56 protein-coding genes (2 of these 56 running past the window's edge) are annotated in these 56,356 nt (G+C 68.9%); 35 read left to right on the top strand and 21 right to left on the bottom strand.

Annotated elements, in window-relative coordinates; genetic code table 11:
* The 3 genes in view from MUN76_RS05510 to MUN76_RS05500 are tightly spaced (at most 59 nt apart) and all read right to left on the bottom strand, a layout consistent with a single transcriptional unit that may run on beyond the window.
* On the bottom strand, positions 1-884 hold the 5' portion of the coding sequence (locus MUN76_RS05510) for a glycine betaine ABC transporter substrate-binding protein (protein ID WP_244687877.1). Its footprint begins 7 nt before the window's first position; 884 of the gene's 891 nt are visible here — the first part of the coding sequence; it begins with the start codon at positions 882-884; its stop codon lies beyond the left edge, outside the window.
* Between the two features lie 59 nt (positions 885-943).
* Positions 944-1,834, bottom strand: a complete 891-nt coding sequence (locus tag MUN76_RS05505; RefSeq protein WP_244687876.1) for an ABC transporter permease — start codon at positions 1,832-1,834, stop codon at positions 944-946.
* Complete coding sequence (locus MUN76_RS05500; protein ID WP_244687874.1) at positions 1,831-3,186, bottom strand: quaternary amine ABC transporter ATP-binding protein; 1,356 nt, start codon at positions 3,184-3,186, stop codon at positions 1,831-1,833. The genes MUN76_RS05505 and MUN76_RS05500 overlap by 4 nt, the downstream gene beginning before the upstream one ends.
* A gap of 804 nt (positions 3,187-3,990) precedes the next feature.
* On the opposite strand from MUN76_RS05500, the gene MUN76_RS05495 reads away from it, so the two are divergent.
* Complete coding sequence (locus tag MUN76_RS05495; protein ID WP_244687872.1) at positions 3,991-5,538, top strand: HNH endonuclease signature motif containing protein; 1,548 nt, start codon at positions 3,991-3,993, stop codon at positions 5,536-5,538.
* Positions 5,539-5,609: 71 nt separating this feature from the next.
* Here MUN76_RS05495 and MUN76_RS05490 read toward each other — a convergent pair whose 3' ends face one another.
* The 5 genes from MUN76_RS05490 to MUN76_RS05470 form a co-directional block, all read right to left on the bottom strand.
* Positions 5,610-6,797 carry a pirin family protein gene (locus tag MUN76_RS05490; protein ID WP_244687870.1) on the bottom strand — a complete coding sequence of 396 codons (1,188 nt, stop codon included), beginning with the start codon at positions 6,795-6,797 and terminating at the stop codon, positions 5,610-5,612.
* Positions 6,798-6,901: 104 nt separating this feature from the next.
* Entirely contained in the window at positions 6,902-7,903 is a 1,002-nt protein-coding gene (locus tag MUN76_RS05485) for a C-terminal binding protein (RefSeq protein ID WP_244687869.1), read from the bottom strand.
* Positions 7,900-9,531, bottom strand: a complete 1,632-nt coding sequence (locus tag MUN76_RS05480; protein WP_244687867.1) for a thiamine pyrophosphate-dependent enzyme — start codon at positions 9,529-9,531, stop codon at positions 7,900-7,902. The genes MUN76_RS05485 and MUN76_RS05480 overlap by 4 nt, the downstream gene beginning before the upstream one ends.
* A gap of 105 nt (positions 9,532-9,636) precedes the next feature.
* Positions 9,637-10,986, bottom strand: a complete 1,350-nt coding sequence (locus tag MUN76_RS05475; RefSeq protein ID WP_244687866.1) for an MFS transporter — start codon at positions 10,984-10,986, stop codon at positions 9,637-9,639.
* 68 nt (positions 10,987-11,054) lie between these two features.
* Positions 11,055-12,725, bottom strand: a complete 1,671-nt coding sequence (locus MUN76_RS05470) for an amidohydrolase (RefSeq protein ID WP_244687864.1) — start codon at positions 12,723-12,725, stop codon at positions 11,055-11,057.
* 197 nt (positions 12,726-12,922) lie between these two features.
* Here MUN76_RS05470 and MUN76_RS05465 point away from each other — a divergent pair, with 197 nt between their 5' ends.
* From MUN76_RS05465 to MUN76_RS05455, 3 genes are all read left to right on the top strand, one after another.
* Complete coding sequence (locus MUN76_RS05465) at positions 12,923-14,002, top strand: Lrp/AsnC family transcriptional regulator (protein ID WP_244687862.1); 1,080 nt, start codon at positions 12,923-12,925, stop codon at positions 14,000-14,002.
* Positions 13,920-14,090: a CsbD family protein gene (locus MUN76_RS05460; RefSeq protein WP_244687861.1), complete on the top strand. Its 171-nt coding sequence runs from the start codon at positions 13,920-13,922 to the stop codon at positions 14,088-14,090. The genes MUN76_RS05465 and MUN76_RS05460 overlap by 83 nt, the downstream gene beginning before the upstream one ends.
* A 133-nt stretch (positions 14,091-14,223) precedes the next feature.
* On the top strand, positions 14,224-14,781 hold the full coding sequence (locus MUN76_RS05455) for a dihydrofolate reductase family protein (protein WP_244687859.1): 558 nt from the start codon (positions 14,224-14,226) through the stop codon (positions 14,779-14,781).
* 39 nt (positions 14,782-14,820) lie between these two features.
* Here MUN76_RS05455 and MUN76_RS05450 read toward each other — a convergent pair whose 3' ends face one another.
* Together MUN76_RS05450 and MUN76_RS05445 are read right to left on the bottom strand one after the other, a co-directional pair.
* The gene (locus tag MUN76_RS05450; RefSeq protein ID WP_244687857.1) at positions 14,821-16,497 is read right to left on the bottom strand and encodes an FAD-binding dehydrogenase; all 1,677 of its coding nucleotides are present in this window, start codon (positions 16,495-16,497) and stop codon (positions 14,821-14,823) included.
* 57 nt (positions 16,498-16,554) lie between these two features.
* Positions 16,555-17,586, bottom strand: a complete 1,032-nt coding sequence (locus MUN76_RS05445; protein WP_244687855.1) for an NAD-dependent epimerase/dehydratase family protein — start codon at positions 17,584-17,586, stop codon at positions 16,555-16,557.
* A gap of 91 nt (positions 17,587-17,677) precedes the next feature.
* Here MUN76_RS05445 and MUN76_RS05440 point away from each other — a divergent pair, with 91 nt between their 5' ends.
* From MUN76_RS05440 to MUN76_RS05415, 6 genes are all read left to right on the top strand, one after another.
* Positions 17,678-18,277, top strand: a complete 600-nt coding sequence (locus tag MUN76_RS05440) for a TetR/AcrR family transcriptional regulator (RefSeq protein WP_244687854.1) — start codon at positions 17,678-17,680, stop codon at positions 18,275-18,277.
* A 114-nt stretch (positions 18,278-18,391) separates the two neighbouring features.
* The gene (locus MUN76_RS05435; RefSeq protein ID WP_244687852.1) at positions 18,392-19,204 is read left to right on the top strand and encodes an ABC transporter ATP-binding protein; all 813 of its coding nucleotides are present in this window, start codon (positions 18,392-18,394) and stop codon (positions 19,202-19,204) included.
* The gene (locus tag MUN76_RS05430; protein WP_244687851.1) at positions 19,201-19,863 is read left to right on the top strand and encodes an ABC transporter permease; all 663 of its coding nucleotides are present in this window, start codon (positions 19,201-19,203) and stop codon (positions 19,861-19,863) included. Before MUN76_RS05435 ends, MUN76_RS05430 begins: the two co-directional genes overlap by 4 nt.
* A complete protein-coding gene (locus tag MUN76_RS05425) occupies positions 19,860-20,591 on the top strand; it encodes an ABC transporter permease (RefSeq protein ID WP_244687849.1) in 732 nt (243 codons plus the stop codon). The genes MUN76_RS05430 and MUN76_RS05425 overlap by 4 nt, the downstream gene beginning before the upstream one ends.
* A gap of 28 nt (positions 20,592-20,619) precedes the next feature.
* Positions 20,620-21,552 carry an ABC transporter substrate-binding protein gene (locus MUN76_RS05420; protein ID WP_244687847.1) on the top strand — a complete coding sequence of 311 codons (933 nt, stop codon included), beginning with the start codon at positions 20,620-20,622 and terminating at the stop codon, positions 21,550-21,552.
* Between the two features lie 41 nt (positions 21,553-21,593).
* Positions 21,594-23,042, top strand: coding sequence for a mycothione reductase (locus MUN76_RS05415; protein ID WP_244687845.1), 1,449 nt, complete (start codon positions 21,594-21,596; stop codon positions 23,040-23,042).
* A 24-nt stretch (positions 23,043-23,066) separates the two neighbouring features.
* Here MUN76_RS05415 and MUN76_RS05410 read toward each other — a convergent pair whose 3' ends face one another.
* From MUN76_RS05410 to MUN76_RS05400, 3 genes are read right to left on the bottom strand one after another with little or no spacing between them, the layout of a single operon-like run.
* Positions 23,067-24,710, bottom strand: a complete 1,644-nt coding sequence (locus tag MUN76_RS05410) for a carbohydrate-binding domain-containing protein (RefSeq protein WP_244687844.1) — start codon at positions 24,708-24,710, stop codon at positions 23,067-23,069.
* Positions 24,707-25,558, bottom strand: coding sequence for a polyphosphate polymerase domain-containing protein (locus MUN76_RS05405; protein ID WP_244687842.1), 852 nt, complete (start codon positions 25,556-25,558; stop codon positions 24,707-24,709). The genes MUN76_RS05410 and MUN76_RS05405 overlap by 4 nt, the downstream gene beginning before the upstream one ends.
* Positions 25,555-26,232, bottom strand: coding sequence for a DUF4956 domain-containing protein (locus MUN76_RS05400; protein WP_244687840.1), 678 nt, complete (start codon positions 26,230-26,232; stop codon positions 25,555-25,557). Before MUN76_RS05400 ends, MUN76_RS05405 begins: the two co-directional genes overlap by 4 nt.
* 148 nt (positions 26,233-26,380) lie before the next feature.
* Between MUN76_RS05400 and MUN76_RS05395 the strand changes: the two genes are divergently transcribed.
* The gene (locus MUN76_RS05395) at positions 26,381-26,737 is read left to right on the top strand and encodes a TfoX/Sxy family protein (protein WP_244687838.1); all 357 of its coding nucleotides are present in this window, start codon (positions 26,381-26,383) and stop codon (positions 26,735-26,737) included.
* Between the two features lie 147 nt (positions 26,738-26,884).
* On the opposite strand, the gene MUN76_RS05390 is transcribed toward MUN76_RS05395, so the two are convergent.
* Complete coding sequence (locus tag MUN76_RS05390; protein ID WP_256451806.1) at positions 26,885-27,307, bottom strand: NUDIX hydrolase; 423 nt, start codon at positions 27,305-27,307, stop codon at positions 26,885-26,887.
* Positions 27,304-28,146 (bottom strand): carbon-nitrogen family hydrolase, encoded by an 843-nt coding sequence (locus MUN76_RS05385; protein WP_244687836.1) that lies wholly within the window; start codon positions 28,144-28,146, stop codon positions 27,304-27,306. The genes MUN76_RS05390 and MUN76_RS05385 overlap by 4 nt, the downstream gene beginning before the upstream one ends.
* Positions 28,147-28,238: 92 nt before the next feature.
* On the opposite strand from MUN76_RS05385, the gene MUN76_RS05380 reads away from it, so the two are divergent.
* A complete protein-coding gene (locus tag MUN76_RS05380; RefSeq protein ID WP_244687835.1) occupies positions 28,239-28,814 on the top strand; it encodes an NUDIX hydrolase family protein in 576 nt (191 codons plus the stop codon).
* 20 nt (positions 28,815-28,834) lie between these two features.
* Here the strand turns inward: MUN76_RS05380 and MUN76_RS05375 are convergent, their stop codons facing one another.
* Genes MUN76_RS05375 through MUN76_RS05360 form a run of 4 tightly spaced genes read right to left on the bottom strand, consistent with a single transcriptional unit; the run spans position 28,835 to position 31,110 of the window.
* A complete protein-coding gene (locus tag MUN76_RS05375) occupies positions 28,835-29,284 on the bottom strand; it encodes a SprT-like domain-containing protein (RefSeq protein WP_244687833.1) in 450 nt (149 codons plus the stop codon).
* A complete protein-coding gene (locus MUN76_RS05370; protein ID WP_244687831.1) occupies positions 29,277-30,173 on the bottom strand; it encodes a spermidine synthase in 897 nt (298 codons plus the stop codon). The genes MUN76_RS05375 and MUN76_RS05370 overlap by 8 nt, the downstream gene beginning before the upstream one ends.
* Positions 30,170-30,508 (bottom strand): glutaredoxin domain-containing protein, encoded by a 339-nt coding sequence (locus MUN76_RS05365; RefSeq protein ID WP_346730407.1) that lies wholly within the window; start codon positions 30,506-30,508, stop codon positions 30,170-30,172. The genes MUN76_RS05370 and MUN76_RS05365 overlap by 4 nt, the downstream gene beginning before the upstream one ends.
* An 11-nt stretch (positions 30,509-30,519) precedes the next feature.
* Positions 30,520-31,110, bottom strand: coding sequence for a MarR family winged helix-turn-helix transcriptional regulator (locus MUN76_RS05360; protein WP_244687830.1), 591 nt, complete (start codon positions 31,108-31,110; stop codon positions 30,520-30,522).
* Between the two features lie 86 nt (positions 31,111-31,196).
* Between MUN76_RS05360 and MUN76_RS05355 the strand changes: the two genes are divergently transcribed.
* Positions 31,197-32,141: a VOC family protein gene (locus tag MUN76_RS05355; protein ID WP_244687828.1), complete on the top strand. Its 945-nt coding sequence runs from the start codon at positions 31,197-31,199 to the stop codon at positions 32,139-32,141.
* Here MUN76_RS05355 and MUN76_RS05350 read toward each other — a convergent pair.
* Positions 32,138-32,797: a phosphatase PAP2 family protein gene (locus MUN76_RS05350; RefSeq protein WP_244687826.1), complete on the bottom strand. Its 660-nt coding sequence runs from the start codon at positions 32,795-32,797 to the stop codon at positions 32,138-32,140. The two genes, MUN76_RS05355 and MUN76_RS05350, sit on opposite strands and share 4 nt — an antisense overlap.
* Before the next feature lie 235 nt (positions 32,798-33,032).
* Here MUN76_RS05350 and rpoB point away from each other — a divergent pair, with 235 nt between their 5' ends.
* The 9 genes from rpoB (at position 33,033) to tuf (ending at position 47,463) form a co-directional block, all read left to right on the top strand.
* Positions 33,033-36,530, top strand: a complete 3,498-nt coding sequence (gene rpoB / locus MUN76_RS05345) for a DNA-directed RNA polymerase subunit beta (protein ID WP_244687824.1) — start codon at positions 33,033-33,035, stop codon at positions 36,528-36,530.
* 68 nt (positions 36,531-36,598) lie between these two features.
* Positions 36,599-40,492, top strand: a complete 3,894-nt coding sequence (locus tag MUN76_RS05340; RefSeq protein ID WP_244687822.1) for a DNA-directed RNA polymerase subunit beta' — start codon at positions 36,599-36,601, stop codon at positions 40,490-40,492.
* A 178-nt stretch (positions 40,493-40,670) separates the two neighbouring features.
* Complete coding sequence (locus tag MUN76_RS05335) at positions 40,671-41,621, top strand: hypothetical protein (protein ID WP_244687821.1); 951 nt, start codon at positions 40,671-40,673, stop codon at positions 41,619-41,621.
* On the top strand, positions 41,618-42,100 hold the full coding sequence (locus MUN76_RS05330) for a DUF6121 family protein (RefSeq protein WP_244687819.1): 483 nt from the start codon (positions 41,618-41,620) through the stop codon (positions 42,098-42,100). The genes MUN76_RS05335 and MUN76_RS05330 overlap by 4 nt, the downstream gene beginning before the upstream one ends.
* Before the next feature lie 2 nt (positions 42,101-42,102).
* Entirely contained in the window at positions 42,103-42,738 is a 636-nt protein-coding gene (locus MUN76_RS05325; protein ID WP_244687817.1) for a spermidine/putrescine ABC transporter substrate-binding protein, read from the top strand.
* Between the two features lie 288 nt (positions 42,739-43,026).
* On the top strand, positions 43,027-43,401 hold the full coding sequence (rpsL, locus tag MUN76_RS05320; RefSeq protein WP_218115550.1) for a 30S ribosomal protein S12: 375 nt from the start codon (positions 43,027-43,029) through the stop codon (positions 43,399-43,401).
* Positions 43,401-43,871 carry a 30S ribosomal protein S7 gene (rpsG, locus tag MUN76_RS05315; protein WP_244687815.1) on the top strand — a complete coding sequence of 157 codons (471 nt, stop codon included), beginning with the start codon at positions 43,401-43,403 and terminating at the stop codon, positions 43,869-43,871. The genes rpsL and rpsG overlap by 1 nt, the downstream gene beginning before the upstream one ends.
* A 116-nt stretch (positions 43,872-43,987) precedes the next feature.
* Complete coding sequence (gene fusA / locus MUN76_RS05310) at positions 43,988-46,108, top strand: elongation factor G (protein WP_244687814.1); 2,121 nt, start codon at positions 43,988-43,990, stop codon at positions 46,106-46,108.
* 161 nt (positions 46,109-46,269) lie between these two features.
* The gene (gene tuf, locus MUN76_RS05305) at positions 46,270-47,463 is read left to right on the top strand and encodes an elongation factor Tu (protein ID WP_244687812.1); all 1,194 of its coding nucleotides are present in this window, start codon (positions 46,270-46,272) and stop codon (positions 47,461-47,463) included.
* Positions 47,464-47,549: 86 nt separating this feature from the next.
* Here tuf and MUN76_RS05300 read toward each other — a convergent pair whose 3' ends face one another.
* Positions 47,550-47,786 (bottom strand): Rv0909 family putative TA system antitoxin, encoded by a 237-nt coding sequence (locus tag MUN76_RS05300; protein ID WP_244687810.1) that lies wholly within the window; start codon positions 47,784-47,786, stop codon positions 47,550-47,552.
* Positions 47,787-47,999: 213 nt separating this feature from the next.
* Here MUN76_RS05300 and MUN76_RS05295 point away from each other — a divergent pair, with 213 nt between their 5' ends.
* The 13 genes from MUN76_RS05295 to rpsQ all read left to right on the top strand — a co-directional run.
* Positions 48,000-49,799 (top strand): polysaccharide biosynthesis protein, encoded by a 1,800-nt coding sequence (locus MUN76_RS05295; RefSeq protein ID WP_244687809.1) that lies wholly within the window; start codon positions 48,000-48,002, stop codon positions 49,797-49,799.
* Positions 49,796-50,902, top strand: coding sequence for an MraY family glycosyltransferase (locus MUN76_RS05290; protein ID WP_244687807.1), 1,107 nt, complete (start codon positions 49,796-49,798; stop codon positions 50,900-50,902). The genes MUN76_RS05295 and MUN76_RS05290 overlap by 4 nt, the downstream gene beginning before the upstream one ends.
* Positions 50,903-51,202: 300 nt before the next feature.
* On the top strand, positions 51,203-51,511 hold the full coding sequence (gene rpsJ / locus MUN76_RS05285) for a 30S ribosomal protein S10 (protein WP_010156393.1): 309 nt from the start codon (positions 51,203-51,205) through the stop codon (positions 51,509-51,511).
* Between the two features lie 13 nt (positions 51,512-51,524).
* Positions 51,525-52,178 carry a 50S ribosomal protein L3 gene (gene rplC, locus MUN76_RS05280; RefSeq protein WP_244687805.1) on the top strand — a complete coding sequence of 218 codons (654 nt, stop codon included), beginning with the start codon at positions 51,525-51,527 and terminating at the stop codon, positions 52,176-52,178.
* A gap of 3 nt (positions 52,179-52,181) precedes the next feature.
* The gene (gene rplD, locus MUN76_RS05275; protein WP_244687804.1) at positions 52,182-52,835 is read left to right on the top strand and encodes a 50S ribosomal protein L4; all 654 of its coding nucleotides are present in this window, start codon (positions 52,182-52,184) and stop codon (positions 52,833-52,835) included.
* Complete coding sequence (rplW, locus tag MUN76_RS05270; protein ID WP_244687802.1) at positions 52,832-53,131, top strand: 50S ribosomal protein L23; 300 nt, start codon at positions 52,832-52,834, stop codon at positions 53,129-53,131. Before rplD ends, rplW begins: the two co-directional genes overlap by 4 nt.
* A gap of 22 nt (positions 53,132-53,153) precedes the next feature.
* A complete protein-coding gene (gene rplB / locus MUN76_RS05265) occupies positions 53,154-53,990 on the top strand; it encodes a 50S ribosomal protein L2 (protein ID WP_244687800.1) in 837 nt (278 codons plus the stop codon).
* A 24-nt stretch (positions 53,991-54,014) separates the two neighbouring features.
* Entirely contained in the window at positions 54,015-54,296 is a 282-nt protein-coding gene (gene rpsS / locus MUN76_RS05260) for a 30S ribosomal protein S19 (protein WP_244687798.1), read from the top strand.
* A gap of 26 nt (positions 54,297-54,322) precedes the next feature.
* Complete coding sequence (rplV, locus tag MUN76_RS05255) at positions 54,323-54,703, top strand: 50S ribosomal protein L22 (protein WP_166322742.1); 381 nt, start codon at positions 54,323-54,325, stop codon at positions 54,701-54,703.
* Positions 54,704-55,462, top strand: coding sequence for a 30S ribosomal protein S3 (gene rpsC / locus MUN76_RS05250; RefSeq protein ID WP_244687796.1), 759 nt, complete (start codon positions 54,704-54,706; stop codon positions 55,460-55,462).
* Between the two features lie 2 nt (positions 55,463-55,464).
* Entirely contained in the window at positions 55,465-55,884 is a 420-nt protein-coding gene (gene rplP, locus MUN76_RS05245; protein ID WP_244687794.1) for a 50S ribosomal protein L16, read from the top strand.
* A complete protein-coding gene (rpmC, locus tag MUN76_RS05240; protein ID WP_244687792.1) occupies positions 55,884-56,195 on the top strand; it encodes a 50S ribosomal protein L29 in 312 nt (103 codons plus the stop codon). The genes rplP and rpmC overlap by 1 nt, the downstream gene beginning before the upstream one ends.
* Positions 56,196-56,197: 2 nt before the next feature.
* A protein-coding gene (rpsQ, locus tag MUN76_RS05235) for a 30S ribosomal protein S17 (RefSeq protein ID WP_244687791.1) crosses the window boundary here: on the top strand, positions 56,198-56,356 show its 5' portion. It continues 114 nt past the right edge of the window; 159 of the gene's 273 nt are visible here — the first part of the coding sequence; it begins with the start codon at positions 56,198-56,200; its stop codon lies off the right edge, out of view.

Raw genomic sequence — 56,356 nt, 5'->3', positions numbered from 1 at the left:
GTGAGCGAGTCGGCGAAGTCCGGGTTGTCGGCGAGCCACTCGGTGATGATCGCCTCGTAGTTCGCGGGGTCGTCGTTCTCGTTGAACATGGCGTTCTCGAGCGAGTGCAGCGTCTCGGAGTCCATGCGGAAGGCCTTGAGGCGCTCGGCGACCTCGGGGAAGTCGTCCTCGAACGTCAGGCTGCCGTAGGAGTAGAGGCTCTCGGCCTCACCCAGGGTGCCCTCGGGATCCTCGAGGTCCTTCAGCGGGAACGCATCGTAGGCCCAGTGCGGACGCCACAGGGTGACGGCGATGTTCTCGCCGGCCCCGGTCGCGGCTTTCAGCTCGGAGAGCATGGCCGGGGTCGAGGATGTGGTGTACTCCATGCCCTCGAGACCGTAGGTCGGGATCACGGTGTCGGTGGTGACGGTGGTCAGACCCGCGCCCGGCTCGATGCCGACGAGCTGGTTGTTGAACAGGTCGGCGTTGTCCGCCAGCTCCTCGAGCGAGTCGATGGGCGCGTCCTCGTTCACCGCGATGGTGAGCACGGCCTCGTCGTTCCAGGCGCCGAGCTCGACGATGTTGTCGCCGTACTCCTCCAGGTAGTCCTGGTGGGTGAGGGGCAGCCAGACGTCGAGCACCACGTCGAAGTCGCCCTCCGAGAGGCCGAGGAACACGGCGCCAGGATCGGCGTCGGTGAGGTTGACCTCGTAGCCCTCCTCCTCGAGCACATGCTTCCAGAGGTTGCTGACGGCGATCGCCTCATCCCAGTTGAAGAGCCCGATGTCGATGGTGCCCTTCGAGTCGCCGGACGCCTCGGAAGTGTCGCCGGCGGCGCAGCCCGAGAGGGCGAGCATCCCTGCGGCGCCGATGGCGAGGGCAGAGGTGAGCAGTCGTTTCTTCATGGTGTTCCTTTCGTTCCGCGAGACTCGCGGGTGATTGGTGACGTCGATGAGGTTCGGGATCACGCGGCCTTGCCGAGTGAGGCGGTGCGCTTCGCGGCGCGGTTGGTCCGGGCGGGTGAGCGCTTCTTGCCGGTGCCGAAGGCGCCCGTGACCCGGTCGAGGATCATGGCGAGAATCACGACCGACAGGCCGGCTTCGACGCCCAGGCCGACGTCGATGCTGCTCAGGCTCTTGACGACGTCGCCGCCGAGCCCGCCGGCACCGACCATGCCGGCGATGACGACCATCGAGAGCGACAGCATGATGACCTGGTTGACACCGGCCATGATCGAGGGCATCGCGAGCGGCAACTGGATCTGGCGCAGGATCCGGCGCGGGGTGGCCCCGAACGCGTGTCCGGCTTCGACCACCTCACGGTCGACTCCGCGGATGCCGAGCTCGGTGAGGCGCACGCCGGGTGCGAGGGCGAAGACGACGGTCGCGACGATGCCGGGCACGACGCCGACCCGGAACAGCATGAGCGCCGGGATCAGGTAGACGAAGGCGGGCATGGTCTGCAGGAAGTCGAGGACCGGCCGGATGATCTTGGATGCCGTGTCGTTGCGGGCCGCGAGGATCCCGAGCGGGATCGCGATCAGCAGGGCGACCAGGGTGGCGAGGATCACCAGCGCCAGGCTGTCCATGGCGTTGTCCCACTGGTTAACGCCGACGATCGCGAGCAGTCCGATCGCGGTGCCGAGCGCGAGCTTCCACCCCTTCGCGAACCACGCGATCGCGGTGATCACCAGGATGATCGCCCAGAACGGGGGTGCGCTGAGTACGAAGTCGAGCGAGTCGTACATGCTGCGCATGATGCCGCGGAGCACGTCGAAGAAGCCCGTGAAGCTCGTGGTCAGCCACTCGACGAAGACGTCGACCCACTTGCCGAGCGGGATCCGGAAGTCGTTCATGCGGTGGCCTCCTGGGTCGTGCTGGGCGCTCCGGGCTGGCTGGGTACTGCCTGACTGGGCGCCGCCTGGCTCGTTTCCGCAAGCGTCGCGGTGATGAGGTCGCTCGAGATCGTGGGGGTCGGTTCGATGATCGGGATCTCGGTCGTCACCGTCGGGATGTTCGCGAGCGACGCGAGCAGGGTGACGCGCGGCACGACGCCGATGAGGCGATCCTGATCGTCGAGGACGGCGACCGGGAGGGGGCTCTCGGCGGAGAGCTCGAAGAGATCAGCGATGAGCTGATCCGGCGTCACGATCGACGGTGTGGGGCGGATCCGATCGGCGATGTCGGTGCCGCCCTCGCGGACCTGCCGGAGCATGTCCTTGTCGCGGACGACGCCGAGGAGCTTGCGGCCGCTGGTGGTCACGAAGCAGGCCGAGGTCTGCAGATCGCGCATGGTGCGGAGTGCGGCACGGGGGCCCGCTGAGGCCGGGATCACCGCGCGCGGCGGCTCCATCACGTCACCGGCGGTGAGCACACGCGCCCGATCCACGTCCTGCACGAACTGGGCGACGTAGTCGTTCGCGGGATCAGTGAGGATGTCGTTCGGGGTGCCGAGTTGCACGATGCGGCCGTCCCGCATGACGGCGATCCGGTCGCCGAGGAACATCGCCTCGTTGAGGTCGTGCGTGATGAACACGATCGTCTTGCCGAGCTCCTGCTGCAGCTCGACGAGCTGCTCCTGCATCTCGCGACGGATCAGCGGGTCGAGCGCCGAGAAGGCCTCGTCCATGAGCAGGATGTCGGTGTCGGCGGCGAACGCGCGGGCGAGGCCGACGCGCTGCTGCATGCCGCCGGAGAGTTCGCCCGGGAAGCTGTCCTCCCAGCCCTCGAGGCCCACGCGACCGAGCCAGTGCCGGGCGCGCTCCTGTCGCTCGGCCTGCGCCACCCCCTGGATTTCCAGGCCGTAGGCGACGTTATCCAGCACGGTGCGGTGGGGGAGCAGCGCGAAGTGCTGGAAGACCATCGACATGCGATCGCGGCGGAGTTCGCGGAGCTCGGTTGCCCCGAGACCGACGACCTCGGTGCCGAACACCGAGACGGAGCCCTCCGTGGTCGGGTTCAGGCCATTGAGCATGCGGATGAGCGTCGATTTGCCCGAGCCGCTCAGGCCCATCACCACGAAGATCTCGCCCCTGCGGACCTCGAAGCTCGCGTCGATCACCGCGGCCGTGCCGAACGATGCGGTGAGCTCGTCGCGGGACGCGCCGTTCTTGAGGCGCTTGACGGCCTCCCTTTGGCGCCGACCGAAGATCTTGTAGACGTTCGAGACCGCGATGGCGGTGTCGGGTGTCGTCGGGGTGTCGGTCATTGGGGGAAGGGGGTGCTGATCCGGTGCGGATTCCCGATCCTGGGCGGTGCGTCGGTCCGGTGCGGACATTCCAGACGCATGGTTCACTGTGGCCTCCTTTTGGGCACGCCAAATGCACGTGTCGTGCAGTTCACAGTTCTCCCGTGTGGGACTGCCACACACCCGGAGACTCATCTCATTCCGGGCGGGCATTCAATGCTTCGGGGTGGCCATCGGGACCACCCGTTGTCACGGCGAACTCAACTGTCGATCTCCGGGCGTGAGCCTCGAAATTCGGCAGCGAACTAGGCGTTCAAATGTTGAACACTGTGTCTACGACGCTAACAACCTCGCGACGGGGTCGCAAAGTGAGAACAGTGATTTATTGATGTCGATGCATGGATTTCCTCCCTGTGATCTGGTATTTGTATCGTTGCCTCATCGTTACCTCGGGGTGCTTGCCAGGGGGCGATGCGGCGATGGAATGAGGTGCGAGCGGTACTTCGACGGTAGGTGCTTGCGACCCCGAGATCGACTTCCGCTGTGAACTGTGGAGGGTTTCTGCAGAGCTTTGCCCCTGCACACCGGGGTGTGAGCGACCAATAGCTCGCGGTCGATTCCCAGCGCATATTCGGGTTCGGGAATGTTTCTGGGTTCTCGCTCGAATCGGGTGATTTCTAGGCCGTGAATGTCGGTGGTTACTGGTTGACTGCGGGAATGCGCATCACCACCGAGCCTCCCGTCACGGACCGCACCACTGCGGGCCCAGGCCCCGGTCGTGCTGGGTCGAGTGAGTCTGATGCTCCGAATTCTGCGGCTGGTTTGATGGCTGATCTTGCGGCTCCGGCGTATGCGATCTTGGCGGAGTCGCTCGTGAAGATCCGCGCCCAGATCAACACCCTCCACGCGGCCGAGGCTGCGCTGCTCGTCATGGGTGACGAGCTCGCTGCTCTGGTTGCGGCGCGGGATGGGCACACGGATCACGGGGAGTTCGAGCATCGTGCGGTCGCGGCGGAGTTCGCGGCCGCCGTGCACGAGTCGGATCGGACCATGGCGGGCCGGATCAGCCGGGCACGCACCCTCGTCGAGCACTATCCGACGGTCATGGCTGCACTCACAGCCGGGCGCATCTCACAGGCCCACGCGGCGGTGATCACTGATGCCGGAAGCATCCTCACCGATCCTCAGTCCCGTGCCGGATACGCGTCCGCGGTGCTCGAGGTCGCGGAGACCACGACGGTGGGTCGGTTGCGGTCGGTCGCTCGTGAGTTCGCGGAACGATTCGCAGACCGCACCCTCGACGACCGACACCAGGACGCCCGCGCCTGCCGCATGGTGCGCGTGACCGAACTCGACGACGGCATGGCCGACCTCACCGCCACCCTCCCCGCGGTCTACGCCTCCGGCATCAAGGACCGACTGAACCAGATGGCCCGGTTGGTGAAGCAGAACGAACAGGCCTGGGCCGATGATCAGGCCCATAACGTCTCTGGCTTGGGTACCGAACCGGGCAGCGGCGCACCTTCAGGGGAATCCGAAGGGGAATCAGCAGCCACAGCCCCGACGGTCCGATCCATGGACCAGATCCGCGCTGATTTATTCACGGATATGCTCCTCGCCAGCGACCCCAACCAGGCCGCCACCAGCGGCCTCACCGGCATTACAGGCATCCAGGCACGGGTCCAAGTCATCGTGCCGAAGGAACGGCTCAGTGACGACGGCAACGACTTAGACGCGAATGCAACAAGCAACGTCTCACCGGCCATTCTCGCCGGGTACGGACCCATCGACACCGACACCGCACGGTATCTCGCCGGCAACGCCACCCACTGGGAAGAAGTCACCGTCGACCCCGACACCGGCACCGTGCTCTCCGTCGACACCTACCGACCCAACACAAAACTCCGGCAGTTCCTCCGGGCACGAGACCTGCACTGCCGCTTCCCGGGCTGCCACACCCCCACCGCACGCTGCGACATCGACCACACCCTCGACGCCGCACACGGCGGACCCACCACCAGCACCAACCTCGCACACCTCTGCCGCAGACACCACACCCTGAAGCACCACAGCAGATGGAACGTGACCCAGGCACGAGACGGCACCCTCACCTGGACCAGCCCCGCCGGCACCCCATACCCCGAACGAGCACCCAGCGCGGTCAGATTCCGACGCGTGCGCGGTCGGGGTGAACCGAAGGGTCGGGATGCACCGACGGGTCGGGATGCGCCGACGGGGCGGGATGCGCCGACGGGGCGGGATGCGCCGACGAGACAGAATGAACCGAGGGTTCGGGGCAGAACGCCAGGCACCGACCCACCTGGATCACGAGCTTCGGATCCTCCAGAATCGCACCACACCCCACCATTCTGAGTATGAGGGGAACGTGAAGCGCGGGCTCGTGCAGCGGAATCCGCAGCGTCCGTCCGTCCGTGTGAGCGTCGCTAGCGTCGCCGAGGGAGCAGTTGCGCGATTGGCGCGGGAGGTGCGCTCAGTGGAGGCTCCGGTTCGCCATCGGGGAGCCCGAAGCGATCAGGTGCCGGAGCATCGAGAGAAACGTTGGTTGCGACTGGAGCATCTGGCGCCTCCCGCCGGCCGGGTGTCTCAGCAACATCAGCAACGCCGGCCGCAGCGAGTTCGGCCTGCCAATCGGCGCGTGCGCGCATGATCTCATCGTGGTCGCGGCCGACGAAGTTCCACCACATCACGAGTTCCTCACCGAAGGGTTCACCTCCGATGAGGAGGACCCGAGCGCCGTTGGCTCCCGCGGTGATGTGGAGCTCGCTGGATCCGGCGGGCACGTAGGCCAGCGCGTTCGTGCCGACCTTGACCGTGCCAGCTCCGTCCGTGCCAGCTCCGTCCGTGCCGGCCGTGACCGTGCCGGCCGTGACCGTGCCGGCCGTGACCGCTGCCCCAGCGCCGCGCCCATCCCCGCCGCGCCCATCTCCACTGCGCCCATCCCCGCCGCACCCCCGCACCGTGACCGCTCCCGCGTCGACGAGCACCCCGTGCTCGTGACCCGCCGCCACCTCGACCCGGATCGAGCACCCGGGATCCAGCGCGATCTCAGCACCGACCAGCGCCGTGTGCGTCGTCATCGGCGACGTCTCGCCGAGCAGGGTCCCCAAGAACACCTGCGCCCGCCATCCCTCACCCGCCACCACGGGGGGAGCGTAGTGCTCGAAGGTCTTCGGGGTGTCCCGAGCGCCGTGCGGCAGCGCCACCCAGAGCTGCGCTCCGTGCAGCACCGTGGTGTCGGGCGTCGAGCGCTCCGAGTGACTGATCCCGCGGCCCGCCGTCATGAGGTTCAACTCGCCGGGCCGCACGATCGCCTGGAAGCCGGCGCTGTCACGGTGCTCAATCTCACCCGAGAACAGCCAGCTCACTGTTTGCAGCCCGGTGTGCGGGTGTGCGGGCACGTTCATCCCGCCGCTGTCGGCGACTCGATCGGGCCCGTAGTGATCGAGGAAGCACCAGGCGCCGATCAGCGAGCGCTCCCGCTGCGGCAGCGTTCGCCGCACATTCATGGCGCGCAGGCCGCCGAGCGGCACGTCCCGCGGCTCGAGGATCTCGACGCGCGCGGGCCCGGCGGCGCAGACCGTCTCCGCTGGGTGGCTCTCGGGGTTGCTCATGACTCCTCCTGCGCCCAGTCTGCCACGCAGGGACAGGAAAGCACGGCCGAGAACCGCGGCCGGGAACCCGGGCAGGCACGCACCGGCCGGATCCCTAACCCCACCTACCCCAGGCGGTTGACGGGCGAATCGGGTGCGCCCGTGGTGAGCAGGCTCGCGCCGTTCTGCGCCTGGATGCGCACGTACTCGATCTCGGTCCGCGCGGAGAAGTAGGCGATGTGCGGCGTGAGCACCACGTCCGACCGTCCGAGCATGGGGTGGTCCGCGGCGGGCGGCTCCTGGTCGAGCACGTCGAGGGCCGCACCCGAGAGGTGGCCCGCATCGAGGGAGGCAGCCAGGGCCGCGTGATCCACGAGCCCGCCTCGCGACACGTTCACGAGCACCGCGCCACGCGGCATCGCCGCGAGGAACTCGGCGTCGACCATGCGCTCGGTCTCGGGCATGAGCGGCAGGTGGAGCGACAGCACATCAGCGCTCGCCCGCACCTCGGCCAAGTCCGTGCGCCGCACACCGAGGTCGGCGAGCTCGGCGCGCATTTCCGGGGTGTCGGGCAGCATCGGATCGTAGCCGATGACCTCGCCGAAGAGCGGGCGCGCGAGCCGCACGAGCTCACGGCCGATCTTGCCGAGGCCGATGATCCCGAGCGTGGTCTCGCTGAGCCGCGGCGGGGCCGAAGGCGCCCGGTCGTTCCAGGTGGGCGGTACCGCCGAGGCCGTGTAGAACCCGAGCTGGCGCACGCTCGACAGCAGGATCGCGAGGGCGTGCGTCGCCACCTCCTCGGTCGCGGCGCCGGGCACGTTCGTCACCCACACGCCGTGCTCCGTGGCGGCCTCCACGTCGACGTAATCGAAGCCCATGGACATGAGCGAGATGAGCTTCAGACCGGGCAGTGCTTCGATCATCTCCCGGGTCACCGCGGCGTAGCCGGGGAGCAGCACGGTCGCGCCCTGGGCTCCCGCGACGATCTCCTGCGGATTGCGGGTGCCGAGCACACGCACCTCGAAGCCGTGATCCTCGAGGAGCCGGATCCCGGGCGCGGGATCGGTGTCGTCGACGTCGGTGTAGACGGCGAGAGGACGTTCGGTCGTGGTCGTGGTCGTGGTCATGCTGCGTGCTCCTGAGCCGTGTCGAACGTCGCCTGGTCGATGTGGATGAGCTGCAGACCACCCGCGGCCACCGCGTCGCTCACGGCCGCGGCGAGCTCCGAGGCGCTGCCCGCGCGGCGACCGGTGCCGCCGAACGCCGTCGCGACGGCGGCCCAGTCGGGCTGCACGAGATCCACGCCCACGGGTGCGATCCCGGCGTCGAGCTCGTTCTGCTTGATCTCGGCGTAGCCGCCGTTGTCGACGACGATCACGGTGACGTCTTCGCGCTGCTCGACGACCGTGATGAGCTCGTTCATCGAGAACATGAGCGCACCGTCGCCCGTCACGACCACCGAGGGGCGGTGCGGGGCGGCGATGCGCGCCCCGAGCGCGGCGGGCAGGCCGTAGCCGAGCGTCGCGTAGGTGGCCATGTACGGCGTGGAGTTCGGTTCGGCGACCTGCACGGTGTTCAGCAGGCCCCAGTAGGCGATCTGCGAGGAATCGGTCGCGACGATCGCGTTCGCGGGGAGCGCGGAGGCGATGGCTTCGGCCAGCTCCGTGTTGACGCTCGAGAGCTCCGCCGACTCGGCGCGCACGGCGGCGCGGATCTCGCGCACGCGGTCAGCTGCTCCGTGATCGGCAGCACCCGCACCCAGCTCCGTACCGAGCGCGCGAAGCGCGACGGCGGCGTCGCCGACCAGTCCCACGTCGGCGCGCTGGTTCTTCTGGATCTGCGACTCGAGCAGATCGATCCGGATCACGGCGCCCTCGGCCTCCAGGCGCGAGACCCAGAGCTCGGCCTCACCGAGCTTCGAGCCGACGACGAGCAGCACGTCGGCCTCCTGCGCGACCCGACGACCGGCGGCGAGCCGCAGGCACGAGCCGACGGCGAGCGGGTGCGCCTCATCGAGCACACCCTTCGCGTTGAGGGTGGTGACGACCGGGGCGTCGAGCCGCTCGGCGAGCGCGCGCAGCTCGGCCGCGGCGCCGCGGGATCCGCCGCCGGCCAGGATCGCCGGGCGCTCGGCACCGGCGAGCAGTCGGGCGGCCTCGGCGACGTCGGCCGCGTCGGGTGCCGCGGGTGCCGCGAAGCTGCGGGGCGCGGTCTCGGCGGCGGCGAGCTCGGTCGTCTCCTCCAGCACGTCGAGCGGCACCTCGATGTAGACGGGGCGCGGGCGGGTGGTCGCGAAGAGCTCGAAGGCGTCGTGGATCGCAGTGACGGCCTCCTCGGCCGACCGCACGCGGCGGCCCCACTCGACGATCGCGGAGGCGGCGCCGAGCTGATCCTTCGTCTCGTGCAGTGTGCCGATGTCGGCGAACTCCGCGCCGATCGCGGGGCCGGGGGAGAGCACGATCATGGGTCGCGACTCGCAGTACGCCGTGCCGGCCGCCGACAGGGCGTTCAGGAGGCCGGGTCCGCTCGTGGTGATGACGACGCCCGGCAAGCCGGTCTGCAGCGACCAGCCGTCGGAGCCGTAGCCCGCGCCCTGCTCGTGCCGCGTGGTGACGGGGCGGATCCCGAGCGCACTGAGCGGACGGTAGAACTCGAGGTTGTGGGTGCCGGGGATCCCGAAGACCGTGTCGATGCCGTAGCCGCGAAGGGTCTCCATGATGACCCAGCCGGTGGTGCGCTTGGGAGTGGTGTCCATGATGTTCCTCGAGTTCGTGGGGTGAAAAGGGGGAGGGAGACGAGGGGAGGGGAGACGGGGGTGGCCCGGGGCCGGGCGCGGCGTGCCTGACGCCCGGCCCGAGGGTTACTTCCCGGTGCTGATCCCGGTGGTGTCGGTGCGCGCCGTGAAGGACGCCGTCACCGGCGCGGCATCCGAGTGCTGCGGGGCGAAGCGCACGCCGATCCACGCGGCGACCGTGAGGAGGCCGAAGAACCCGACGACCGACCAGAAGTTGCCGCCGGTCACGACGAGGAGCAGCGAGGCGATCGCCGGGGAGAGGCCGCCCCACACCGCAGCGCCGAGGCCGTAGGAGAGCGACATCGAGGTGTAGCGCGACTGCGGGCGGAACATCTGCGCCATCAGGGTCGACAGCGGAGCCCACGCGCCGCTGAGCGTGACGCGGATGAGGATCACGAAGAGCCAGATCAGCGCGACGTTCTTCGCCTGGATCGAGAGCACGAGCGGCATGATCACGAGGAAGGACCCGATGATGCCGAAGTACATCACGCGCTTCGCACCGATCTTGTCGCCGATGGCCGCGAGCGGCAGGGTGACGATCGCCTCGACGAGCGACGCGATGGTCAGCGCGCCCAGGATGATGGTCGGGTCGAGCCCGATCTCCGGGGTGTCCGCGTAGTTCTGCACGAACGTGGTGGCGATCACGTAGCCGCCCGAGGACATCGCGATGATGAGGAAGCCGAGCAGGATCGGGCTCCAGTTGTTCTTCAGCGCGAAGAGGAGCGGGGTGGACTGCTGCTGGCCCTCAACCTTTTCGGCGAACACCGGCGTCTCCTCGACGCGGTAGCGGACCCAGAAGCCGACGCCGATCAGCACGATGCTGAACAGGAACGGCACGCGCCAGCCCCAGCTCAGGAGCGCATCCTGGCCGAGCGCCGACAGCGCCCAGAAGGCACCGGTCGCCATGAGCGCACCGAGCGGATTGCCGAGCTGCGTGAAGCCGCCGTAGAAGTTCTTCCACTTCTGCGGGGCGCTCTCCACGGCCATCAGGCTCGCGCCGCCCCACTCCCCGCCGACGGCGAGCCCCTGCGCCATGCGGCAGAGGATGAGGAGGATCGGGCCCCAGATGCCGATCTGGGCGTAGCCCGGCAGCACCCCGACCAGGGTCGTGGCGACGCCCATGAGCACCAGGGTGATGGTGAGCGCGGGCTTGCGGCCGATCTTGTCACCGATGTGCCCGAAGACGATGCCGCCGATCGGACGCATGAAGAATGCCACCGCGTAGGTGCCGAAGGACGCGAGCGTCGCCAGGGCGGGCTCGGCCTCCGGGAAGAACACGTGCGGGAAGATGATCGCCGCCGCGGTGGCGTAGACGTAGAAGTCGTACCACTCGATGGACGTGCCGACGAGGGCGGCCATGCCGCCCTTCAACGCACGTCTGTGCGAGTTCGGGGCAGCTGTTGCTGTGGCGGACATGAGAGCTCCTTTGCTGGATGCCAACAGGATGGGGGTGAAACGGGGATGGACTGGAGAGGGAGTGCGGATTACCGCGCGTAGACGCGCTCGCCGCCGACCCACGTCTCGGAGATCGCGACCTGCGCGAGCTCCGGAGTCGGGGTGTCGAACGGGTCGCGGTCGAGCACGGCGAAGTCGGCGCGCTTGCCGGTCTCGAGGCTGCCGAGCTCGTCCTCGCGGCCGAGCGCGCGAGCCGCGGAGATGGTGTGCGCGCGCAGCGCCGTGTCGAGCGAGACGGCGAGGTCGTCGGAGCCGAGCTGCGTGCCGCGCCGGGTGATCCGGGAGACGGCGGCCTGCACGGCCTCCATGGGGCGCGGATCCGCCACCGGTGCGTCCGAGGAGATCGTCACCGGCACGCCGGCCCGCTCGAACTCGCCGAGGGGGTTGAAGCGCTCGCCGGGGGTGCCGACGGCCTGCTCCACACCCTCGCCCCAGTTGTAGTGGTGCTGCGGCTGGTTGACCGGCATGATCCCCGCGGCGGCCATGCGCTCGATCTGCGCGGGCGTCGGCAGGCCGCAGTGCTCGATCCGGTGGCGAGCGTCGGCGTCGGGGCGCTCGTCGAGCGCGGCCTCGATGGCGCCGATGACCATCTCGAGGGCCGTGGGCGACTGCGAGTGAGTCGCGGTCTGCAGCCCGACGCGGTGCGCCTTCGCGATCAGCTCGGTGTAGTCGCGCGGGTCGTGGTACAGCTGGCCGGTGCGGCACGGGTCGCCGACGTAGCCGTCGGGGAAGTACGCGGTCCAGCCGCCCAACGTGCCGTCGGAGTAGAACTTGATGCCGGCGAAGCTCAGGTACTCGTTGCCGAACTGGCCGTGGAGGCCCATCTCGATGGCCTCGTCGAGCAGGTGGGAGAGCAGGTACATGCTGACGCGCACCTTGAGGTCGCCCGATTCGGCAAGCCGGAGGTACATGTCGAACTCGCGGCGGCTCACCTGTGCGTCGCCGATGGTCGTGACACCGCCCTCGAGGAAGTTCTCCTGGGCGGCGGCGAGCTGGCGCTTGTGCTCGTCCGGCTCGTCGGCGAGGTGGAAGTTCGGCCCGTGGTGCCCGATCTTCACGCCCTCGAGCCCGGTGAGCACGTTGCACGCGGCGTCCGACAGTTCACCCGTGAGCTCGCCGTCGGCGTCGCGGAAGAACTCGCCGCCCTTCGGGTTCGGGGTGTCGCGGGTGACGCCGTGCAGCTCGAAGGTGTAACTGTTCACGACCCCGCCGTGCCCGGAGGCGTTCATGAGGTAGACCTCGCGGTCGGTGGCGACCTCGTCGAGCTCGAAGCGGGTGGGGTGGCGGCGCTCGGCCAGGTTGCGCTGCTCGTAGCCGTAGCCGCGGATCGGGCGGCCCGCGGGCAGCGTCTTCGCGGCCTCGCTGAGGAGCGCGACGATCTCGGGGATCGAGTCGGCCTTGCCGGGCCCGCAGTCGACCCAGCTCATCATCTGTCCGAGCATGAGGGGGTGGGCGTGCGCGTCGATGAAGCCGGGGAGGATCGTGCGATCGCCGAGGTCGACGAGTTCGGGATCGAGGGCGCTCACGGCCTCGGCGGCGGCGCGGCACTCGGCGATCGATCCCACATGGCGGATCCGGTCGCCGATCACGAGGAAGGCCTCGGGGGTCGTCCCGGTCTCGTCGAGGGTGCGGATACGGGCGGCCGTGATGATCTGCGGGGCCGACAGGGCCGGGGCCTGGGTGAACGCGAGCTTGCGCACGGGGGAACTCCTTCGTCTCGAATCGCTACGAGAATACGCAGAAACCGAGCGCGCTGCTGGGCAAAATATCGTCAGGAGTCGACCGTTCTGCGAATCTGTCGGATGGATGGAGCAGAAGTGCGGGATTTCGGCGAATGTCCGCCCTGCAGCCGCGATTCTGTCGTTCATCCCGGTGCGGGATCTGGCATCCTATGGAGATGGATGATTTTGACGAGGACCTCATTCGCGCGCTGCAGCTCGATGGCCGCGCGCAGTTCTCCGCGCTCGCCGAGGACCTCGGTGTGCATCGCACGCTCGTCGCCCAACGCGTCAACGAGCTGCTCTCCTCCGGCGAGATCCGGATCATGGCGGCGGTGCACCCTCGGGCCGTGGGGCTGCCGGTCCAGGTGAACCTGCAGTTGCGCATCAGCGGCCCGACGTCCCCGGTGTTCGAGCACCTCCGGGAGTTCCCGAACGTGGTGTTCCTGTCGGAGATCAGCGGCCAATCGCAGGCGGTCGTCGAGGTGTGGGCCGCGAACCTGGAGGACGTGGGGCGGACGGTGCGCGAGATCCAGGCCATCCCCGGGGTGATCGACGTGCAGCTCGCGATCTACGACCGCGTGCTGCGGCGGCTTCGGCTCGGTGAGGATCCCGAACTCACCGACCTGGTCTTCGATGAATTCGACGTGGCGCTCATGGCGCAGCTCCAGACCGACGGACGGCTGACGTTCGGGGAGCTGGCGCGGCGCACCGGACGATCCGCCTCGGCCTGCCGGGCCCGCGTGCTCCGACTGCTCGAGTCACGGGTGATGCGGATCGGCGCCGTGCGCAGCCGCCTGAGCATCACGACCTCGGTCCTGTCGGGCGTCGGGATCATGCTGACCGGTGAGGACGACGACCTCGCGTCGGCCGAAGAGCTGCTGCTGCGCATCCCGACCATCGAGTTCGCGGCCCGTACGCTCGGGCGCTACGGGCTCATCGCGACCATCGCAGCGCGGTCGGTGGCCGACTACACCGAGATCGTCCGCACGATCCGCGCGCACCCGAGCGTGCACCTCGTGGAGACCTGGATCCACGCGTTCGTGTGGCTCGAGCGGTACGAGTGGAGCCTGGATCGCCTTGTGGCGTATCAATCCGCGGCTGAGAATTCAAGGGTCAACATGGCCCGGCCACTTCCTCATACGATCGAAGTGTCCACCTCGAAAGGAGCACAAGATGAGCACCGACGACAAAATCAAGAACACGGCGCAGAACCTCGCAGGCAAGGCGAAGGAAGCCGTCGGCAAGGTGACGGGTGACGAGCAGAAGGAAGCCGAGGGCCGCGCGGATCAGGCCGCAGCCGATATCAAGCAGGCCGGCGAGAAGGTGAAGGACGCCTTCAAGTAGGCCGTCCTCCCGACCCAGACGAACCGCCCCGCCGAGCCTCAGTGCTCGGCGGGGCGTCGTGCGTGCGGGAGGATTTCGTTCGGGAAGATCTCATGTGGGCCCGATGTCGGAGGCTGCGCGTACCCTGTGCGGCATGGGACACATCATCTTTGACACCGCCACCACGCTCAACGGTTGGATCGCCGACGAGCACCACTCCCTCGACTGGCTCTTCTCGGTAGAGGGCGGTGAGCAGCCCGACGAGGGGCTGTTCCCGGCCGATGCCCGCGTGATCGTGGAGGGCTCCACGACGTACGAGTGGGTACTCCGACACGAAGACCTGCTCGCGACACCCGAGCGCTGGAGCGAGCTCTTCGGTGACAAGCCGACGTTCGTCTTCACGTCCCGGGACCTGCCGATCCCGGAGGGTGCCGACGTGCGGCTAGTCTCTGGAGACGTCGCCGCGGTGCTGCCCGCGATCCGCGAGGCCGCCGCCGGTGGCGACATCTGGCTGGTCGGCGGAGGCGAACTCGCCGGTGCGTTCTTCGACGCGGGAGCTCTCGATCGCATCGAGCTCTCGGTGGCGCCGGCCGCGCTGCCCGGAGGGGCGCCCCTCCTGCCGCGCCGGATCGGCCCGGATCGGCTGCGACTCGAGTCGGCCCGCGCGCACGGGCAGTTCGCACGGCTGGTCTATGAAGTTCTGCCAGGCTGAGGCCGGCGCACGGTGAGGTGCTGCCCGGCCGATGGTCGGTCAGCTCGCCTCCACCACCGCCCTGCCCGCCGCCCGCCCGGAGAACAGGCAGCCGCCGAGGAAGGTGCCTTCGAGGGCGCTCGTGCCGTGCGCTCCGCCGCCGCCGAAGCCGGCGGCCTCCCCGACGGCGTAGAGCCCCGGAACGGGTGCGCCGTCCCCGCCGAGGGCCCGTGACGAGAGGTCCGTCTGGATCCCGCCGAGCGATTTCCGCGTCAGTGTGTGCAGTCGAATCCCGACCAGAGGTCCCGCCGATGGATCGAGGAGCCGGTGGGGTGCGGTCGTGCGGGTGAGGCGGTCCCCAAGATACCGTCGGGAGTTGCGGATGCTCATCATCTGGGCGTCCTTGGAGAACGGGTTCCGCACCTCGGCGTCGCGCTCCGCGACGACCCGGGCGACGGCCGCGGGGTCGAGCAGCGGCTGCGCGGTGAGGCCGTTCATACGATCGACGAGCGCGGTCAGCGTGTCCGCGACCACGAAGTCCGCGCCGCGCTCCACGAACGCCCGCACGGGCCCGGGCGCCCCGCGGCCGAGCCGGGTGCGCAGCAGCAGCCCGCGATCGCGGTAGGTGAGGTCGGGATTCTGCTCGGAGCCCGAGAGCGCGAACTCCTTCGCGGCCATTCGGCTCGTCACGATGAACCAGGAGTGGTCGTGGGCGGCGAGCTCGGGAGTCGTCCGCAGGATCCGGAGCGTCCCCAGCGTGTCGTGGCCGGGGAGCCCCGGCACGGGGAGCCGACGGCCGAGCGCGTCGAGCCACAGCGGTGATGGGCCGGGCAGGATCCGGATCCCGTGGCTCGGCCACACCGGGCTCCAGTTCTGCACCCCCTCGGTGTAGTGCCACATCCGGTCGCGATTCACGAGCCGGGCCCCGGCCTCGCCGGCGAGATCGATCATGCGGCCGTCGACCGAGGCGGGCACGCCTGTGATCATGCGAGTGGGTGGTGTTCCCAGTCGCTCGGGCCAGTGCCGGCGCACCAGATCGTGGTTGCCGCCGATCCCGCCGCTCGCGACGATCACGGCGGGAGCCCGGAGCGCGAAGTCACCGACCGTGCGCCGGGAGGACGAGACGCCGCGCGGGGTCGGATCGGGCTCGAGGATCGCTCCGTGCACCCCGACGACCGCGCCGCCCTCGACGATGAGGCCGTCGCAGCGGTGCCGATGCCGCAGTTCCGTGCGCCCCGTGTCGGACGCCGCGAGGGCCGCGTCCATGAAGGGCTGCACGACCCCCGTTCCGGTGCCCCAGGGCACGTGGAAGCGGGGCACCGAGTTGCCGTGTCCACCCGCGGAGAGGTCTCCGCGCTCGGCCCAGCCCACGACCGGGGTGAGGTCGATGCCGGCTTCCCGGATCCAGGCCCGCTTCTCGCCCGCGGCGAACTCGACGTAGGCCCGCCCCCACTGTGCGCCCCACGCGTCCTCCGGGAGCTCCCCGCTCAGCCGATCCCACTGGGCACTCCCGCGCCAGTCCTGCCACGCGAGGTCGAAGCTGTCGCGCACCCCGAAGCGGCGCTGCTCCGGCGAGTCGACGAGAAACAGTCCGCCGAACGACCACCAGGCCTGTCCGCCGAGATCCTGCGGACCCTCCTGGTCGATGATGATCGTGCGCAATCCCGCGCGGCTCGTCTCCCGAGCCGCGACGAGGCCGGAGAGCCCGGCCCCCACGATGATGACGTCGGCGTCCATGTCCCCATTGTGCCCCGCCGGCTCCGGGAGGGCCAGGCGCAGGCGCTGAGGGCAGGCTCAGGTGCTGGGCGTCGCGACCGGGTCGGGGGTCTCGAGGCGGAGGTCGGCCAGGCCATCGACCGCGGCCAGGGGGAGGAGGTCTGCCGTGGTTGCGAGGTCGCGGAGTCCCCGGTCCGCTGCGGCGAGCGCCGCGTGGGCCGTGAGCACCCCGGTGGTGCGCGATTGCCCCTCGCCCCGCGCGCGGAGCGTGCGGCCGGTGCCGCGATCGATCGCGGTGATGCTCCACGCGGAGGTGCCGAGGTGCGGCGCCCGCGCCACCAGCGACCGGAGCGCCGGGAACCGGCCGACGACCCCGAGCGCGGCCGTGCTGACTCGGCTGTCCGTGGCGAGCCAGCTCCGCACGAGCGCGCCGCGGGGTGCGCCGAGGAGCAAGTGGTCGGGGAAGTCCGCGCGCACGTACCGCCGGGAGCCGAACGGCTCCGGCACGCGCAGCGAGGATCGGAAGTTCAGGATCTCGCCGCTCGGGCCGTCGCCGGCCTCGCCCGGTTCGTGCAGGGGCCGCCCGGCGAGCTCCGCGGTCCACGCGACCGCCGCGGGTCCGTGCACCTCGCCGCCGCCGAGCATGATGGCGACGTCGATCTCGTCGCCGGGAGCGGGATCGAGCGCATCGACCAGGAGGGTGGTGAGGCCGGGGGCGATCCCCGCTCCGAGCACGAGGCCCCGCGACCCGGCCTCCGTGCTCGCGAACGTCGTCGCCATGCGGGCCAGGACGGCGGCGGTCGCCGAGATGTCGACGAGGATCGTGCCCGCGGTGGCGTCGACGAGCCGCGGATCCTCGATACCGGTCGCGTTGATGACCACGTCGACGCTCTCCGCAGCGGCGCGGAGCGCGGTGCGCCCCTCCGCGGTGCGCACGTCGAGCGCGAGGCCGTCGGGCTCTGGGGCCGACCGGCCCGCGGTGGTGACCTCGGCGCCGAGTCGGCGGAGTTCCGCGACGGTCGCGCGGCCGACGGCGCCTCGCGCGCCGAGGACGAGGGCGGTCGGCGCGGGGTGACGGCGGGGGGCGGGGCGGGCGGTGGGTGCGGGCATGCCAATCTCCAAATGTTTGTTTGGAAATGAGCGTAGCCTTCACAGCGTTCATATGCAAACAGGTGTTTGGAGTCGGGGGTAGAGTGACGCTATGGCATGGGACACCGAGGCGACCAAGCGCAAACTGCTCGATGCGGGGTCGCGCCAGTTCGCGGCTCACGGCTTCGCTGGCACGCGCATGGAGGCGATCGGCCGCGACGCGGGCGTGAACAAGGAGCGCGTCTACCAGTACTTCGGGGACAAGCGCGGCTTCTACGCCGCGGTGCTCGCGGATCGGCTCGACACCCTCTTCGCGGACGCCGAGCTCGGCGGCACCGGCGCGGATGCGGTCGGGGCCTACGCGGGTGCGCTCTTCGACCGGTACGTCGAGCACCCGGAACTCCCGCGGCTGCTCGCCTGGGAGAGCCTCGAACTGCCGGATCCGGTCTCGATCGCGCACCGCACCGACATCTGCCGGGACCGCGCCGCCGCGATCGGTGCGGCGCTGCCCGGGGTGGATCCGGGCGCCGCGGAGCAGCTCCTGCTCTCGATCGTCACCCTCGTCACCGGTTGGTGGTCGCTCGCGAGCCTCGTCGGCGTGATGCTCAGCGATCCGGAGCACACGACGCGTCGCGCGCAGCTCGTCCGCGAGGCGACGGTGCTCGCTCGAGCGGCGACCGTGCGCGCTCGAGCGGCGACCCACGTGACATAGCGATTTTTTCCGACCCGCACAAGGCGGTGGAGCGGGTTCGGGCGCCGCCGATAAGGTGGTCTGCACGAGAGCCGAGCGTCCGAAGCGCTCGTCTGCAACCCGTTGGGGGTCAACGTGATCGAATTTGAACACGTGTCAAAGGTGTACCCGGGCGGAGCAGAGGCCGTGGGGGACTTCTCCTGCGTCATCCCGTCCCACCGCACCGTCGTGCTCGTCGGATCCTCGGGATCGGGGAAGACGACGCTGCTGCGCATGATCAACCGGATGGTCGATCCGAGCGACGGACGGGTGTGCATCGACGGGGAGGACATTCGCAACCGGAACCCCGTCGAACTGCGACGGTCGATCGGCTACGTCCTGCAGCACGGCGGACTCCTGCCGCACCGCACGGTGCTCGACAACGTCGCCACGGTGCCGGTGCTCCGCGGCACGCAGCGCGGTGCGGCGCGAGCCGACGCGCGGGAGCTCCTCGAGCGTGTGGGGCTCGATCCCGCACTCGGCGACCGGTATCCGTCGCAGCTCTCGGGTGGGCAGCAGCAGCGAGTCGGCGTTGCCCGCGCGCTCGCCGCCGACCCCAACATCCTGCTCATGGACGAGCCGTTCGGGGCCGTCGACCCCATCGTGCGCCGCGAGCTGCAGCAGGAGCTCCTCCGGTTGCAGTCCGAGCTCGGCAAGACGATCGTCTTCGTCACGCACGACATCGAGGAGGCGTTCCTGCTCGGTGACGAGGTCATCGTGCTGAGCGAGGGCGGCCGGATCGCGCAGCGCGGTACCCCGGCCGACATCCTGGCGCATCCCGCGGACGACTTCGTGCGCGACTTCGTCGGGGCCGATCGCGCGGAGCGGACGCTCGAGACCGTCGAGGTCGAGGGACGGCAGCTCGTGGTCGACGGCGACGGCCGCCCGGTGGGAGTACTGAACCGGTGAAGTGGCTGCTCGGCAATTGGCAGCAGGTGTGGGAGCTCACGGTCGCCCACCTGGTGCTCAGCCTGCCCGCGATCCTGCTGGCGCTGCTGATCGCCGTCCCGATCGGACGGCTCGCGTTCCGACGTCCGCGGTTCGGCGGCCCCCTGCTGTCGGTCGCCACGCTGGCCTACGCCATCCCCGCGCTCCCGCTGCTCATCATCATCCCGGCACTCATCGGCGTCCCGCTGAGATCCTGGCAGAACATGGTGGCGGCGCTCACCATCTACGGTGTCGCCCTGCTCGTGCGCACGGCCGCCGACGCCTTCGCGTCCGTGGACCCGACGCTGCGCGACGCGGCCATCGCGGTGGGCACCTCCCGAGCCGGCCTCTTCTGGCGCGTCGACCTCCCGCTCGCGATCCCGGTGCTGATCTCGGGGGTTCGTGTGGTCACCGTGTCCACGATCAGCCTCGTCACCATCGGCGCCCTGATCGGGGTCCCGAGCCTCGGCTCGCTCCTGACCGACGGCTTCCAGCGCGGCATCGCGGGTGAGGTATGGACCGGCGTGATCGCCACCGTGCTGCTCGCGGTGATCCTCGACGGGCTCGTGCTCGGGATCGGGCGACTGCTCACTCCGTGGACCCGGCGGCAGTCGACCCTCGCGAGGGGAGGCGCGGCATGAACCTCTTCGCCGACGCCATCGCCTGGCTGCTCGATCCGGCGCAGTGGTCCGGGCCCGGCGGGATCCCGACGCGGCTGCTGCAGCACCTCGCGATCACGGGGGCGACGATGCTCATCGCCGGCGTGATCGCGCTCCCCGCGGGCGTGCTCATCGGGCACACCCGCCGGGGCGCCGGCCTCGTCGGCGGCCTGAGCGGGGCGGCCCGTGCGCTGCCCACGCTCGGGCTCCTGACCCTCTTCGGGCTCGCCCTCGGCATCGGCCTCACCGCACCGATGCTCGCCCTCATCATCCTCGCGATCCCGTCGCTGCTCGCGGGCGCCTACGCCGGAGTGCAGGCCATCGACCCGTCGGTCCCGGCGGCCGCGAAGGCCGTAGGGTTCAGCCCCCGCCAGGTCGTGCTGCGCGTCGAACTCCCGCTGGCCCTCCCGGTGCTCGTCGGCGGCATCCGAGCGGCCACGCTGCAGGTTGTGTCCACCGCGACGCTGGCGGCGTACACGGCCGACTTCGGCCTCGGCCGGTACCTCTTCGCGGGTCTCAAGTCGCGGGACTACCCGCAGATGCTCGGCGGTGCCCTGCTCGTGGTGCTGCTCACGATCGTGCTCGAGGTCGCCCTCGCCCAGTGCCAGCGCGCCGCCCAGCGGCGGTTCGGCGGCGAGCGGCCACCCGCCCGCCGATCCCGCGCCGCGTCGCGCACCCGCACCGCGGCCGCGCCCCAGACTTCTCAGTGAATCCCACCCCAACCGGAAGGACTGCACCATGCATCGTCACCACTCACGTCGAACCGGCCTGACGGCCGCGACCGCACTGGTCGGCGCACTCGCCCTCGCGATCACCGGGTGCGCGAGCGCGGATCCCCTCGACGCCGGAGGGGAGAGCACCGCGGGCGGCGACGCCATCGTGATCGGTTCGCAGGACTACTACTCGAACGAGATCATCGCCGAGATCTACGCGCAGGCGCTCGAGGCCAACGACTACGAGGTGGATCGGCAGTACCGGATCGGGCAGCGCGAGGTCTACCTCCCCGAGATCGAGGCCGGCGCCATCGACCTCTTCCCGGAGTACACGGGCAACCTGCTGCAGTACTGGGTGCCCGACACCGAGGCGCGCCAGACCGACGAGGTCTACGACGAGCTCGCCGGCGCCACCCCGGACGGTCTGCGGGTGCTCGAGCAGTCGGACGCGACCGACCAGGACTCCTACACCGTGACCCAGGCCTTCGCCGACGAGTGGGGCCTCACCGACATCTCCGATCTCACGAAGGTGACGGTGCCGCTCACGATCGGCTCGAACTCCGAGTCGGAGACCCGCCCCTACGGCCCCGCCGGACTCGCGGAGGTCTACGGCATCGAGGGCGTCGCGTTCACACCGATCGAGGACGGCGGCGGCCCCCTCACGGTGAAGGCGCTGCAGGACGGCGACATCCAGCTCGCGATCATCTACACGGCCGATCCGTCGGTGAGCGACAACGACCTCGTGTCGCTGGAGGATTCCGAGGGCATCTTCCTGGCCTCGCACGTCGTGCCGCTCGCGAGCGACCGCCTCGATGACGGCGCGGCCAAGATCATCGATCAGGTGAGTACGACCATGACCGCGGAGGACCTGCTCGAGATGAACGCGCGCAGTGTGAACGACGAGGTGTCGGCCGAGGAGATCGCGCGCGACTGGCTGGCTGACCACCCGCTCGACTGATCGCGGTTCGAAGCGACCGTCATCGCCCTAGGATGGGCGACATGACGACCCGCACAGCAGACCTCGCGATCATCGGCTCCGGATCCGGAAACTCCCTCATCACCCCGTTCTGGGACGACCGGCGCGTGGTGATCGCGGAGCGCGGCGTGTTCGGCGGCACGTGCCTCAACGTGGGGTGCATCCCCACGAAGATGTACGTGCGGCCGGCGACCCTCGCCCGCTCCGGCGAGGAGGCGGCGCGGGTCGATGTGACTCTGCGCACCGAAGCCGTGGACTGGCCGGGCATGCGGGATCGCATCTTCTCGCGGATCGACGCGATCTCGGCGGCGGGGGAGCACTACCGCGCCGTCGAGCTCGACAACGTCGATCTGGTCTCGCAGGAGGTGCGCGTCGAGCGGCTCCGGTCCGCGGGCGACACGTCGGGGGCGCACACGCTCGTCGCCGCCGACGGGACCCGGATCGAGGCGACGCAGCTGGTGATCGCCGCGGGGTCCCGCGCCGAGCGCCTCGATGTGCCGGGTGGCGACCTGCCCCAGGTGCACACCTCGGACACGATCATGCGACTCGACGAGCTGCCCGCGCGTGTGCTCGTGGTCGGGGGCGGGTACATCGCCAGTGAGTTCTCGGGCATCTTCTCCGGGCTGGGCGCTGAAGTGGTGCAGGTGATCCGCGGCGATCAGCTCATGCGGGCGCTGGATCACGAGCTCTCCGAGCGGTTCACGGCCGAGGCGGAGCGGCACTGGGAGCTGCGGCGCGGGCGCACCCTGCGGGCCGTGGTGCCGGCGGAGGACGGCGGGGTCACGGCCGAGCTCGACGGACCCGACGGCGTCGAGCGGTGGGACGCCGACGTGGTGCTCGTCGCGATCGGGCGCCGACCCAACTCCGATCTGGTCGGCGCCGCGGCCGCCGGTATCGACCTGCACGACGACGGCCGGATCGTCGTCGACGCGTTCCAGCGCGTGCTCGCGGGCGGTCTCCCGGTGCCGGGGCTCTACGCGCTCGGCGACATTTCGTCCTCGCACCAGCTCAAGCACGTCGCGAACCACGAGGCCCGGATCGTCGCCCACAACCTCGAGCACCCGGACGACCTGCGGACCTCGCGGCAGGACGCGGTCCCCGCTGCCGTCTTCGCGTACCCGGAGCTCGCCCAGGTCGGGCTCACCGAGTCCCAGGCGGCCGAGCAGTTCGGTGCGGAGCACGTGACCACGAAGCTGCAGCACTACGGCGACACGGCCTACGGCTGGGCGATGGCCGACGACTCCGGCGTCTGCAAGGTCGTCGCCGACCGGCGCGACGGCCGAATCCTCGGCGCCCACATCCTCGGCTATCAGGCCTCGAACCTGATTCAGCCGCTCATCACCGCGATGAGCTTCGGGATCGATGCCCGCACCTTCGCCCGGGGGCAGTACTGGGTGCACCCCGCGCTGATGGAGGTCGTCGAGAACGCCCTGCTCGGGCTGGACGTTCCCGACGGTGACCTCGTCGCGTAGCCGCGCTGTCGCCGAACGGCCGACCTACATCTGAGGCGGCTGACCGCCGCCGTTCGGCGCGCCGCCGCCCGGACCGCCGAACCCTCCGCCGGCGCCACCCGCTCCGCCGGGCCCCTGGGTCGCCGCGGCCTCGCCCGCGACCGCGGTGCCGGCCGAGGATCCGTCGATCACGATCTCGTAGGTGGCACCGGCCTCCACCTCGGCCGAGGAGAAGATCACCGCCCCCGCGGACTTCGCCGCGGTCAGCGTGCCGACCACCGCGCCCGAGTCGTCCACGATCTCCGCGTCCTGACCGGCCTCGAGCGATGCGTTGAGCATCACCCAGCCCTGGGTCGAGGTCGCACCGGGCGCCTGCTCCATGCCGCCGGATCCGAGCGCCAGCAGGGTGCCGCCGGTGACGGCGAGGTCGCCGTTCGCGTCCAGTGCGCCGTTGCCCGAGTTCGTGGGGCCGTACACGGTGACGTTGCCGCCCGAGATCGTGAGCGAGCCGTTCGAGTCGAGGCCGTCGCCCTCGGCGTTCACCGTCACGTCGCCGCCCGAGATTTCGACGCGCTCACCGGTATCCGCGAACTCGCCGCCGCCGGGCATGCCGCCGCTGGTATCCGCGCTTTCCGTGCTGGTCGTTGCGCCCGATCCGTTGATCCCGTCGTCGCTCGCGGTCACCGACACCGTGCCGCCGCCGATCCCGACCGCCGCGGCCTCGATCCCCTCGAGCGACTCCGCGACCGTCACCGATCCGCCGCCGATGGAGACGATCTGCTCGCCCGTGATGCCGTCGTCGGCGACACTCACCGTCACCTCACCGCCAGTGATCACGATGTCGGCCTGGGCCTGCACCCCGTCGTCGCCCGCGGCGACGTCGATCGTGCCGCCGGAGATCACGATGTTGCCTTGGGTGGCGTCGTCCTCCTGGTCGCTCTTCAGGCCGTCACCGCCGGTCGCCGTCAGCGCGAGTGTGCCGCCCTCGACCGCGAGCGCGTCCTTGCCGCGGAGCGCGTCATCTGCGGCCGTCACCGTGATCGATCCCGACAGGATCACGAGGTCGTCGGTGCTCGTGATGCCGTCGTTGCCGTTCCCCGACACCGCGAGCGCGCCGCTTCCCGTGATCGTGAGGTCTGTGTCCGCGTGGACCGCGGCGTTCGCCGCCGTGTCGTCGGCGGTGGAGGCCGCGTCGGACACGGTGTTGCGGCTGCCCGCGGCGAGGGAGATCGCGACGTCGTCGGCCGTGCGCACATCGATCGCTGCGCCCCCGTCGGCGGCGATGTCGGCGCCGTCGAGGATCAGCACGACGAGCGCGTCATCGGGGGCCTCGACGATGATCTGCCCGTCGAGCTGCCCGCTCACCCGGTACACACCGGCCGCCGTGATCGTGACGGTGGCGCCGTCGATGGTGACGCCCTCGCCCGAGGTGGTCGCGGTGTCGCCGTCGAGCGCGATGTCGACCGCGTCGGCCTCGGACCACTCGTCATCGTTCACGGTGGTGATGTCTGCGTTCTCCGCGAGCACGGACTCCGGCGAGAGGTCGCCGGTGAACGCGACGGTGTCGGCGGACACCGGATTCGCGTCGGTGGTCGAGGTCGAGGCGGCGGTTCCGGGAACGGCGGTACACCCCGCGAGGAGCGCGCCTCCGAGGACGACGGTGGTGACGGTGAGCCAGGTGCGTTTCATGAGAGATCCTTTGTCGGTCGGGGTGCGGGGAGGTGTGGGCGAGCGGCGGTGACCGAAGTGGCACTGCCGGGAGCGGCGCTCTCGGTCGCGGTGGCGAACGGTCCGCGCAGCAGCCGTGCCCACTTGTTGCCGCTGAGCTCGGGGTGCAGCGCCGCCGTGCCGGTGCCGAACTTGCTGATGCCCGCGGGGCGCATCCCCGAGCGCCACAGCGCACGGTCGAGGGCGCTCGGCGGGCCCGCCGACTTCGACTCGACGATCACCCAGTCCGGCAGCTCGAGCGTGCGGCCATCCGCGTCGATCCACACGAGCGCGGTGTCGATCGTGGCCCGGCTTCCGTCCGGTGCGAGGAGGGTCGTGCGTCGATAGCGGGTGGTGAGTGCGGCGTCGAGCCCGTCGACGAGCGCGGGATCGAGACCGATCCCCGCGAACGCCTCGGCGCTGTACGCACGGCCGGCCTCCGTCAGCCGACGACGATGACCCGGGTCGTACGCGATGCGCTCCTTCACGGTGACTCCGCGCCCGCCGCGGGTCTTCATCTCCAGGAAGGAGACACCGGCGCCGACGTAGGTGCGCGAGCGGAGCTTGAAGCGGCGGCGTCGGGATCGTGCCGCGAGGTGGTAGCTCAGGCGATCGGCGGTGTCGAAGTACACGGACTCGTAGGCGAAGTCGCGCGCGCCGTGCTGCTCCAGCACGCGGGTGCGGTCATCGACGGCGCAGAGCACGGCGCGGGCGCCGTCGATCCGCATGAGGTACTTGCGGTCCACGCGGGTGAGCAGTTCGGCCTCGGCGGTGAGCGCGTCGAGCGACACCGGTCCGCAGTGGGCGACGGCGCGCGTGATGCCGGTCATCGGGGTGCCCCGCCCGTGAGCTGCAGCACCGTCTCTGCGTCCGCGCCTGCGGCTCGAGGCGCGGTGGCAGTGCTGCGCCGCGACGATCGCAGGCCGCCGGCGGTCGGCCGCGCGATCCGCGGCGCCCGCGGCACTCGGTACCGCACGTCGACGAGGGTCGTGTCGTTCACGAAGTCGAGATCCTGCACGGCCGCGGAGGTCACGGTCCCGCCGAGGCGGCGGCCGAGCTCGTCGCGCAGCTCCGCCTCATCGGCGATGGCGCGGTCGAGGCGCACCAGCTGGTGACGGCTCCGGCTCAGGATCGACGGGTGATCCGCGACCCACATCACGGCGAGGATCAGGCCGATGAGCAGGGTCGGCACTGTGATATCGGTCTGCGCGAGCCCCCCGATCAACCCCATTGCGAGTGCGGAGAAGTAGTAGGCGACCTCGCGCTGACTGATCTCGGACGAGCGCAGTCGGATGATGGAGAGCACTCCGAACAGCCCGAGTCCGAGGCCCAGCGCGACCTCCGCGGTGCTGAGCACGGTCGCCACCGCGAGCACCCCGATGTTCACCCCGAGGAACGCGACCACGAGATCGCGTCGGCGGTGCCGCCGGTAGTAGAGACCGAGCGTGAGGATGAGGGCGGCCGCGATGTCGATCGCGATGAGGAGGGGGCTGAGTGCGGTCACGAGGGCTCCGGGAGTTCGGTGAGTGGCGGAGCGGCGGGGCCGGGCTCCGTTGGATGTGCTCCATCACATCTCCGGAAGCTATGCATTGCTGATGGGTTCTCGAAGCGGCGGCTGCGGTTCGTCCCGAGGACCGCGTAGGGTGGACGACATGGGTACCAGAGCCGAGACCATGGAGTTCCTCGCCGACCAGCTCGGTGCGCTTCCGAACATCCGCTACCGCAAGATGTTCGGCGAGTACGGGCTCTACTGCGACGAGAAGGTCGTCGCGTTCATCTGCGACGACGAGCTCTTCGTGAAGCCCACCGACGCGGGGCGCGCCTACATCGGCGAGCCCGACGAGGCGCCCGCGTACCCCGGATCGAAGCTGTACTTCCGGGTGAGCGGAGACCGCTGGGAGGACCGGGAGTGGCTCACCGGCCTCATCGACGCGACGGCGGCGGTGCTGCCGACACCGACGCCCAAGGCGACGGCGAAGCGGAAGGCACCTACGAAGCGGAAGGCCTAGCGTGGGCGTCTGCGCTCTGCACCCACCCTCATCCCGATCGAGAGCCTCCGTTCTTGCCGAACGCCTCTGATCTGCGCGCTCACTTCGGAGGCTCTCGGCGCGATGGGAGGCGTTCGGCGCATGCGACTGCCGGATCCTCGGAGTCGATCATCTCCCGTCGCGGGCGCGGAGCGCCGGGAACACGTGCTCGGTGTTGAGCGGCGCCAAGTCGCCGCGATCCCGCGCCGGATCGACCCACTCGAGGTGCTCGATCTCCGCCCGGGGCACAGCGCTCGCCGCGGCCGCGACGAACGGGTGCTCGAACACGGCCGCGACGACGGTGTGGCCCGGTTCGTTCGCCGCAGGCGAGGCGAACACCCCCAGGGCGTCGAGCCGGTCGACGTCGAGGTCGATCCCGAGCTCCTCGGAGAACTCTCGGACGGCGGTCGCGCGAGGGTTCTCACCCGGCTCGTGCTTGCCGCCCGGCAGCATGAGCATCACCGTGCCGCGCTTGCGCACGTTGAGCACCCGGCCCCGCGGATCGCGCATGACCACCGCGCTCACCCGGATCTCCCGACTGGCCGCGCTCACGCTCGCGCACCCGGGTCCGTGCCGAGCGCCGCGTAGTCGTCCGCGCTGAGCCGGTCCGCGATCACGGGGAACTCCGCGCGCACCTCTGCCACCCGCGCGGGATCGAGCTCCACGATGAGCACCTCTTCGCCGTCACCGCACTCGGCGACCACCCGGCCCGCGGGGTCGACCACCCGACTGAACCCGCCGAGCTGCACGTCCCCCTGCGACCCGCACGCGTTGCAGGCGAGGACCCAGAGCTGGTGCTCCACGGCCCGGGCCTGCGTCAGCAGGCACCAGTGCTCGCGCCGCGCCGCGGGCCACGCGGCCGGGACGATCACGACCTCCGCGCCGCGCGTGCTGAGCTCCTGCCAGAGCCCCGGGAAGCGCAGGTCGTAGCACGTGGTGCTGCCGACCGCTCCGACCGGGGTGTCGACGACGCTGAGCGTGGCGCCGGGCGCCAGCAGCTGCGACTCCAGGGACTGGTAGCCGAAAACGTGGATCTTGCGGTAGGTCTGGGCGATCGCGCCGTCGGCGTCGACGAGCACGGCCGTGTTGTGCAGCGCGCCGTCGGCACCGCGCTCGATGATGCTGCCGAGATGGATCGCCGAGCCGAGATCCTGCGCCACCCGCCGCACCATCGTCACCGTGGGCCCGTCGAGCGTTTCCGCGAGCTCGTCGTAGCGGTCGAAGGCGAAGTACCCGGCGCTCCAGAGCTCCGGCAGCACGAACAGGTCGACGCCCGTGTGCTGGCGCAGCAGGCTCTCGACGCGGTCGATCCGCGCGGACTGCGTCTCGGTGTCCGGGCTGGCGAGCTGCACGAGGGCGATGCGCCGGGTTGGGGGAGTCGGTGCGGTCATGCTCCCAGCCTATGCGCTGCGCTCGACGGGACCTATGCGCTGCGCGGTCGGCCTTCAGCGCCGCGCTCGGCCGGGTAGGGCAGAATGGCAGCATGAGCATCGACACGGCCGAGCTGCCCGACGCCGAGGGACCGGAGGACCGCCCCGCGCCCGCGGGCAACCCGGGGTGGTTGAGCGAGGACGAGCTGAACTTCGTCCGCGGCCGGCTGCCGGTCGTCTACGTCGAGGCGGTTCCCGTGCGGCTCGACGGGCTCGGGCAGGTCATCGAGGTCGGACTCCTCCTGCGCGGCACCCCGGAGGGTGAGATGACGCGGTCCTTCGTCTCCGGTCGCGTGCGGTACGGCGAGACGCTCCGCGAGGCGCTCTTCCGCCACCTCGAGAACGATCTCGGCCCGATGGCCTTCCCGCAGATGCCGGCGACCGTCGTGCCCATGCAGGTCGCCGAGTACTTCCCGATGCCCGGCATCTCCGCGTACGTCGATGCCCGGCAGCACGCCGTCTCGCTGGTCTACGTCGTGCCCGTGACCGGCACGTGCAACCCGCGCCAGGACGCGCTCGAGGTGACGTGGATGGCGCCGTCCGAGGCGCTCGCCGAGGCGACGCTCTCGGAGCTGCCGGGCGGTCGGGGTGCGCTGCTGCGCCAGGCGCTCGCGGGCGTCGGCTGCTGAGCGGGATCAGGGCCCGACGGTCACCGCCGTCGCCACTCGATGAGGTGCGCCCGTGAGAAGCCGCGGGTGCAGGTGCCGCACGACGTGACCCGTGTCGGGCGGCGGAAGCGGAAGTGCTCGTGCCCGGCGGGGCACACGCCGATCCACGGCGCGCGCTCGTGCGCGATCTCGCCGTCGTGGGTGCGCCCGCCGACGTACCCGAGCTCCTCGGCGACGCGCTTCCAGGCGGCCCCGTGCCCGGCCTGCGGGCCCGCGATCGCGTGAGCGACCTCGTGCAGCAGGACCTGGTGGATCTCGTCGTCCTCGAACTTCTCGCTCAGGTACCGCGACACGGTGATCCGATGGTCGGTGTAGTTGCAGAGTCCCGCACGTCGTTTGGCGTGGTCGAAGTCGAACGTCCACACGTCCGGGTCCAGATGCATCCGGATGAGCGCCTCCGCCCAGACTCGGACGCGGGCGGGATCAGCCACGCTCGAACAGCTCGCGCGCCGGCGCCGGGGACGCCACGGCCGTCGCGTCCGTGACCACCGCGGCCCCGCGCACGAAGTCGGTGAACTCCCGGCCCGTGAGAAGACGAGCGGGGTGGGGTCCACTCGCGAGCAGGCGCGGCAGCCAGTCGAGGCTTGCGTCGCGCTCCGCGTCGCGCTCCGCGTCGCGCTCTGAGTCCGCGGCTCCGGCGCCGGTCGCGAGCAGCACAACATTGCCGAACCGTCGACCCTTCAGCACCTGCGGCTCGGCGATCGCCGCGACGGAGCCGAAGAGACTCGACAGCGTGGCGGCCTGCCCGCGCACGAACGGCAGCCCCGGCCCGTCGGCCGCGTTCACCACGACCATGCCGTCGGGGGCGAGCAGCGGACGGATCAGCTCGTAGAACTCGACGCTCGACACGTGCGCGGGTGTGCGGTCGCCGGCGAAGATGTCGACGACGACCAGGTCCATCGCGCCCTGCATGCCGCTCGGCAGCCGCTGCAGCACCTCCCGAGCGTCCCCTCTCCGCACGCGGATGCTCGCCCGCTTCGGGAGCGGAGCGGCCTCGCGCACCAGATCGACCAGGGCGCCCTCGATCTCCACGATCTGCTGGCGGCTCCCGGGCCGGGTGGCCTCCACGTAGCGCGGCAGCGTGAAGGCGCCGCCGCCCAGATGCAGCGCGGAGATCGGCGCGCCGTCCGGGCGGAACAGATCGATGACGTGCCCGATGCGCCGGATGTACTCGAAGAACAGCTCACCCGGGTCCGCGAGATTGACGTGGGACTGCGGCGTGCCGTCGACGAGCAGTTGGATGGATCCCGGAACCCAGCGGTCCTCCTCGACCTCGGCGGTGAGGCCGGAGCTCAGGATGATCGGTTCGGGCAGCTTCACGCGAGGCCCAGCTCCTCGATCTTCCGCAGCATGTCGGCGTTCGAGGGTTCCACCTGGTGGCTGCGATCGGGGTAGAGGATCACGGGGATGTTCGTGCGCCCGCTGATGTCTCGAGCGACCTCGGCGGCCTCGGGATCCTGCACGAGGTCGACGTAGCGGTACGGGGCGCCGCTGCGGTCGAAGATGAGCTTCGCGCGCCGGCAGTCGCCGCACCAGTCGGCGCCGAAGATGAGGGTCTCGGCGGTCGTCGAGTGCTCCGGGGTCTCCGTCGTCTCCGCCGCGACCGCGGGGTCGCTTTGCTGCTCGGTCGCGGGATCGCTGTGCTGCTCGGTCATGACATACGACTCTACGCCGTCGGGTGCGCTGCCGTCGGGTGCGCTGCTGTCGGGTGCGCTGCCGTCGGCGGGTCCGCGGGGCAGGCCGGCTCGCCCGTGCCGCACCGCGCGGCGAGGCGGCGATCCGGATCCAGAGCACCGAGGATCGCCGTGCTCACGTCGGTCAGCTGGGCGACCCCGTCGCCCGGGAGCTCGCGGAGGCCGCTCAGGATCAGTTCCCGCGCCGCCTCGGCGTAGTGCCCGCGGCACTCCGTGACCACCTCGGTCCCGCGCGCGGTCAGGATCGCGTTCGTCGCCCGGCCGTCCTCGGGACACGCGGCGCGCTCCACCAGCCCGCGGCGCTCGAGCGCCGACACCACCCGCGACAGGCGGGGGAGCGTGGCGTTCGTGCGGCCGGCCAGCGCGGTCAGGCGGAGGCGGAGCTCGGGTGCCGTGTCGAGTGCGTCGAGCAGGGTGTATTCGAACGAGGTGACACCGAGGGGTGCCAGCTTGCGGTCCAGGGCTGACGGCAGCAGCTCGAGCAGGGCGTGCAGTCGCGCGATCGCGGCCCGCTCGCGGTGGTCGAGCGGGGTATCGAGCGGGGTGTCGGGGGAGGCGCTCACGCTGGCAGTCTAGCAAGGTACTTGTACCTGCAACTAAATGCGGGTACGATTTGGTTGTACCTTAAAGTAAATCCTTGGAGTCGATGATGAGCAGCACCCCCACCCCCGCGCCGGTCGAGGACCGGATCCTGAGCCCCCTGCTCGCCATGGATGCCGTGTCGCTGCGCGTCGGCGACCTGGAGCGGATGTCGTCGTACTACTCGGAGGCGCTCGCCCTCGCGCCGATCGAGGAGCGCGCGCGGGGCGCGGAGGTGCACCGGGTGCTCGGCCGCGGCACCACCCCCTTCGTGCGCATGATCCACACCCCGAACCTCCCGGCCGTCGATGCGCGGGACGCGGGGCTCTTCCACACGGCATTCCTCTTCGACGACGCCCCGTCGCTCGCGGCGACCGTGCTCCGCGCGGCGCAGCACCCGGAGAGCCGGTTCGTCGGGTCGAGCGATCACCTCGTGAGCGAGGCCTTCTACTTCACCGATCCCGAGGGAAACGGGATCGAGCTCTACGTGGATCGGCCGCGCGAGCAGTGGACGCGGAAGAACGGGCAGTTGGAGATGGGAACGAGCTTCCTCGACCCCAACGCCTATCTCCGCACGCATCTCGGCAGCACGCATCTCGATTCGGGGAATCCCGCGGACCAGTCCGGTACACCGGGCCGGGTGGGGCACGTGCACCTGCAGGTGGGCGACATCGCGACCGCCGAGCGGTTCTACGTCGACGCGCTCGGGTTCGAGCCGACCGTCACCGGGTACCCCGGAGCGCTGTTCGCGTCGGCCGGCGGGTACCACCACCACGTCGCGATGAACACCTGGAACAGCAACGGCGCGGGTCCGCGCGCCGCACGGCTCGGTCTGGGTGACGTCGCGATTACCCTCCCCGGGCGGCAGGATCTCGACGCGCTGGTCGCACGGCTCGCCTCCCGCGGGATCGCGTTCGCCGACGACGGCCGCGCCGTGGTGGTGCACGACCCGTGGGGCACGCAGGTGACGCTCGCGCTCCCCGGCGGCGGAGTCGACGAGCTGCTGGGGCGCTAGGCGCGCTGGATCCAGAACCGTCGCGCGAGGATCGCGGCGCCGATCCCGAGGACGACGCCCGCGAGGGTGTCGCTCAGCCAGTGCACGTGCAGCGCGGTGCGGCTCCACATCATGAGCAGGATCCAGGCCGTGCTGACCGCCCAGACCACCCGCGTGGCGGCGGGGGAGAAGGACTCGCTGTACGTCACGACCAGCGCGAGCGAGACCGCGAGTGCCGCGGCCCCCATCGAGTGCCCCGACGGGTACGAGCTGCCGTGCGAGGCGTAGAGCTGATCCCACGGGCGCGGCCGCACGACGAGCGCCTTGATGGTCTCCGACGCGGCGACCCCGAGCAGCATCGCCGTGGCGACCGCTGCGGCGTCCCGGGCCTGCCGCACGGCGAGGAGCAGGGCTGCGGCGATGACGGTGCAGGCGATGGCCCCCACTCCGCCCCCGACCTCGGCCATGAACACGGCCACGGCGTAGGGCGCCGATCCCCGCGTGAGCGACACGAGGCCCTGCCACCACTCGTCGATCCCGAGCGGCCCGGCATCGCCGAACCGGAGGGCCGCCCCGCCCGCGACCACGAGCGCGATCCCGACGATCGCCCACCACGATGCGACCCGCATGCGGCGCCGCTCCGCGACGGCGGCGGGTGATGATGCAGGAGCTCCCATCCGCCCACCCTACTGGTGGCGGTCGGGCGACTCCCTGAGTCCCGGGATCGACGCTGGACACGCCCGGGCGAAGATGTTACAGTTGATAGTTGCACTACGGACACCAGTGTGCCTGCATATAGAGGTAGGCCCCGGGAGCTGGCGCGAAAGCGCAGATGGGCCCCGCGAGTGATCCAGAAGCAACTCCCGCAAGACTAAGTCAATCGGCCCGACGGGGCCCACGGAGGTAGTTTCCTTGGCTGCTGCGCGCAACGCATCGTCATCCCATCCACCGAAGAACGGCCGCAACCACCAGCGGCTCTCCTTCGCCAAGATTTCCGACACGCTGTCGGTGCCCAATCTGCTGGCACTGCAGCTCGAGAGCTTCGACTGGCTCGTCGGCAATGACGCGTGGAAGGAACGCGTCATTGAGGCACAGGCCGAAGGACGCGACGACATCGCGCTGAAGAGCGGCCTCGAGGAGATCTTCGATGAGATCTCCCCGATCGAGGACAACGCCGGCACGATGCAGCTCTCGTTCGAGAACCCGATCCTCGACGAGCAGAAGTTCACCATCGAGGAGTGCAAGGAGCGGGGCAAGACCTACTCCGCGCCGCTCTACGTCGAGGCGGCCTTCTACAACACCGAGACGCAGGTGCTGAAGAGCCAGACGGTCTACATGGGCGACTTCCCCATCATGACCGACAAGGGCACCTTCATCATCAACGGCACCGAGCGCGTCATCGTGTCGCAGCTCGTCCGCAGCCCGGGCGTCTACTTCGAGCGCACCCAGGAGAAGACGAGCGACAAGGACGTCTTCACCGCACGCGTGATCCCGAGCCGCGGCGCCTGGCTGGAGTTCGAGGTCGACAAGCGCGACCAGGTCGGCGTCCGCATCGACCGCAAGCGCAAGCAGTCGGTCACCGTCTTCCTGAAGGCCCTCGGCATGACGAGCGAGGAGATCCTCGAGGAGTTCGCCGGCTACGAGTCGATCGCGCTCACCCTCGAGAAGGACGCCATCGTCACGCAGGAGGAGGCGCTCAAGGACATCTACCGCAAGCAGCGTCCGGGCGAGCAGGTGGCCATCGAGGCCGCGCGCGCGCTCCTCGACAACAGCTACTTCAACGCGAAGCGCTACGACCTGGCCAAGGTCGGTCGCTACAAGATCAACCGCAAGCTCGGTCTCGACGCCCCCATCACCGACTCGGTGCTGTCGCTCGAGGACATCGTCGCGACGATCAAGTACCTCGTCGGGCTGCACGCCGGCACCGAGAAGCTCCCCGGCGTCCGCGACGGCAAGCCGGTCGAGATCCGCCTCGACACCGACGACATCGATCACTTCGGCAACCGTCGCATCCGCGCGGTGGGCGAGCTCATCCAGAACCAGGTCCGCACCGGCCTGAGCCGCATGGAGCGCGTCGTGCGCGAGCGCATGACGACGCAGGACATCGAGGCGATCACGCCGAACACCCTGATCAACACGCGCCCCGTGCTCGCGGCGATCAAGGAGTTCTTCGGGACGTCGCAGCTGTCGCAGTTCATGGATCAGAACAACCCGCTCGCGGGCCTGACCAACAAGCGCCGTCTCTCCGCGCTCGGCCCCGGCGGCCTGTCGCGTGACCGCGCCGGCGTCGAGGTCCGTGACGTCCACCCGTCGCACTACGGCCGCATGTGCCCCATCGAGACCCCGGAAGGCCCGAACATCGGCCTGATCGGCGCCCTCGCGACGTTCGCGCGCATCAACGCGTTCGGGTTCATCGAGACGCCGTACCGCCGGGTCATCGACGGCAAGGCGACCGACCAGGTCGACTACCTCACCGCGCACGAGGAGGACGAGTTCCTCATCGCGCAGGCCGGTGCGCCGCTCGACAAGAACGGCAAGTTCGCCGAGAAGCAGGTCCTCGCCCGCCCCCGTGGCTCCGAGGTGATCCTGGTCGACGCGGCCCGCGTCGACTACATGGACGTCTCGCCCCGCCAGATGGTGTCGGTCGCGACCTCGCTGATCCCGTTCCTCGAGCACGACGATGCGAACCGCGCGCTCATGGGCGCGAACATGCAGCGTCAGGCCGTCCCGCTCGTCCGCAGCTCGTCTCCGCTTGTCGGCACCGGCATGGAGGGCTATGCGGCCATCGACGCCGGTGACGTGGTCACCGCGCTGAAGTCGGGTGTCGTCGCCGATGTGTCGGCCGACGTCGTCACGATCCAGCAGGACGAGGGCGGCACGAAGAGCTACTTCATGCGCAAGTTCGACCGCTCGAACCAGGGCACGAACTACAACCACCGCGTGATCGTCAAGGCCGGCGAGCGCATCGAGGCCGGCGAGGTCATCGCGGATGGCCCCGCGACGGAGAACGGCGAGCTCGCGCTCGGCAAGAACCTCCTCGTGGCGTTCATGTCCTGGGAGGGTCACAACTTCGAGGACGCGATCATCCTGAGCCAGAACCTGGTGAAGGACGACACGCTCTCGTCGATCCACATCGAGGAGTACGACGTCGACGCCCGCGACACCAAGCTCGGCAAGGAGGAGATCACCCGCGACCTCCCCAACGCCAGCATGGAGGCGCTGAAGGATCTCGACGAGCGCGGCATCATCCGCATCGGCGCCGAGGTCACCCCCGGCGACATCCTCGTCGGCAAGGTCACCCCGAAGGGCGAGACCGAGCTCTCGGCCGAGGAGCGCCTGCTGCGCGCGATCTTCAACGAGAAGAGCCGCGAGGTGCGCGACACGTCCCTCAAGGTGCCGCACGGCGTCTCGGGCACCGTCACGTCGGTCAAGGTCTTCGATGCGGAGAACGACAACGACGACGAGCTCGGCTCGGGTGTCAACCAGCGCGTGGTCGTCTACATCGCCCAGAAGCGCAAGATCACCGAGGGCGACAAGCTCGCCGGTCGCCACGGCAACAAGGGCGTCATCTCGAAGATCCTGCCGGTCGAGGACATGCCGTTCCTCGCGGACGGCACCCCTGTCGACGTGATCCTGAACCCGCTGGGCATCCCGGGCCGCATGAACTTCGGCCAGGTGCTCGAGATCCACCTCGGGTGGATCGCCAAGCAGGGCTGGAACGTCGAGGGCAACCCGGAGTGGGCTGCGAAGCTCTCCCAGGAGGCGCTCTCGGCCGCACCCGATACCAAGGTCGCGACCCCGGTGTTCGACGGTGCGTCCGAGGCGGAGATCGCCGGGCTCCTCGACTCCACGCTGGAAACGCGTGACGGCGAGCGGCTCATCGGATCCAGCGGCAAGACCCGTCTCTTCGACGGACGCTCGGGCGAGCCGTACCCGTACCCGGTGTCGGTCGGCTACATGTACATCCTGAAGCTGCACCACCTCGTGGACGACAAGATCCACGCGCGCTCCACGGGTCCGTACTCGATGATCACGCAGCAGCCGCTCGGCGGAAAGGCGCAGTTCGGTGGACAGCGCTTCGGCGAGATGGAGGTCTGGGCGCTCGAGGCGTACGGTGCCGCCTACGCGCTGCAGGAGCTGCTCACGGTGAAGTCCGACGACATCCTCGGTCGTGTGAAGGTCTACGAGGCGATCGTGCGCGGGGAGAACATCCCCGAGCCCGGTGTGCCGGAGTCGTTCCGCGTGCTCATGAAGGAGATGCAGTCGCTCTGCCTGAACGTCGAGGTGCTCGGGGCCGACGGCAACGCCGTCAACCTGCGCGACAACGACGACGAGGCGCACCGCACCGCGGAAGAGCTCGGCATCAACCTGTCCTCCCGCTTCGAGACCTCGTCGATCGACGAGATCTGAGTTTCTGCAGCTTCATCCGAGGATGAAGCTCGAGCCGCACTAGATTCTTAAGTTACCAAGGAGAAAACTTGCTCGAGGGTACAGATTTCAACGAGCTGCAGATCCGTCTGGCGACCGCCGACGACATCCGCAGCTGGTCGTTCGGCGAGGTCAAGAAGCCGGAGACCATCAACTACCGCACACTGAAGCCGGAGAAGGACGGTCTGTTCGGCGAACAGATCTTCGGACCGAGCCGCGACTGGGAGTGCGCCTGCGGGAAGTACAAGCGCGTCCGCTACAAGGGCATCGTCTGCGAGCGCTGCGGTGTCGAGGTCACCAAGTCCAGTGTCCGTCGCGAGCGCATGGGCCACATCGAGCTCGCCGCGCCCGTCACGCACATCTGGTACTTCAAGGGTGTGCCCTCGCGTCTCGGCTACCTGCTCGACATGGCGCCGAAGGACCTCGAGAAGGTCATCTACTTCGCCGCGTACATGATCATCGACATCGATGAAGAGGGCCGTCACGAGGATCTCGGCGAGCTGGAGGCCGAGCTGCGGCTCGAGCTGAAGGCGCTCGAGGACCAGCGCGACATCGGGATCGCCCAGCGCCAGCAGCAGGCCGAGTCCGACCTCGCCGCGCTCGAGGCCGAGGGGGCGAAGGCCGATCAGCGCCGTCGCGCCGAGGCCTCCGCCGAGAAGGAGATGGCCGCGATCCGCAAGGAGAAGGACGAGGAGATCGCCCGCCTCCAGCGCGTCTGGGAGGACTTCCGCAACCTGAAGGTCGGCGACCTGAAGCCCGAGGACGCGGTCTTCGCGGACCTCATGGATCGCTACGGCGATTACTTCGAGGCCTACATGGGCGCCGAAGCGATCAAGCGCCGTCTGCTCTCCTTCGATCTCGAGGCCGAGAGCGAGCAGCTGCACCTGCAGATCGCCGAGGGCAAGGGTCAGAAGAAGATCCGTGCGATCAAGCGCCTGAAGGTCGTCAGCTCCTTCCTGCAGACGGGTGCGAGCCCGGCCGCGATGGTGCTCGACGTCGTCCCCGTGATCCCGCCGGAGCTCCGCCCCATGGTGCAGCTCGACGGCGGCCGGTTCGCGACCTCCGATCTCAACGACCTCTACCGTCGTGTGATCAACCGCAACAACCGCCTCCGTCGTCTGCTCGATCTCGGTGCCCCCGAGATCATCGTGAACAACGAGAAGCGCATGCTGCAGGAGGCCGTCGACGCACTATTCGACAACGGCCGACGCGGCCGTCCCGTCACGGGCACCGGCAACCGCGCGCTGAAGTCCCTGAGCGACATGCTCAAGGGCAAGCAGGGCCGCTTCCGTCAGAACCTGCTCGGCAAGCGCGTCGACTACTCGGGCCGTTCGGTCATCGTCGTCGGCCCGCAGCTGAAGCTGCACCAGTGCGGTCTGCCCAAGCAGATGGCGCTGGAGCTCTTCAAGCCGTTCGTGATCAAGCGCCTCATGGATCTGTCGCACGCGCAGAACGTGAAGGCCGCGAAGCGCATGGTGGAGCGCGCGCGCTCCGAGGTCTGGGACGTGCTCGAGGAGATCATCCGCGAGCGCCCCGTGCTGCTGAACCGCGCACCGACGCTGCACCGCCTCGGCATCCAGGCGTTCGAGCCCCAGCTCGTCGAGGGCAAGGCGATCCAGCTGCACCCGCTCGTCTGCACGGCGTTCAACGCCGACTTCGACGGCGACCAGATGGCCGTCCACCTGCCGCTGTCGGTCGAGGCCCAGGCCGAGGCCCGCGTGCTGATGCTCGCGTCGAACAACATCCTGAAGCCGTCGGACGGCCGCCCGGTGACCCTGCCCTCGCAGGACATGATCATCGGTCTGCACCACCTCACCACGATCAAGCCCGAGGGCACCGGCACCGGCCGCGCCTTCGGCTCGATCGCCGAGGCGATCCTCGCCATGGACGAGGGCACCCTCGACCTCGGCGCGAAGGTGAAGCTCCGTCTCATCGGCTACACCGATGACGCCGGCGTGACCACGGAGAAGCCGTTGCTCGTCGAGACCTCTCTCGGCCGCGCGATCTTCAACGAGGCGCTGCCCGTCGACTACCCGTACTTCGAGCGCGTGGCCGACAAGGGCACCCTCTCGGGTCTGGTGAACGACCTCGCGGAGCGGTACCCGAAGGTGGAGGTCGCCGCCACGCTCGACCGCATCAAGGACGCCGGGTTCTACTGGGCCTCGCGCTCCGGTGTGACCGTTGCGCTCTCGGACGTCGTGACCCCGTCGAACAAGGCGGAGATCATCGCCGAGCACGAGAAGCGCGCCGCCAAGGTGCAGCGCGACTACGATCGCGGCATGATCCAGGACAGCGAGCGCAAGAAGGCCCTGACCGAGATCTGGACGGAGGCGACCGACGAGGTGGCCGCCGCCATGCGCGACGCGTTCCCCGCGGACAACACCATCTTCCGGATGGTGTCCTCGGGCGCCCGTGGTAACTGGCTGCAGATCCGCAACATCGCCGGTATGCGCGGCCTGGTGTCGAACCCGAAGGGTGAGATCATCCCGCGTCCGATCATCAACTCGTACCGCGAGGGCCTGTCGGTGGCGGAGTACTTCATCGCGACCCACGGTGCCCGTAAGGGTCTCGCCGATACCGCGCTCCGCACCGCCGACTCCGGGTACCTGACCCGTCGTCTGGTGGACGTGTCGCAGGACGTGATCATCCGCGAGGAGGACTGCGGCACGAAGCGCGGCCTCGACCTCCCGATCGCCGAGATCGACGCGAACGGTGTGCTCGTCGGCGACGAGAACGTCGAGAACTCGGTCTACGCGCGCACGCTGTCCTCGGACGCGGTCGACGCGAGCGGCGCCGTCGTGGCGAGCGCGGGTGAGGACGTCGGCGACGTGCTCATCGAGAAGCTCTTCGCAGCGGGTGTCACGGAGATCAAGGTCCGCTCGGTCCTGACCTGCGAGTCCGCGGTCGGCGTCTGCGCGACCTGCTACGGCCGTTCGCTCGCGACCGGCCAGCGCGTCGACATCGGCGAGGCCGTGGGCATCATCGCGGCGCAGTCGATCGGCGAGCCGGGCACGCAGCTCACCATGCGTACCTTCCACACCGGTGGTTCGGCCTCGGCCGACGACATCACGCAGGGTCTGCCCCGCGTGCAGGAGCTCTTCGAAGCCCGGACCCCGAAGGGTGCCTCGCCGATCGCGGAAGCGGCCGGCCGGGTGGTCATCGAGGACACGGAGAAGAGCCGTCGCATCCTCCTCACGCCGGACGACGGCAGCGAGGAGAAGGCCTACCCCGTGCTGAAGCGCGCGACGCTGATCGTCGAGGACGGCGACCACGTCGAGCTCGGCCAGCCGTTCCTGCAGGGCACGCTCGACCCGAAGGACATCCTCCAGGTCGGCTCCACCCAGGGCACGAAGCACATCCCCGGCGAGCGCGCCGTGCAGCGCTACCTCGTCGAGGGCGTGCAGAACGTCTACCGCTCGCAGGGTGTGCCGATCCACGACAAGCACATCGAGGTCATCGTCCGCCAGATGCTCCGCAAGGTCACCGTCGTGGATCACGGCGAGACCGAGCTGCTCCCGGGCGAGCTCGTCGACCGGGCGAAGTACCAGCGCATCAACCGCGAGGCGCTGCTCGAGGGCAAGCGCGTCGCCACGGCGCGCGCCGAGGTCATGGGGATCACCAAGGCTTCGCTCGCCACCGAGTCGTGGCTGTCCGCCGCCTCGTTCCAGGAGACGACGCGTGTGCTCACGCAGGCCGCGATGGAGGGATCGAAGGATCCGCTCATCGGCCTGAAGGAGAACGTCATCATCGGTAAGCTCATCCCGGCCGGCACCGGCCTGAGCGTCTACCGCGACGTCGACGTCCAGGCGACCGAGGAGGCGAAGGCGGAGCGGTACCCGAACCGCCTGTTCGCGACCGAGGGCACCTTCGACGAGAACGACCTGTCGTTCGTCGACTTCGACAGCTTCACGGCTGACGAGTTCAACCCGGGCAACTACAGCTAGGGTCAGAGCACCGACAGCGGGCGTCCATCCTCCGGGGTGGGCGCCCGCTGTTTTTTGCGCCGTGCCCCGCGCGGGGGCGCCACATTCCCTCCATGCGCTTGTACTGTGGCGGCAAAACGTTTGTTCTTCGGGCTCACCGATCTGGAGGACAATGAGGGACGCAACGAAAGGTGAGGCCATGAGCGAGAACCGCGACACGCCCCCGGGTGCACCGGTCGAGGAGACCGAGACGAGCCGATCCGACGTGCGCGACGCCGTCGAGCGTGCTCGGGACTCCGCCGAGGAGGCGGGCGCGGGCGACGCTGCCGCCGTGGAGACCGTGGTCGTCGAGGAGACGGTTGTGGAGACGGTGGTCGACGCCGACGGGGCCGCTGCGGAGCAGGTGCGCCGCGAGAAGCTCGCCGCGATCGACACGGAACTCGACCTCGAGCCGGCCGGGGCCGCCGCGGGGGAGACGAGCCGCCTCACCACACTCGACGATCTGCCGAGCGCCGCTGCGGACACCCCCGTGGCAGCGGCCTCCGACGCGCGCGACGGCGAGATCCGGATCAGCAGCGACCACCCCATGGCCGCCTTCTACGTGCAGACGCCGATGCCGCCGGACATCAAGGGCAACCGCGGGGGCGGGGTGCTCATCGCGATCCTGGCGACCCTCGGCTTCGCCGCCGTGTACGCCGGGGTACTCGCGCTCTGGATCGCTCCGTCCACGCCTCCCTCCCAGTTCGTGGACCGGGTGACCGAGCTCGCGCTCAACTGGGGCTTTATCGCCGGGGTCGTCGCGTTCCTCCTCGGTCTGGTGCTGCTCGTCCTGATCTTCGGTCGCGCCGGCTGGTGGGCCTACGTGCTCGGCGGGTTCTTCGTCGGCGCCCTGGTCTGGATCGCGGCGACGATCGGCAGCGCCGTGTCCGCTGACGGGGTCCGGGTGCTCTTCGAGCGCTCCCCGCTCGACAACATCGGGGAGTTCGGGCTCAGCATTCCCGCCATCGCCGCCGCACTGGTGGCGCGCGAGGCCACGATCTGGTTCGGTGCCTGGATCGGCGCGCGCGGCCGGAAGCTCAAGACCCGCAACGCCGAGGCGCTGGCCGAGTACGAGGTCGCGGTCGCGGAGGCGCAGGCGAAGCAGGCATGACCTCCGGCTCCCGCCACGGGGTGACCCGTGGATACGTCGGGGGCCTCATCCTGGCTGCCGTGACCGTCGCGATCGCGCTGCTCGTGGCGACATGGGGAGTGCTCGCGCTCAGCAGCGGGCTCGAGCCCGTGTCGAGCGACGCCGTGCCGAGGTGGGCCGCGCCGATCCTGGTCGTGGCAGCGGTGCTGGCGCTCGGCGCGGTGCTGTGGCAGCAGGCGCTGATCCTGCTGCGCGGGCAGCGCGCCCCCGCGTGGGGCCTGATCATCGCGGCGGCGCTCGGCGCCTACCTCGTCTGGTGCCTCGGCGGGATCCTCGCCGGGATGTCCATCGACGAGACCTGGGTGAGCCCGTTCGCCGCGGCGCTGATCCCGATCTGGGGAATCGCGGCGCTGCTGTTCTGGGCAGTGCTCGCGCGCCGCGTCTACACTGATCGTGCCACGCCGAAGTGGCCGTGGGAGCGCACCGAGGAGGACGAGTGATCGTGACGGGGACGATCGAGGAGCGGGTGAGCGTCGCCGTCGACGCCTGGCTGCGGTGGGTGCCGAGCTGGAGCCCGGGCACGCACCGGGGTCGCGCCCGCCTGTGCCGGCGGTGCACCGGGTCGCCGTTCCTGGCCGCGGCCGGGCTCCCCGCCGACGTTCCGCACCAGGTCACCCACGCCCTCGTCTCCCGCCTCCAGCGCATCATCGACAAGCGGGTCGACGAGGTCACCGCGTCCGAGCTGCCGACGCTGCACGCGGAGCTCACGGGCGACGAGATGTGGACCGCGGGCGGGTACGATCCCGCGGCGGGGCTCGCGCCCGAGTACGACGGCCTGGATCCGGATCCCGAACGCGATGACGGTGAGCAGCCGTTCCTCTTCACCCTCGCCGGGCTCGCGGAGGAGACGAAGCCCGCGCCGCCGCTGCCGCGCCCGCCGCTGAACGCGGAGGAGAAGCAGCGTCTGCGCCAGGAGATCGAACTCGCAGACCGGTGCGCCGAGGACACCGGGCGGGAGGTCTGCTTCGCCGTGATGACGCATCGCGCCCGGATCGAGACCGCGATCCAGCGCTTCGTGGAGCCCCAGGTCCAGGCCATGCTCGACGAGCTCAGCCGCACGCTCGAACCCCCGAAGTAGACCCGTCCCGCGGCATTGCGCGGGCGCGACCGAACGCCTATAGTTGACTGTTGGGGTGTTCCACCTGCCTGTTTGTCGTGCCTCGGTGCGATCGGCACACGGCGGAGCCCCCGCAAGGGTCACTCGCCTCATTCCGAGGCTGATACCCCCACGGCATAGCTGCACTCGGCTGCCGAGGCGACACGCGAGTGGCGCCCAGGCAACAGCAGCTCCGTGCTCGCGAGAGCGGGCACATGCTTGACCAGATGAAGCACTCCTGTCACCGTGCAGGACCAACTAGGAGAATCAGTGCCTACTATTCAGCAGCTGGTTCGTAAGGGGCGTACGCCGAAGGTCTCCAAGACCAAGGCTCCCGCCCTGAAGGCGAACCCTCAGCAGCGCGGCGTGTGCACCCGTGTGTACACGACCACCCCGAAGAAGCCGAACTCGGCGATGCGTAAGGTCGCCCGTGTGAAGCTCTCCAACGGAACCGAGGTCACGGCCTACATTCCGGGCGAGGGACACAACCTGCAGGAGCACTCGATGGTGCTCGTGCGCGGCGGTCGTGTCAAGGACCTCCCCGGTGTCCGGTACAAGATCGTGCGCGGCGCACTCGACACGCAGGCGGTCAAGGACCGTCAGCAGGCTCGGAGCCGCTACGGTGCGAAGAAGGAGAAGAAGTAATGCCTCGTAAGGGTCCTGCTCCGAAGCGCCCCGTTGTCGCCGATCCCGTATACGGCGCCCCCATTGTGAGCCAACTGGTGAACAAGATCCTCCTCGACGGAAAGAAGGGCCTCGCTGAGCGCATCGTCTACGGTGCACTCGAGAACGTGGCCGAGAAGTCCGGCCAGGATCCCGTGACGGTCCTCAAGAAGGCGCTCGACAACGTGCGCCCCACCCTCGAGGTCCGCTCGCGTCGTGTCGGCGGCAGCACCTACCAGGTGCCGATCGAGGTCAAGCCGCACCGTGCGAACACGCTCGCACTGCGCTGGTTGACCAACTACGCCAAGGCTCGTCGCGAGAACTCGATGACCGACCGTCTCACCAACGAGATTCTCGACGCATCCAACGGCCTCGGTGCCGCGGTGAAGCGTCGCGAGGACACGCACAAGATGGCCGAGTCGAACCGCGCGTTCGCTCACTACCGCTGGTAACCACTCCGCGGACCCCCGCTGGCGGGTTGGATCGCCCTGTGTGATCCAACCCGCCAGCAGCGAGGCGCTCAGCGCCCCGCGTCCTGAACTTTCACCCCCACCTGGAGGAGAGCCCTGTGGCACAAGACGTGCTCACCGACCTGAGCAAGGTCCGCAACATCGGCATCATGGCCCACATCGATGCCGGCAAGACCACCACAACCGAGCGCATCCTGTTCTACACAGGTGTGAACCACAAGCTGGGCGAGACCCACGACGGTGCCTCGACCACCGACTGGATGGAGCAGGAGAAGGAGCGCGGCATCACCATCACCAGCGCCGCGGTGACCTGCTTCTGGAACAAGAACCAGATCAACATCATCGACACGCCGGGCCACGTGGACTTCACCGTGGAGGTGGAGCGCTCGCTCCGCGTTCTCGACGGAGCGGTCGCCGTGTTCGACGGCAAGGAGGGCGTCGAGCCCCAGTCCGAGACCGTGTGGCGCCAGGCCGACAAGTACGGCGTTCCCCGCATCTGCTTCGTCAACAAGATGGACAAGATGGGGGCCGACTTCTACTTCACGGTCGACACCATCATCAAGCGCCTCGGCGCGAAGCCGCTCGTCATGCAGCTGCCCATCGGCTCCGAGTCGGAGTTCACGGGTGTCGTCGACCTGCTCACCATGAAGGCATTCGTCTGGGAGGGCGACGCCAAGGGTGACGTGACGCTCGGTGCGAACTACGAGATCCAGGAGATCCCGGCCGACCTTCAGGCGCGCGCCGAGGAGTACCGTGGTCAGCTCGTCGAAGCGGTCGCCGAGACCGACGACGCGCTGCTCGAGAAGTACTTCGGCGGCGAGGAGCTCTCGATCGACGAGATCAAGGCTGCGATCCGCAAGCTCGTCGTCAACAACGAGATCTACCCGGTCTACTGCGGTTCCGCGTTCAAGAACCGCGGCATCCAGCCGATGCTCGATGCGGTCGTCGACTTCCTGCCGAACCCGCTCGACGTCGGTGCCATCGAGGCGCACGATCCCCGCGATGAGACCAAGGTCATCGAGCGCCGTCCCGCTGCGGACGAGCCGTTCTCGGCGCTCGCGTTCAAGGTCGCGGTGCACCCGTTCTTCGGTCGCCTCACCTACGTGCGCGTCTACTCGGGTCAGGCCGACTCCGGTGCTCAGGTCGTGAACTCGACCAAGGGCAAGAAGGAGCGCATCGGCAAGATCTTCCAGATGCACGCGAACAAGGAGATCCCGGTCGAGGATCTGACGGCGGGCAACATCTACGCCGTCATCGGTCTGAAGGACACCACGACCGGCGACACGCTCTGCGACCCGAACAACCAGGTCGTGCTCGAGTCGATGACCTTCCCGGAGCCCGTGATCGAGGTGGCCATCGAGCCGAAGACCAAGGGCGACCAGGAGAAGCTGTCGCTCGCGATCCAGAAGCTCGCCGAGGAGGATCCGACCTTCCGCGTGAGCCTGAACGCCGAGACCGGCCAGACCGTCATCGCGGGTATGGGCGAGCTGCACCTCGACATCCTGGTCGACCGCATGAAGCGGGAGTTCAAGGTCGAGGCGAACGTGGGCAAGCCCCAGGTCGCGTACCGCGAGACGATCCGTCGCGAGGTGCCGAAGTACGACTACACCCACAAGAAGCAGACCGGTGGTTCCGGTCAGTTCGCGAAGGTGCAGATCTCGCTGGCACCGCTCGACACCGAGGAGTCCGGCGACAAGATCTACGAGTTCGAGGACAAGGTCACCGGTGGCCGCGTCCCGCGCGAGTACATCCCGTCGGTCAACGCCGGTATCCAGGACGCCATGCAGTACGGCATCCTCGCGGGCTTCCCGATGGTCAACGTCAAGGCTGCGCTGCTCGACGGCCAGTACCACGACGTCGACTCCTCGGAGATGGCCTTCAAGATCGCCGGTTCGATGGCGTTCAAGGAAGCCGCTCGTCTCGCGCAGCCCGTGCTGCTCGAGCCGATGATGGCCGTTGAGGTGCGCACGCCCGAGGAGTACATGGGCGACGTCATCGGCGACCTGAACTCCCGTCGTGGGCAGATCCAGGCGATGGAGGATGCGAGCGGCGTCAAGGTCGTCCGCGCGCTCGTCCCGCTCTCCGAAATGTTCGGGTACATCGGCGACCTGCGGTCCAAGACCAGCGGTCGCGCCGTGTTCTCGATGACCTTCGATTCCTACGCTGAGGTTCCGAAGGCCGTGGCCGATGAGATCGTGCAGAAGGCCAAGGGCGAGTAACACTGCCCGAGGGTCGGCGGTGAGCCCATCGCTCACCGCCGACCACCGGCTCAGGTCGCGATCACAGGCCTGAGCTTGTAACATAAGTACACACACCCGTACTCGTTCCCTCCGAAACCGTCGGAGGGCAAACGGTACTCGATGTCCTGAGGAGGACCATAGTGGCGAAGGCCAAGTTCGAGCGGACCAAGCCGCACGTAAACATCGGAACGATCGGTCACGTCGACCACGGTAAGACCACCCTTACCGCGGCGATCTCGAAGACGCTCGCCGACAAGTTCCCGTCCGACGTGAACGTGCAGCGCGACTTCGACACGATCGACTCTGCTCCTGAGGAGCGCCAGCGCGGCATCACCATCAACATCTCGCACGTCGAGTACGAGACCGACAAGCGCCACTACGCGCACGTTGATGCACCGGGCCACGCCGACTACATCAAGAACATGATCACGGGTGCTGCCCAGATGGACGGCGCGATCCTCGTGGTTGCCGCCACCGACGGCATGATGGCACAGACCAAGGAGCACATCCTCCTCGCCAAGCAGGTCGGCGTGCCGTACCTGATGGTGGCGCTCAACAAGAGCGACATGGTCGACGACGAGGAGATCCTCGAGCTCGTCGAGATGGAGGTCCGCGAGGAGCTCTCCAAGCAGGGCTACCCGGGAGACGACGTCCCCGTGATCCGCGTGTCGGGCTACGAGGCGCTCCAGGGCACCGAGAAGTGGGTCGACTCGATCGTCGAGCTCATGGAGGCCGTGGATTCCAGCATCCCCGATCCCGTGCGCGACAAGGACAAGCCGTTCCTGATGCCCGTCGAGGACGTCTTCACGATCACCGGTCGTGGCACCGTCGTCACGGGTCGCGCCGAGCGCGGCACGCTGAAGATCAACTCCGAGGTCGAGATCGTGGGTCTGCGTCCGACGCAGAAGACCACCGTCACCGGCATCGAGATGTTCCACAAGCAGCTCGACGAGGCCTGGGCCGGCGAGAACTGTGGTCTGCTGCTCCGCGGCACCAAGCGTGAGGACGTCGAGCGCGGCCAGGTCGTCGTGGCCCCGGGCTCGATCACCCCGCACACGAAGTTCGAGGGCACCGCCTACATCCTGAAGAAGGACGAGGGCGGCCGCCACAACCCGTTCGAGACGAACTACCGTCCGCAGTTCTACTTCCGTACGACTGACGTGACCGGTGTCATCACCCTGCCCGAGGACAAGCCGATGGTGATGCCCGGCGACACCACCGACATGGTCGTTGAGCTGATCCAGCCCATCGCTATGGAAGAGGGCCTCGGCTTCGCGATCCGTGAGGGTGGCCGCACCGTCGGCGCCGGCACGGTGACCAAGGTGATCGCCTAGTCTCCGACTGCATCACGCCGGTGACGGTGTGAGAAAGCCCCCGGGATCCGTCCCGGGGGCTTTCTGCTGTTCGGATCGGCGCGAGACTACTCGTTGCCGATCTTGCCGTCCAGGTTCGCCCGCACGTCTTCGACCTGGTCGGCGAACTTGCCTCCGGTCACCTTGTTCGCGAGATCTGCGGCGCCGCCCAGGATCTTGTCGCTGATGCCCTCGGCCTGCTCGCTGCCGAGCGCGTCCTGAATCTTGTCGGCGTTCTGCTTGGCGAACTCGCCGGCCTGGCCTGCGAGGTCGGCGGCCTTCTTGCCCAGATCTTCCACTGCCATGATGACACCCTTCGTTGCGGAGACGGGACGGAGCGTCCCTGGCCCCATTATTCCGCGCCCGATCCGCCGGCGGAAGAGCGAAGATGGTGGGTGCGCCCGGGCTCGCTCTCGCGGCGCACCCGGAACCTTGCCAGGGCGACCACGCGGGGAGCGGTATCCTCGAACAGGGCGGGACGGCGCCGCCCGTGATGAGTTCCAAGAAACGGAGTGTGTGTGTCGAACACCTCGAGTCAGCGCACCGCGCACTTCGCGCGGCAGTACGGTCTCCTCTTCACGCTCGACGCCCTCGCCTGGGCGGTCGGCATCTTCGCCGCGCTCGTCCTGCGGTTCGACTTCAACCTCGCCCGCATCCACTGGGGGTGGACGGCCGTCATCATCGCCGTCACCATCCTGCTCCAGCTGCTCGGCGGCTGGGTCTTCTGGCTCTACCGCAACCGCTACGAGGTCGGAAGCTTCGACGAGGTCCGCGCGCTCGTGCTCAACGTCACGGCGGTGCTGGTCGTCGCCTGGCTGGTCGCGTACCTCGTGGGCTACGGCAACGGGATCCCGCGCAGCACCCTCATCATCGCCGCCCCGATCACCTTCAGCCTGATGGGCGTCGCCCGCTATCTGACGCGGCTGTCAGGGGAGCGGCGCATGAAGCCAGGGCTCGAGGCGGAGCGCACCCTTCTCTACGGCGCCGGGTATCTCGGCGTGCAGACGGCGAAGCGGCTGCTGACCGACGTCAAGGGCTTCGCGCTGCCCGTGGGATTCCTCGATGACGACCCGAACAAGCGGAATCAGGAGGTGCGCGGGGTCCGGGTGCTCGGCGGGCTCGAGGATCTGCGCCGCGTGGCTCGGGAGACCCGCGCGACGCGGCTCATCGTCTGCATCGGCGACGCGGACTCGGTGCTCATGCGCCAGGTCGACGAGGCGGCCGACCGGGCCGGGATGACCACGATGGTGCTGCCCCCGCTCGAGCAGATCCTGCAGAACTCCTCCGCGATCTCGGACGTGCGCGAGCTCTCCATCGAGGACCTCATTGGGCGGCACCCGGTCCGGCTCGAGACCGACTCCATCGCGGAGTACCTCCAGGACAAGCGGGTGCTCGTCACCGGTGCCGGCGGCTCGATCGGTTCGGAGCTGTGCCGGCAGCTCGCCCGCTTCGCTCCGCGCGAGCTGATGATGCTCGACCGCGACGAAACCGCGCTGCAGGAGACGCAGCTGTCGATCAGCGGGCACGGCCTGCTCGACACGAAGGACGTCGTGCTCGCCGACATCCGCGACCACGAGAACCTGACGCGGATCTTCACCGAGCGGAGCCCCGATGTGGTGTTCCACGCGGCCGCGCTCAAGCACCTCCCCATGCTCGAGCAGTACCCGGACGAGGCCTGGAAGACGAACGTGCTGGGCACGCTGGGGGTGCTGCGGGCGGCGCGCGCCGCCGGTGTCGGCACCTTCGTGAACATCTCGACGGACAAGGCCGCAAACCCCACGAGTGTCCTCGGGCACTCCAAGCGCGTCGCCGAGAAGCTCACCGCGTGGATGGCCGAGGAGACGGGCCAGCGTTACCTGTCGGTGCGCTTCGGCAACGTCATCGGCAGCCGCGGGTCGATGCTCCCGACGTTCCGCAAGCTCATCGACGCCGGCGGCCCGGTCACGGTGACGCACCCGGAGGTCACCCGGTTCTTCATGACCATTCCCGAGGCCTGCCAACTGGTCATCCAGGCCGGCGGCATCGGACGGCCCGGCGAGGTGCTGATCCTCGACATGGGGGAGCCCGTCCCGATTCTCGACGTCGCGCGTCGCATGATCGCGCAGTCGGGCAAGGACATCGAGATCCGCTTCACCGGGCTTCGCCACGGGGAGAAGCTCCACGAGGAGCTCGTCGGTGACGGCGAGGGCAACGAGCGCCCGTTCCACCCGAAGATCTCCCACGCGCACGTGGACATGATCTCGCCGGAGGTGCTCGACCACCAGGGGTGGATCGAACGCCTCGACCTTACCGAGGAAGCCGAGGAACGGATCCAGTGACCCCGCTCGCGCTCGCCCTGCTCCCCGGCGCCGTCACCCTCGTGCTGAGCGCCGTACTGCCATACGTCGTGCGGCCCCTGCTCGTCCGGCTCGGGATCATGGACGTGCCCAACGAACGCTCGTCGCACGACCGCCCCGTGCTGCGCGGCCTGGGGCTCGCGGTGCTCATCGCCATCGCCGTCGGGGGAGGGCTCGGGGTGTGGCTGCTCGCGTCCCCCGCGGGATCGACGTGGACGCTGCTGCTCGTGGTGGTCGGCGGCACGGTCGCGGCCGGCCTGCTCGGGCTGCGGGAGGATCTGCGAGGGCTCAGCGTCGGAGCCCGCAGCGCGTGGCTCCTCGGCATCGCCGCGACCACCGCGATCCTGCTCACCTGGATCGCGTCGCGCCCCTCCGGCGCCGCGTTCCCCTGGGTCCTGGGCCTCGACGTCACGGCGCTGCCCCTGTGGCTGCTCGTGCTGCTGTGCGTGTACGCGGTGCTCTTCATCTCGAGCTACATCAACGTCGCGAACTTCATGGACGGGCTCAACGGCATCAGCGGTTTCCACGGGGTGATCGCGGGTGTCACCTTCGCCATCGCCGGCTGGTGGGTCGGCGCGATCTGGCTCGCGCTCGCGGGTGCCGTGATCGCGGCCGGATTCGCGGGCTTCCTGCCCTGGAACCTCACGAAACCGGGGGCATTCCTCGGTGACGTCGGGAGTTATCTGCTCGGGGGCGCGGTCGCGGTCACGAGTTTCGCCGCCCTCGTCACGGGAGTGCCGCTGCTCGCCACGATCGGGCCGATGGTCATCTACTTCGGCGATGTCGGGGTCACCCTCGTGAAGCGAGTGCGCGCGGGCCACAAGTGGGACGAGCCGCACAAGGAGCACGTCTACCAGCGGATCCAGCAACTCGGGTACTCGCACGTGCAGGCGTCCGGGATCACCGCGCTCTGCACGCTCACCACCTCGCTTCTCGGGCTCGGCAGCCTCTTCACCTCGCTCTTCGGGACCCTCGCGCTCCTGGTCGCGGGCCTCGCGGTGCTGGTCTTCTACCTGCTCCTGCCGCGGCTCTTGCCAGCGCGACACGCCCGGGTTGCATCGACGCCGCCCGCTGTGTCAGAATAGACAGGTTCAGTACTCCCCGCACGCGCGGGGATCACTGCCAGGCTGTGCATAACGGCTCCGGTTCGCCGGGGCGTTAGGCCGCGGGTAGCGAACACCACTCGTACGCCTCAGTACGGCAAGATCGTGCGGCCAGACCGTAGGTCCGGCCGTTTTCGTGCGCGTCCGAGTATTGACAGGTGAACAGAGACCCAGCACGTGCGTTTTCGAACGACCGAATGCCAGGGCGCTGATACGCAAGACGTCCAATGCGGCGCGGACCCGATCCGTGCCGTACGACGCAAGTAGAAAGTAGAGAGTCACATGGCGGGACAGAAGATCCGCATCCGACTGAAGTCGTATGACCACGAGGTCATTGATAGCTCCGCACGGAAGATCGTCGACACGGTGACCCGCGCGGGTGCGACCGTGATCGGCCCCGTGCCGCTCCCCACGGAGAAGAACGTGATCGCCGTGATCCGTTCGCCTCACAAGTACAAGGACAGCCGCGAGCACTTCGAGAAGCGCACGCACAAGCGTCTGATCGACATCGTCGATCCCACCCCGAAGGCCGTCGATTCGCTCATGCGTCTCGACCTCCCGGCCGATGTCAACATCGAGATCAAGCTCTAAGGGGGGTCCGAACATGTCAGTAGAACGCAACGTCAAGGGTCTCCTGGGCACCAAGCTCGGTATGACGCAGGTCTGGGACGAGAACGGCAATGTCGTTCCCGTCACCGTCATCGAGGTGGCACCCAACGTCGTCACCCAGATCCGCACCGCCGAGCTGGACGGCTACAGCGCCGTGCAGATCGCCGCAGGTCAGATCGATCCGCGCAAGGTCAACAAGCCGACCGCCGGTCACTTCGAGAAGGCCGGCGTCACGCCGCGCCGTCACGTCACCGAGGTCCGCACCTCCGATGCCGGCGAGTACAGCCTCGGCCAGGAGCTGACCGTCGAGAGCACCTTCGAGGCCGGTCAGAAGATCGACGTCGTCGGGACCTCGAAGGGCAAGGGCTTCGCCGGTGCCATGAAGCGTCACAACTTCAAGGGTGTTTCGGCGTCGCACGGCGCGCACCGCAACCACCGCAAGCCCGGTTCCATCGGCGGCGCATCGACCCCGGGTCGTGTCTTCAAGGGACAGCGCATGCCGGGTCGCATGGGTGGCGAGCGCGTCACCCTGCAGAACCTCACCGTTCAGGCGATCGACGCCGAGAAAGGCCTCATCCTGGTCAAGGGTGCGGTTCCCGGTGCACGCGGTCGTCTCGTATTCGTTCGCAACGCAGTGAAGGGGGCGTAGTTCATGGCTACCGCTACCAAGCTCGAGGTGCTCGATGCGAAGGGCAAGAAGGCCGGGTCGGTTGACCTGCCGGAGGCGCTCTTCGCCGTCGAGACCAATGTTCCCCTGATCCACCAGGTGGTCACCGCTCAGCTCGCAGCTGCGCGCCAGGGAACGCACAAGACCAAGAACCGCGGCGAGGTCTCCGGTTCGGGTGTCAAGCCGTTCAAGCAGAAGGGCACCGGCCGCGCCCGTCAGGGTTCCGTCCGTGCTCCCGAGCACCGCGGCGGCGGCGTCGTCCACGGCCCCGTGCCGCGCGATTACTCGCAGCGCACCCCCAAGAAGATGATCGCTGCTGCGCTCCGCGGCCTGCTCTCGGATCGCGCCCGCGCGAACCGTCTGCACGTCGTCGAGGGCTTCGGCGTCGACGAGAAGCCCAGCACGAAGATCGCCCGCGAGTTCCTCGCGACGGTGGCTCCGAGCAAGCGCGTCCTCGTCGTCATCGTCCGTGAGGACGAGCTGACCGCGCTCAGCGTGCGCAACCTCCCGCAGGTGCACGTGCTGTACCAGGATCAGCTCAACGCCTACGACGTGGTTGTCAGCGACGATCTCGTCTTCACCAAGGCCGCCTTCGACGCATTTGTCGCCGGCCGTGCAGCCAAGGAGGAAACGAAGTGAGCCTGAACAAGTCCGCACACGACGTCATCATCCGACCCATCGTTTCGGAGAAGAGCTACAACCTCATCGACGCGAACGGCCAGTACACCTTCGAGGTGCAGCCCGACGCGTCCAAGACCGAGATCAAGCTCGCGATCGAAGAGGTCTTCGGGGTGAAGGTCGGCAAGATCAACACGCTGAACCGCAAGGGCAAGACGCGTCGCACCAAGTTCGGCGCCGGCAAGCGCAAGGACACCAAGCGCGCGATCGTCACCCTGAAGTCTGGATCCATCGACATCTTCACGGCTGCGCTGTAGAAGGGGCGAAGAGGAACACAACATGGCTATTCGTAAGTACAAGCCGACGACTCCGGGTCGTCGCGGATCGAGCGTTGCTGACTTCGCTGAGATCACGCGATCGACTCCCGAGAAGTCGCTGCTCCGCCCGCTGCCGAAGACCGGTGGCCGCAACAACCAGGGCCGCATCACGACCCGTCACATCGGTGGTGGCCACAAGCGCCAGTACCGCGTCATCGACTTCCGTCGTCATGACAAGGACGGCGTGAACGCCAAGGTCGCGCACATCGAGTACGACCCCAACCGCACGGCGCGCATCGCGCTGCTGCACTTTGTGGACGGCACGAAGCGCTACATCATCGCTCCGAACAAGCTGAAGCAGGGCGACATCGTCGAGTCGGGTGCCGGCGCCGACATCAAGCCCGGCAACAACCTGCCGCTGCGCAACATCCCGACCGGTACCGTCATCCACGCGATCGAGCTGAAGCCGGGCGGTGGCGCCAAGCTGGCCCGTTCCGCCGGTGCCTCGGTTCGCCTCGTGGCGAAGGACGGCCCCTACGCCCAGCTGCGTCTGCCCTCGGGCGAGATCCGCAACGTCGATGCGCGCTGCCGCGCGACCATCGGCGAGGTGGGCAACGCCGAGCAGTCGAACATCAACTGGGGCAAGGCCGGCCGTATGCGCTGGAAGGGCGTTCGCCCGACCGTCCGCGGTGTCGTCATGAACCCGGTGGATCACCCCCACGGTGGTGGCGAAGGCCGCACCTCGGGTGGCCGTCACCCGGTCAGCCCCTGGGGCCAGAAGGAAGGCCGCACGCGCCGTCCGAACAAGGAAAGCGACAAGCTCATCGTTCGTCGCCGCACCGTTGGCAAGAAGCGTTAGTCGCCCGGTAGGAGAGAGTAGAAGATGCCTCGTAGTCTCAAGAAGGGCCCCTTCGTCGATAATCACCTGCTGAGCAAGGTGGTTGTCCAGAACGAAGCTGGCACCAAGCACGTCATCAAGACCTGGTCGCGCCGCTCGATGATCATCCCGGCCATGCTGGGTCACACCATCGCGGTCCACGACGGTCGCAAGCACATCCCGGTGTTCGTCACCGAAACCATGGTCGGTCACAAGCTGGGCGAGTTCGCCCCGACCCGCACCTTCCGTGGGCACGTGAAGGACGACAAGAAGGGCCGTCGCCGCTAACGCGGGGACGTGAAGGAGGAAGAGAAATGGTGGAGTCGATCGCACGCGTGCGTCAAATCCGCATCACCCCCCAGAAGGCCCGTCGTGTCATTGATCTGGTCCGCGGGAAGAACGCGCAGGAGGCACTCGCCATCCTGAAGTTCGCCCCGCAGGCCGCGGCGGAGCCGATTTTCAAGCTCGTCGCCTCTGCGATCGCCAACGCGCGCGTGAAGGCCGACAAGGAGAACCTGCGTCTCAACGAGGACGAGCTGGTCATCGCTCGCGCCTACGTCGACGAGGGCACGACGCTCAAGCGTTTCCGCCCACGTGCACAGGGCCGCGCATTCCGTATCAACAAGCGGACGAGCCACATCACGGTTGTTCTGCAGTCCGCTGATGAGTTCGCGGCATCGAAGGGAGCCAAGTAAATGGGCCAGAAGATTCATCCCTATGGCTTCCGCCTCGGGATCACCACCGATCACGTGTCGCGTTGGTTCTCGGATTCCACGAAGAAGGGTCAGCGCTACGCCGACTACCTCGCCGAGGACATCCGGATCCGCCAGCACCTGACCAAGCAGCTCGATCGCGCGGGTGTGTCCCGCGTCGAGATCGAGCGCACCCGTGACCGTGTCCGCGTGGATATCCACTCGGCTCGCCCGGGTATCGTCATCGGCCGCCGCGGCGCCGAGGCCGAGCGCATCCGCGCCGACCTCGAGAAGCTCACCGGCAAGCAGATCCAGCTGAACATCCTCGAGGTCAAGAACCCCGAGGCCGATGCTCAGCTCGTCGCGCAGGGGATCGCCGAGCAGCTCGCTGCTCGTGTGGCCTTCCGTCGTGCGATGCGCAAGGGTCTCCAGGGCGCGCAGCGCGCTGGCGCCAAGGGCATCCGTATCCAGGTCTCCGGCCGCCTCGGCGGCGCCGAGATGAGCCGCTCGGAGTTCTACCGCGAGGGTCGCGTGCCGCTGCACACGCTCCGCGCGAACATCGACTACGGCTTCTACGAGGCGAAGACCACCTTCGGCCGCATCGGCGTGAAGGTCTGGATCTACAAGGGTGACCTGACCAACAAGGAACTCGCTCGTGAGCAGGCGGCCCAGAAGCCGGCCCGCGATCGTGGCGACCGCCGCCGTGCGCCCCGTGGCGCGCAGGCCGAGGCTGCACCCGCTGCAGCAGGAGCGGAGAAGTAAGCATGCTGATTCCCCGTCGAGTCAAGTACCGCAAGCAGCACCACCCCAGCCGGAGCGGCCAGTCCAAGGGCGGCAACACCGTCGCCTTCGGCGAGTTCGGGATCCAGGCGCTCACCCCCGCGTACGTGACGAACCGTCAGATCGAGTCCGCTCGTATCGCGATGACCCGTCACATCAAGCGCGGTGGCAAGGTGTGGATCAACATCTACCCCGACCGTCCGCTCACCAAGAAGCCTGCCGAGACCCGCATGGGTTCCGGTAAGGGTTCGCCCGAGTGGTGGGTTGCCAATGTCAAGCCGGGCCGCGTCCTCTTCGAGGTCGCCGGTGTCGATGAGGAGCTCGCACGTGAGGCGCTGACCCGCGCCATCCACAAGCTGCCCCTCAAGGCCCGCATTATCAAGCGCGAGGAGGGCGACGCGTAATGGCGATCGGAACCAAAGAACTGGCCATCACTGAGCTCGACACCTTCGAGGACGAGCGGCTGGCGGAGGAGCTCAAGAAGGCCAAGGCCGAGCTCTTCAACCTGCGATTCCAGTCGGCCACCGGCCAGCTGGAGAGCCACGGCCGCGTACGCCAGGTGAAGCGCGACATCGCTCGCATCTACACCGTGCTGCGCGAGCGCGAGCTCGGCATCCGGCTCACCCCGGCTGCCGCCCCTGCTCCCGCCAAGGCGAAGAAGAGCAGCAAGAAGACCGAGCAGGCGGACGCCGCCGCTGAGACGAAGGAGGCCTAGGAATGGCTGAGGTCGAGAAGGAACAGCGCGGCTACCGTAAGGCACGCCGTGGCTACGTCGTCAGCGACAAGATGGACAAGACCATCGTCGTCGAGGTCGAGGATCGCGTGAAGCACCCGCTCTACGGCAAGGTCCTCCGCCGGTCGTCGAAGGTCAAGGCC

The organism is Leucobacter rhizosphaerae, assembly GCF_022919175.1.
Lineage (GTDB): Bacteria > Actinomycetota > Actinomycetes > Actinomycetales > Microbacteriaceae > Leucobacter > Leucobacter rhizosphaerae.
This window is presented reverse-complemented; position numbering and strand designations above follow the sequence as displayed.

Bases quoted from the DNA above. Each gene is read 5' to 3' on its own strand.
- rpsJ (WP_010156393.1), top strand. From the start codon at position 51,203: ATGGCGGGACAGAAGATCCGCATCCGACTGAAGTCGTATGACCACGAG.
- rplP (WP_244687794.1), top strand. From the start codon at position 55,465: ATGCTGATTCCCCGTCGAGTCAAGTACCGCAAGCAGCACCACCCCAGC.
- rpsG (WP_244687815.1), top strand. From the start codon at position 43,401: ATGCCTCGTAAGGGTCCTGCTCCGAAGCGCCCCGTTGTCGCCGATCCC.
- MUN76_RS05410 (WP_244687844.1), bottom strand. From the start codon at position 24,710: ATGAAACGCACCTGGCTCACCGTCACCACCGTCGTCCTCGGAGGCGCG.
- rplC (WP_244687805.1), top strand. From the start codon at position 51,525: ATGTCAGTAGAACGCAACGTCAAGGGTCTCCTGGGCACCAAGCTCGGT.
- MUN76_RS05440 (WP_244687854.1), top strand. From the start codon at position 17,678: ATGGCATGGGACACCGAGGCGACCAAGCGCAAACTGCTCGATGCGGGG.
- MUN76_RS05365 (WP_346730407.1), bottom strand. From the start codon at position 30,508: ATGACCGAGCAGCACAGCGATCCCGCGACCGAGCAGCAAAGCGACCCC.
- MUN76_RS05475 (WP_244687866.1), bottom strand. From the start codon at position 10,986: ATGTCCGCCACAGCAACAGCTGCCCCGAACTCGCACAGACGTGCGTTG.
- MUN76_RS05455 (WP_244687859.1), top strand. From the start codon at position 14,224: ATGGGACACATCATCTTTGACACCGCCACCACGCTCAACGGTTGGATC.
- MUN76_RS05445 (WP_244687855.1), bottom strand. From the start codon at position 17,586: ATGCCCGCACCCACCGCCCGCCCCGCCCCCCGCCGTCACCCCGCGCCG.
- MUN76_RS05415 (WP_244687845.1), top strand. From the start codon at position 21,594: ATGACGACCCGCACAGCAGACCTCGCGATCATCGGCTCCGGATCCGGA.
- MUN76_RS05450 (WP_244687857.1), bottom strand. From the start codon at position 16,497: ATGGACGCCGACGTCATCATCGTGGGGGCCGGGCTCTCCGGCCTCGTC.
- MUN76_RS05405 (WP_244687842.1), bottom strand. From the start codon at position 25,558: ATGACCGGCATCACGCGCGCCGTCGCCCACTGCGGACCGGTGTCGCTC.
- rpsS (WP_244687798.1), top strand. From the start codon at position 54,015: ATGCCTCGTAGTCTCAAGAAGGGCCCCTTCGTCGATAATCACCTGCTG.
- MUN76_RS05380 (WP_244687835.1), top strand. From the start codon at position 28,239: ATGAGCATCGACACGGCCGAGCTGCCCGACGCCGAGGGACCGGAGGAC.
- MUN76_RS05505 (WP_244687876.1), bottom strand. From the start codon at position 1,834: ATGAACGACTTCCGGATCCCGCTCGGCAAGTGGGTCGACGTCTTCGTC.
- MUN76_RS05485 (WP_244687869.1), bottom strand. From the start codon at position 7,903: ATGACCACGACCACGACCACGACCGAACGTCCTCTCGCCGTCTACACC.
- MUN76_RS05425 (WP_244687849.1), top strand. From the start codon at position 19,860: ATGAACCTCTTCGCCGACGCCATCGCCTGGCTGCTCGATCCGGCGCAG.
- MUN76_RS05460 (WP_244687861.1), top strand. From the start codon at position 13,920: ATGAGCACCGACGACAAAATCAAGAACACGGCGCAGAACCTCGCAGGC.
- rplB (WP_244687800.1), top strand. From the start codon at position 53,154: ATGGCTATTCGTAAGTACAAGCCGACGACTCCGGGTCGTCGCGGATCG.
- MUN76_RS05490 (WP_244687870.1), bottom strand. From the start codon at position 6,797: ATGAGCAACCCCGAGAGCCACCCAGCGGAGACGGTCTGCGCCGCCGGG.
- rplD (WP_244687804.1), top strand. From the start codon at position 52,182: ATGGCTACCGCTACCAAGCTCGAGGTGCTCGATGCGAAGGGCAAGAAG.
- MUN76_RS05335 (WP_244687821.1), top strand. From the start codon at position 40,671: ATGAGCGAGAACCGCGACACGCCCCCGGGTGCACCGGTCGAGGAGACC.
- MUN76_RS05420 (WP_244687847.1), top strand. From the start codon at position 20,620: ATGCATCGTCACCACTCACGTCGAACCGGCCTGACGGCCGCGACCGCA.
- rpsC (WP_244687796.1), top strand. From the start codon at position 54,704: ATGGGCCAGAAGATTCATCCCTATGGCTTCCGCCTCGGGATCACCACC.
- MUN76_RS05355 (WP_244687828.1), top strand. From the start codon at position 31,197: ATGAGCAGCACCCCCACCCCCGCGCCGGTCGAGGACCGGATCCTGAGC.
- MUN76_RS05480 (WP_244687867.1), bottom strand. From the start codon at position 9,531: ATGGACACCACTCCCAAGCGCACCACCGGCTGGGTCATCATGGAGACC.
- MUN76_RS05465 (WP_244687862.1), top strand. From the start codon at position 12,923: ATGGATGATTTTGACGAGGACCTCATTCGCGCGCTGCAGCTCGATGGC.
- MUN76_RS05385 (WP_244687836.1), bottom strand. From the start codon at position 28,146: ATGACCGCACCGACTCCCCCAACCCGGCGCATCGCCCTCGTGCAGCTC.
- rpmC (WP_244687792.1), top strand. From the start codon at position 55,884: ATGGCGATCGGAACCAAAGAACTGGCCATCACTGAGCTCGACACCTTC.
- MUN76_RS05330 (WP_244687819.1), top strand. From the start codon at position 41,618: ATGACCTCCGGCTCCCGCCACGGGGTGACCCGTGGATACGTCGGGGGC.
- MUN76_RS05395 (WP_244687838.1), top strand. From the start codon at position 26,381: ATGGGTACCAGAGCCGAGACCATGGAGTTCCTCGCCGACCAGCTCGGT.
- MUN76_RS05495 (WP_244687872.1), top strand. From the start codon at position 3,991: ATGGCTGATCTTGCGGCTCCGGCGTATGCGATCTTGGCGGAGTCGCTC.
- MUN76_RS05500 (WP_244687874.1), bottom strand. From the start codon at position 3,186: ATGACCGACACCCCGACGACACCCGACACCGCCATCGCGGTCTCGAAC.
- rplV (WP_166322742.1), top strand. From the start codon at position 54,323: ATGGTGGAGTCGATCGCACGCGTGCGTCAAATCCGCATCACCCCCCAG.
- MUN76_RS05350 (WP_244687826.1), bottom strand. From the start codon at position 32,797: ATGGGAGCTCCTGCATCATCACCCGCCGCCGTCGCGGAGCGGCGCCGC.
- MUN76_RS05300 (WP_244687810.1), bottom strand. From the start codon at position 47,786: ATGGCAGTGGAAGATCTGGGCAAGAAGGCCGCCGACCTCGCAGGCCAG.